The sequence below is a fragment of the Paenibacillus glycanilyticus genome, from assembly GCF_051200795.1.
Classification (GTDB): Bacteria; Bacillota; Bacilli; order Paenibacillales; family Paenibacillaceae; genus Pristimantibacillus; species Pristimantibacillus glycanilyticus.
Map to the genome: position 1 here is coordinate 4,672,501 of NZ_CP195155.1, position 57,671 is coordinate 4,730,171.

General features: G+C 51.3%; 49 protein-coding genes and 1 riboswitch (2 of these 50 only partly in view). Of the genes, 14 read left to right on the forward strand and 35 right to left on the reverse strand.

Annotated elements, in window-relative coordinates:
* On the forward strand, positions 1–4,440 hold the 3' portion of the coding sequence (locus ACR9FF_RS21140) for a carboxypeptidase regulatory-like domain-containing protein (protein WP_435164482.1). The gene continues 1,287 nt to the left of window position 1, outside the view; only the last 4,440 of its 5,727 coding nucleotides appear in the window; its start codon lies beyond the left edge, outside the window; it ends in the stop codon at positions 4,438–4,440.
* 309 nt (positions 4,441–4,749) lie between these two features.
* On the opposite strand, the gene queF is transcribed toward ACR9FF_RS21140, so the two are convergent.
* The 5 genes from queF to ACR9FF_RS21165 all read right to left on the reverse strand — a co-directional run bounded on the left by queF (position 4,750) and on the right by ACR9FF_RS21165 (position 7,982).
* Positions 4,750–5,247: a preQ(1) synthase gene (gene queF / locus ACR9FF_RS21145; RefSeq protein WP_015845875.1), complete on the reverse strand. Its 498-nt coding sequence runs from the start codon at positions 5,245–5,247 to the stop codon at positions 4,750–4,752.
* 19 nt (positions 5,248–5,266) lie between these two features.
* Complete coding sequence (gene queE, locus ACR9FF_RS21150; protein ID WP_435164484.1) at positions 5,267–5,995, reverse strand: 7-carboxy-7-deazaguanine synthase QueE; 729 nt, start codon at positions 5,993–5,995, stop codon at positions 5,267–5,269.
* Complete coding sequence (gene queD, locus ACR9FF_RS21155; protein WP_435164486.1) at positions 5,988–6,431, reverse strand: 6-carboxytetrahydropterin synthase QueD; 444 nt, start codon at positions 6,429–6,431, stop codon at positions 5,988–5,990. Before queD ends, queE begins: the two co-directional genes overlap by 8 nt.
* Positions 6,428–7,093 (reverse strand): 7-cyano-7-deazaguanine synthase QueC, encoded by a 666-nt coding sequence (gene queC / locus ACR9FF_RS21160; RefSeq protein ID WP_435164488.1) that lies wholly within the window; start codon positions 7,091–7,093, stop codon positions 6,428–6,430. The genes queD and queC overlap by 4 nt, the downstream gene beginning before the upstream one ends.
* 93 nt (positions 7,094–7,186) lie before the next feature.
* Positions 7,187–7,230: riboswitch (PreQ1 riboswitch) on the reverse strand.
* Between the two features lie 74 nt (positions 7,231–7,304).
* Positions 7,305–7,982: a sulfite oxidase-like oxidoreductase gene (locus ACR9FF_RS21165; RefSeq protein WP_127494426.1), complete on the reverse strand. Its 678-nt coding sequence runs from the start codon at positions 7,980–7,982 to the stop codon at positions 7,305–7,307.
* Between the two features lie 232 nt (positions 7,983–8,214).
* Between ACR9FF_RS21165 and ACR9FF_RS21170 the strand changes: the two genes are divergently transcribed.
* Positions 8,215–9,585 carry a hypothetical protein gene (locus tag ACR9FF_RS21170; RefSeq protein ID WP_435164491.1) on the forward strand — a complete coding sequence of 457 codons (1,371 nt, stop codon included), beginning with the start codon at positions 8,215–8,217 and terminating at the stop codon, positions 9,583–9,585.
* Between the two features lie 65 nt (positions 9,586–9,650).
* On the opposite strand, the gene ACR9FF_RS21175 is transcribed toward ACR9FF_RS21170, so the two are convergent.
* From ACR9FF_RS21175 to ACR9FF_RS21235, 13 genes are all read right to left on the reverse strand, one after another.
* Entirely contained in the window at positions 9,651–10,112 is a 462-nt protein-coding gene (locus ACR9FF_RS21175) for a MarR family winged helix-turn-helix transcriptional regulator (RefSeq protein ID WP_201009000.1), read from the reverse strand.
* A gap of 70 nt (positions 10,113–10,182) precedes the next feature.
* On the reverse strand, positions 10,183–11,049 hold the full coding sequence (locus tag ACR9FF_RS21180) for an urease accessory protein UreD (RefSeq protein WP_435164493.1): 867 nt from the start codon (positions 11,047–11,049) through the stop codon (positions 10,183–10,185).
* 2 nt (positions 11,050–11,051) lie between these two features.
* A complete protein-coding gene (gene ureG / locus ACR9FF_RS21185) occupies positions 11,052–11,765 on the reverse strand; it encodes an urease accessory protein UreG (RefSeq protein ID WP_127494432.1) in 714 nt (237 codons plus the stop codon).
* A 26-nt stretch (positions 11,766–11,791) separates the two neighbouring features.
* Entirely contained in the window at positions 11,792–12,484 is a 693-nt protein-coding gene (locus ACR9FF_RS21190) for an urease accessory protein UreF (protein ID WP_435164496.1), read from the reverse strand.
* A gap of 17 nt (positions 12,485–12,501) precedes the next feature.
* On the reverse strand, positions 12,502–14,214 hold the full coding sequence (ureC, locus tag ACR9FF_RS21195; RefSeq protein ID WP_435164498.1) for an urease subunit alpha: 1,713 nt from the start codon (positions 14,212–14,214) through the stop codon (positions 12,502–12,504).
* Entirely contained in the window at positions 14,211–14,579 is a 369-nt protein-coding gene (locus tag ACR9FF_RS21200) for an urease subunit beta (protein ID WP_435164500.1), read from the reverse strand. The genes ureC and ACR9FF_RS21200 overlap by 4 nt, the downstream gene beginning before the upstream one ends.
* Positions 14,580–14,606: 27 nt before the next feature.
* On the reverse strand, positions 14,607–14,912 hold the full coding sequence (locus tag ACR9FF_RS21205; protein WP_127494440.1) for an urease subunit gamma: 306 nt from the start codon (positions 14,910–14,912) through the stop codon (positions 14,607–14,609).
* Between the two features lie 258 nt (positions 14,913–15,170).
* Entirely contained in the window at positions 15,171–16,187 is a 1,017-nt protein-coding gene (gene mglC / locus ACR9FF_RS21210; RefSeq protein WP_127494442.1) for a galactose/methyl galactoside ABC transporter permease MglC, read from the reverse strand.
* Positions 16,188–16,217: 30 nt separating this feature from the next.
* Positions 16,218–17,735 (reverse strand): sugar ABC transporter ATP-binding protein, encoded by a 1,518-nt coding sequence (locus tag ACR9FF_RS21215; RefSeq protein ID WP_201009004.1) that lies wholly within the window; start codon positions 17,733–17,735, stop codon positions 16,218–16,220.
* Between the two features lie 137 nt (positions 17,736–17,872).
* Positions 17,873–18,889 carry a galactose ABC transporter substrate-binding protein gene (locus ACR9FF_RS21220; protein ID WP_127494446.1) on the reverse strand — a complete coding sequence of 339 codons (1,017 nt, stop codon included), beginning with the start codon at positions 18,887–18,889 and terminating at the stop codon, positions 17,873–17,875.
* 141 nt (positions 18,890–19,030) lie between these two features.
* Positions 19,031–20,014: a substrate-binding domain-containing protein gene (locus ACR9FF_RS21225; RefSeq protein WP_435164503.1), complete on the reverse strand. Its 984-nt coding sequence runs from the start codon at positions 20,012–20,014 to the stop codon at positions 19,031–19,033.
* Positions 20,011–21,771 carry a cache domain-containing sensor histidine kinase gene (locus ACR9FF_RS21230; protein WP_435164505.1) on the reverse strand — a complete coding sequence of 587 codons (1,761 nt, stop codon included), beginning with the start codon at positions 21,769–21,771 and terminating at the stop codon, positions 20,011–20,013. The genes ACR9FF_RS21225 and ACR9FF_RS21230 overlap by 4 nt, the downstream gene beginning before the upstream one ends.
* Positions 21,768–23,420 carry a response regulator gene (locus tag ACR9FF_RS21235; protein WP_435164507.1) on the reverse strand — a complete coding sequence of 551 codons (1,653 nt, stop codon included), beginning with the start codon at positions 23,418–23,420 and terminating at the stop codon, positions 21,768–21,770. Before ACR9FF_RS21235 ends, ACR9FF_RS21230 begins: the two co-directional genes overlap by 4 nt.
* 243 nt (positions 23,421–23,663) lie before the next feature.
* Here ACR9FF_RS21235 and ilvD point away from each other — a divergent pair, with 243 nt between their 5' ends.
* Positions 23,664–25,334 (forward strand): dihydroxy-acid dehydratase, encoded by a 1,671-nt coding sequence (gene ilvD / locus ACR9FF_RS21240; protein WP_127494685.1) that lies wholly within the window; start codon positions 23,664–23,666, stop codon positions 25,332–25,334.
* Between the two features lie 895 nt (positions 25,335–26,229).
* Here the strand turns inward: ilvD and ACR9FF_RS21245 are convergent.
* Positions 26,230–27,633, reverse strand: coding sequence for a polysaccharide deacetylase family protein (locus ACR9FF_RS21245; protein WP_435164509.1), 1,404 nt, complete (start codon positions 27,631–27,633; stop codon positions 26,230–26,232).
* Positions 27,634–27,774: 141 nt separating this feature from the next.
* On the opposite strand from ACR9FF_RS21245, the gene ACR9FF_RS21250 reads away from it, so the two are divergent.
* The gene (locus ACR9FF_RS21250; protein WP_435164511.1) at positions 27,775–28,926 is read left to right on the forward strand and encodes an AI-2E family transporter; all 1,152 of its coding nucleotides are present in this window, start codon (positions 27,775–27,777) and stop codon (positions 28,924–28,926) included.
* Here the strand turns inward: ACR9FF_RS21250 and ACR9FF_RS21255 are convergent.
* From ACR9FF_RS21255 to cymR, 13 genes are all read right to left on the reverse strand, one after another.
* A complete protein-coding gene (locus tag ACR9FF_RS21255) occupies positions 28,912–30,735 on the reverse strand; it encodes a peptidoglycan D,D-transpeptidase FtsI family protein (protein ID WP_435164513.1) in 1,824 nt (607 codons plus the stop codon). The two genes, ACR9FF_RS21250 and ACR9FF_RS21255, sit on opposite strands and share 15 nt — an antisense overlap.
* Before the next feature lie 92 nt (positions 30,736–30,827).
* Positions 30,828–32,984 (reverse strand): methyl-accepting chemotaxis protein, encoded by a 2,157-nt coding sequence (locus ACR9FF_RS21260; RefSeq protein WP_435164515.1) that lies wholly within the window; start codon positions 32,982–32,984, stop codon positions 30,828–30,830.
* A 196-nt stretch (positions 32,985–33,180) separates the two neighbouring features.
* A complete protein-coding gene (gene mltG / locus ACR9FF_RS21265; RefSeq protein WP_317981309.1) occupies positions 33,181–34,278 on the reverse strand; it encodes an endolytic transglycosylase MltG in 1,098 nt (365 codons plus the stop codon).
* A gap of 135 nt (positions 34,279–34,413) precedes the next feature.
* On the reverse strand, positions 34,414–34,728 hold the full coding sequence (locus tag ACR9FF_RS21270) for a DUF1292 domain-containing protein (RefSeq protein ID WP_127494459.1): 315 nt from the start codon (positions 34,726–34,728) through the stop codon (positions 34,414–34,416).
* On the reverse strand, positions 34,728–35,021 hold the full coding sequence (locus ACR9FF_RS21275; RefSeq protein WP_015845905.1) for a DUF1292 domain-containing protein: 294 nt from the start codon (positions 35,019–35,021) through the stop codon (positions 34,728–34,730). Before ACR9FF_RS21275 ends, ACR9FF_RS21270 begins: the two co-directional genes overlap by 1 nt.
* 8 nt (positions 35,022–35,029) lie before the next feature.
* Positions 35,030–35,446: a Holliday junction resolvase RuvX gene (gene ruvX, locus ACR9FF_RS21280; protein WP_127494461.1), complete on the reverse strand. Its 417-nt coding sequence runs from the start codon at positions 35,444–35,446 to the stop codon at positions 35,030–35,032.
* A gap of 16 nt (positions 35,447–35,462) precedes the next feature.
* A complete protein-coding gene (locus ACR9FF_RS21285) occupies positions 35,463–35,720 on the reverse strand; it encodes an IreB family regulatory phosphoprotein (protein ID WP_015845907.1) in 258 nt (85 codons plus the stop codon).
* A gap of 59 nt (positions 35,721–35,779) precedes the next feature.
* A complete protein-coding gene (gene alaS, locus ACR9FF_RS21290; protein WP_435164518.1) occupies positions 35,780–38,413 on the reverse strand; it encodes an alanine--tRNA ligase in 2,634 nt (877 codons plus the stop codon).
* A 521-nt stretch (positions 38,414–38,934) separates the two neighbouring features.
* Positions 38,935–40,005 (reverse strand): AI-2E family transporter, encoded by a 1,071-nt coding sequence (locus ACR9FF_RS21295; protein ID WP_435164521.1) that lies wholly within the window; start codon positions 40,003–40,005, stop codon positions 38,935–38,937.
* Between the two features lie 248 nt (positions 40,006–40,253).
* Positions 40,254–40,451 carry a hypothetical protein gene (locus tag ACR9FF_RS21300; RefSeq protein ID WP_015845916.1) on the reverse strand — a complete coding sequence of 66 codons (198 nt, stop codon included), beginning with the start codon at positions 40,449–40,451 and terminating at the stop codon, positions 40,254–40,256.
* Between the two features lie 3 nt (positions 40,452–40,454).
* Positions 40,455–41,000, reverse strand: coding sequence for a PRC-barrel domain-containing protein (locus tag ACR9FF_RS21305; RefSeq protein ID WP_201009013.1), 546 nt, complete (start codon positions 40,998–41,000; stop codon positions 40,455–40,457).
* A gap of 17 nt (positions 41,001–41,017) precedes the next feature.
* Positions 41,018–42,175, reverse strand: coding sequence for a cysteine desulfurase family protein (locus ACR9FF_RS21310; protein ID WP_435164526.1), 1,158 nt, complete (start codon positions 42,173–42,175; stop codon positions 41,018–41,020).
* Between the two features lie 12 nt (positions 42,176–42,187).
* The gene (gene cymR, locus ACR9FF_RS21315) at positions 42,188–42,607 is read right to left on the reverse strand and encodes a cysteine metabolism transcriptional regulator CymR (protein WP_015845919.1); all 420 of its coding nucleotides are present in this window, start codon (positions 42,605–42,607) and stop codon (positions 42,188–42,190) included.
* A gap of 244 nt (positions 42,608–42,851) precedes the next feature.
* On the opposite strand from cymR, the gene mnmA reads away from it, so the two are divergent.
* Positions 42,852–43,988: a tRNA 2-thiouridine(34) synthase MnmA gene (gene mnmA / locus ACR9FF_RS21320; protein ID WP_268960390.1), complete on the forward strand. Its 1,137-nt coding sequence runs from the start codon at positions 42,852–42,854 to the stop codon at positions 43,986–43,988.
* A 48-nt stretch (positions 43,989–44,036) separates the two neighbouring features.
* Here mnmA and ACR9FF_RS21325 read toward each other — a convergent pair whose 3' ends face one another.
* A complete protein-coding gene (locus ACR9FF_RS21325) occupies positions 44,037–45,389 on the reverse strand; it encodes a hemolysin family protein (protein ID WP_435172177.1) in 1,353 nt (450 codons plus the stop codon).
* A gap of 244 nt (positions 45,390–45,633) precedes the next feature.
* Between ACR9FF_RS21325 and ACR9FF_RS21330 the strand changes: the two genes are divergently transcribed.
* Positions 45,634–46,248: a copper resistance protein CopC gene (locus ACR9FF_RS21330; RefSeq protein ID WP_435164529.1), complete on the forward strand. Its 615-nt coding sequence runs from the start codon at positions 45,634–45,636 to the stop codon at positions 46,246–46,248.
* Positions 46,245–47,330, forward strand: a complete 1,086-nt coding sequence (locus tag ACR9FF_RS21335) for a copper resistance D family protein (protein WP_435164532.1) — start codon at positions 46,245–46,247, stop codon at positions 47,328–47,330. The genes ACR9FF_RS21330 and ACR9FF_RS21335 overlap by 4 nt, the downstream gene beginning before the upstream one ends.
* Positions 47,331–47,381: 51 nt before the next feature.
* Here ACR9FF_RS21335 and ACR9FF_RS21340 read toward each other — a convergent pair whose 3' ends face one another.
* Positions 47,382–48,398 carry an ABC transporter substrate-binding protein gene (locus tag ACR9FF_RS21340; RefSeq protein WP_127494489.1) on the reverse strand — a complete coding sequence of 339 codons (1,017 nt, stop codon included), beginning with the start codon at positions 48,396–48,398 and terminating at the stop codon, positions 47,382–47,384.
* Between the two features lie 188 nt (positions 48,399–48,586).
* On the opposite strand from ACR9FF_RS21340, the gene ACR9FF_RS21345 reads away from it, so the two are divergent.
* The 4 genes from ACR9FF_RS21345 to ACR9FF_RS21360 all read left to right on the forward strand — a co-directional run bounded on the left by ACR9FF_RS21345 (position 48,587) and on the right by ACR9FF_RS21360 (position 53,059).
* Positions 48,587–49,573 (forward strand): FecCD family ABC transporter permease, encoded by a 987-nt coding sequence (locus ACR9FF_RS21345; protein WP_435164535.1) that lies wholly within the window; start codon positions 48,587–48,589, stop codon positions 49,571–49,573.
* Positions 49,570–50,613 (forward strand): FecCD family ABC transporter permease, encoded by a 1,044-nt coding sequence (locus ACR9FF_RS21350; protein ID WP_435164538.1) that lies wholly within the window; start codon positions 49,570–49,572, stop codon positions 50,611–50,613. The genes ACR9FF_RS21345 and ACR9FF_RS21350 overlap by 4 nt, the downstream gene beginning before the upstream one ends.
* A gap of 21 nt (positions 50,614–50,634) precedes the next feature.
* Positions 50,635–51,426, forward strand: a complete 792-nt coding sequence (locus tag ACR9FF_RS21355; protein WP_435164541.1) for an ABC transporter ATP-binding protein — start codon at positions 50,635–50,637, stop codon at positions 51,424–51,426.
* Between the two features lie 346 nt (positions 51,427–51,772).
* On the forward strand, positions 51,773–53,059 hold the full coding sequence (locus ACR9FF_RS21360) for a GHKL domain-containing protein (protein ID WP_435164544.1): 1,287 nt from the start codon (positions 51,773–51,775) through the stop codon (positions 53,057–53,059).
* A gap of 35 nt (positions 53,060–53,094) precedes the next feature.
* Here ACR9FF_RS21360 and ACR9FF_RS21365 read toward each other — a convergent pair whose 3' ends face one another.
* Positions 53,095–54,405, reverse strand: coding sequence for a replication-associated recombination protein A (locus ACR9FF_RS21365; protein ID WP_127494500.1), 1,311 nt, complete (start codon positions 54,403–54,405; stop codon positions 53,095–53,097).
* Positions 54,406–54,689: 284 nt separating this feature from the next.
* On the opposite strand from ACR9FF_RS21365, the gene ACR9FF_RS21370 reads away from it, so the two are divergent.
* From ACR9FF_RS21370 to ACR9FF_RS21380, 3 genes are all read left to right on the forward strand, one after another.
* Entirely contained in the window at positions 54,690–55,259 is a 570-nt protein-coding gene (locus ACR9FF_RS21370) for a GNAT family N-acetyltransferase (RefSeq protein WP_435164548.1), read from the forward strand.
* A 39-nt stretch (positions 55,260–55,298) separates the two neighbouring features.
* Complete coding sequence (locus ACR9FF_RS21375; RefSeq protein WP_127494504.1) at positions 55,299–56,786, forward strand: methyl-accepting chemotaxis protein; 1,488 nt, start codon at positions 55,299–55,301, stop codon at positions 56,784–56,786.
* 154 nt (positions 56,787–56,940) lie between these two features.
* Positions 56,941–57,671 carry the beginning of a PAS domain S-box protein gene (locus ACR9FF_RS21380; RefSeq protein WP_435164552.1) on the forward strand. It continues 2,557 nt past the right edge of the window, so 731 of the gene's 3,288 nt are visible here — the first part of the coding sequence; the start codon lies at positions 56,941–56,943; the stop codon falls past the right edge of the window.

Below are 57,671 nucleotides of genomic sequence, written 5' to 3' on the forward strand. Positions count from 1 at the left end.
GTAAACATCACTCTTGTACCGATTCCGGCTGTCGTCCAAGGTACGATAACGGCTTCGGGCACCGGCGGTCCAATTGCCGGCGCGGTTGTGAGTGTTACGGATTCGATTGGCGTGCTGACAACCCAGACTATTACGAACGCCGCTGGTTCTTACGTCGTAAACGGATTGACTCCCGGGTACTACCGGGTTAGCTTTTCCGCCAATCAATATCAGGCACAAGACTTTCCCGTTACCTTATCGGTTGCTGAGAACCGGATATTAAATGCCGCGTTAGCGCCGAATCCGGGAACGATCACCGGAGCAGTCACAAACGCACAGACAGGAACACCATTACCCGGCGTGCTGGTTGAAGCTCTCGATAATCGCAACAGCATATTAGCCTCCGCTACCACCGATGCTGCGGGCAGTTATACGATTGCCTCGCTGTCTCCCGCGACAAATGACAGGCTTCGATTATCCGCCGATACTTTCGTGGCGCAAGTTATCGGTTTTTCTATAGCCGCAGGACAAACCAAAACCGTTAACGCCGCGTTATCACCCGTCGCTGGAGCACTGTCCGGTATCATTACAGATGCCGTAACGGGGGCACCGCTAGCAGGAACAAGCATCCGGGTCTTTACCTCGGAAGGCATCACGCTTCAAACCACTTCCACGGCTGCAGACGGAAGCTATACGATTCCTTCGCTTGCGCCAGGCTCCTATTCCATAGTCATCGCCGAGGAAGGTTATGCCGGCCAGACGATTGGCGCCATGATAAAAGCCGCATCTACAACAACGCTTAATGTCGGGCTTGAGCAGCTTGCCGGCGCAATCAGCGGACGGGTTACGGATTCGGTAACGGGGGCACCCGTTCAAGACGCGATTATCCGGGTCTTTTTAAATAATATTATCGTGGTCAGAGTAGCCACTCTGGAAGACGGGTCTTATGATATCGGGAATTTGGCTCCCGGCGTTTATTTTGTCACCATTAGGGCTGACGGGTACGGCGGTCAATCCTTTAGCGTAACGGTCAATCCAGGCCAGACGACCACCGAAAATTTTATTCTATTCCCTATTCAGGGTTCGCTTACGGGTACGGTAACAGACTCTGCGGGCAATCCTATTGCCGGCGCAATCATCTCGCTTAATGTCAACGTTGCTGGAGGCGGCTTGCTTCTTACCCGGTTTGTGACCCAAACGGACGGCACTTATCTGATCGAAAATTTGCTGCCATTGCAATATCTCGTAACTGCGGCTGCCACCCCTTATCAAAGCACTTTCCAAAGCGTTGCCGTTGTAGCGGACACCCGCTCGGTTCTCAACTTCGTGCTTGAGCCAAACCCCGGCTCCGTTATGGGAACCGTTGTTGATTCAAACGGAGTGCCTGTAGCAGGAGCGGCTGTCGCGATCAAGATGCTGTCAGGAACAGGCGTTGTTATCGCTACTATTTTCTCCGATTCGGACGGACATTTCCTGGTCAGCACCCTTACTCCAAGCATTTATACCATTCTGGCATCTGCCGCCGATTTCCAAACGGCATCCGCTACTCTGGGCGTTACGTCGGATCAGACTGCCAATGTCCAGTTGGTTCTTTACCCGGATCCGGGAAGCATCGCCGGACAAATTACGGATGCGGTCACCGGCTCAACCATATTAGGCGTAGCCGTAACCCTCACTGACAGCAATAACTTTCTCGTTGCTTCATTAATTGCGGATACAAAAAGCGGATACCAATTCGACGGCCTGCCTCCGGGCAGCTACACGGTAGCCGTTCACGCTCTGAATTACGAGGGAGAAGTGCTGGGAGGCATCGTTCATTCCAACTCCATTTCACCAATCAATTTTACCCTTCAACCAAATCCCGGCACCTTGGCAGGAGAAGTCTCGCCGGCCATAGGCGGCGCAGTCGTTCAATTGTTCAACAACAATAACATTCTTATATCTTCCGTCTTTACACGGCCAGACGGGACCTTTACTTTTATCGGGGAAAAAATAGGCTCATATTATGTGACGGCGATTGCCATGGGCTACTCCTCTCAAGCTGCAGGAGCTTCCATTCTTAGCGGACAGACGACCCATGTAACGATTAATCTCTCGCCTAACCCCGGTCAAATATCCGGCACTGTCATTGATCCTGCGGGCAATCCGATTCCGACAGCTGTCGTGAAAGTACTGAACAGCAATGAATCCGTACGCGGAATCGGTCCGACGCAAGGAGACGGCAGCTATGTCATTGATGCAATACCTGCTGGGACTAAAACAGTCATTGCATCCGCTCCAAACTTCAGCACCCAGGTACAAGGCGCATTTGTGGACCCCGGCGAAATCGTAAACGGAGTTAACTTCGTGCTTAAGCCGGACCCGGGCACACTTAGCGGACAAATCACCGATCAGTCAACAGGATTAGTAATACCTGGCGCGAGCGTCGAAATCCGGCTTGGCGAGGCTACCGGCCTCTCGATTGCCTCCGCAACCACAACGCCATTCGGTAATTTCCAAATAAGCGGCCTGCAGCCCGGTTCGTATACCGTTATTGCCAAAGCCAATAATTATGCAACCGGCGTACTCGGAACATCCGTCGAAAGCAACGGATTCTCTTTGGCAAACTTGGCATTAAGTCCATTATTCGGCGCAGTTAGCGGTACGGTAACCGATACGGCAGGCCATCCAATCGGAGCAAACGACACAAGAATAAAGCTCTACTCCAAAGACGGCACCTTGATTGAGACTATATTCGTCGAGGTAGACGGAACCTTTCTCATTAACGGCGTATCGGCGGGTGAATATGTCCTTTCGGTATCTTCTCCTTTCTTCGAGACGGAAACCATCGGCCTTACGGTTAGAGCAGGTACTACAACCTCCGTACAGATTCAACTAACACCGCAGACCGCGACAGTAATCGGGACGGTTAAAAATAGCGCCACCTCAGCTCCAATTAGCGGCGGCCTTATCATTCTTACCGATATTGACGGACTGCCCGTTGATACGGTCTTTACCGATGATACGGGCAGCTTCACGATTTCGGGCGTCCCTGCTGGCAACTTTGTCATCTCGGCTGTGGCATCCGGCTTCGGGACCGGAGTATCGGCCGTTGTCACGCGAAGCGGCCAAACTTCCGTTACGGGTCTGCAGCTTACCCCGCTTCCGGGCGCAGTCGCAGGCTTTGTCAGCGATCTGACCAATGGAGCCAACGTATCGGGAGCTGAAATCCGGATAACCGACGCTTCTACAGGCGCAGTGGTCGGTACCGTTCTTAGCGATAACGGCGGAGAATACGCATTCCCGGCATTAGCTCCGGGCAGCTATAAAGCAATCGCCAATGCACCCGGATACGCTGCCGAGTTTGGCGGATTTACTATAGCTTCAGGCGAGACTACCCGCTACAGCTTTGCCCTGCAACCATTGCCTGGACGGTTAATAGGCAGCGCGATAAATAAGCAAACCGGTGCACCGCTAGCCGGCGTTACGGTCCAATTGCTTCAATACAACAACTTCGGGCCGCCTCTTTCTACGTTGTTAACCGACAATAACGGTCAATTCGATCTTGGCGAAGTAGCCGCCAGCAATTACGCCTTAACTGCTTCGCTGCAAGGATTTACGACCCAGCAATCTTCTACCCTTGTTAACCGGGGGGAGACAACGATCGTCACTTTTGCGCTTGTTCAAATAAAAACCGGAGTCGGCGGTACGGTAACTACCGGTCCGGGACGCCAGCCGCTCCCGAACACCTCCGTCACCATCGTCGATAACAACGGCGTAACCGGGGGCAACGGAATAACTGACAGCAACGGCGAATACGTTGTGCCTAGCATTCCGGCCGGCGAGCAGACCATTGTGGTAAGCCAGCCATCCGCGGGTACGTCAACAACGGCCATTCCGGGGCAGCTCGGCCAGACGCAAACCGCTAACGTTGCCATATCGGCAGTTGGCCAATCTTTCCCTATAACGGGTATCGTCACGAGCAATGTCGATGCCGCTCCAATACCAGGTTCCGTTGTTCATGTATTGGATGCTTCGACGAAAATATCGGTTCAAACCGCCATTACCGATCTTAATGGTTCTTACACGACAAACCCTGTTCCGCCAGGCACGTACAACGTTACGGGAACTGCGCCTTCGTTCGGCTCTGCAGCAACTTCACTGACGACTAATGCAACCACTATTTCAAGAGCAGACCTTACACTAAGCGCAGCATTCGGAACGCTTCGCGGCACGATCAGAGATACTTCGGGCAACCCGCTGGATTTGGCGCTCGCCGAGATTAATACGGCCAACCGTGAATTGATCCGGCAAATCATCAGTAACAGCAGCGGTCAATACGCCTTCTCCAATATTGCGGCAGGCATGCCAACAGCGGAATTTTCCTTCCCGGGCAAGCAAACCGCGGTACGCATGCCAACGATCCTCGACGGCCAGACCACAATCCTCGATATCGTACTTATTGACGAGGAGGAAGAATAGCTAGAGAAAGTAACCAGCGGTTCCTGCGCATTTGAATGTTCTTCCGATCGCTGTTGCCCCCGAATTTCTTCATTCCAATCCGCTTTAGCGGTTGAAATTCGGGGGCAAAGGCGAACACACTACCGTTTCTCCAGAATCATTCAAAATGCTCCCTCACTCGGTTATGGAGGGGAACAAAAAAGAAGGACCACGGAAGTTAATCCGTGGTCCTTTCTGCTGCACTACCTCATAATAAGCATCCTGTTTCGGTGGGCCGGAAGGAGATACATCTCCTCATGAGATACCCATCCCCTCCCAACTAGCCAACGATTATCGATTATCTACCTTCTCCGGATACATATCATGATTAAACAGCCTTTGCTCGGCCATTTGCTCATATTTGGTGCCCGGCTTGCCATAGTTGCAATACGGATCGATCGAAATGCCGCCGCGCGGCGTGAACTTGCCCCATACCTCGATATAACGAGGCTGCATCAGCTCGATCAGGTCGTTCATAATAATGTTCATGCAGTCCTCATGGAAATCGCCATGGTTGCGGAAGCTGAACAGATACAGCTTGAGCGACTTGCTCTCGACCATTTTTACATCGGGAATATAGGAAATATAAATCGTCGCGAAATCCGGCTGGCCCGTCATTGGGCACAGGCTCGTGAATTCCGGACAGTTAAACTTAACGAAATAATCCCGGTAAGGATGTTTATTATCGAAAGCCTCCAGCACCGCGGGCGAATATTCCATCGGATAACGTGTTCCCTGATTGCCCAGCAGGCTGATTCCTTGCAATTCCTCTTCGTTTCTTCCAGACATTGAATTGTCTCCTTTCTTCCTAAACACCGCGTTTGTTGCCCCAAACCAGGGCATGAAGCTGCGGAAGCACTCTCACGTTCGTCATATCTTCGCGTTTCATAACTTGGTCAATAAGCCATTCGTAACGTTCAATCAGCTTGGCCGCCAGCTTCCCGTTATCTCCTTCGATCAGATCGTCATTGCCCGTCTGCACAAAAAAAGTGACGTCCGGGTAACGGTTATGCACCTTGGCGGCATAAGCCAAATCCTGTTCATCAAATACAACAACCTTCAAGCTGAAAGGATTACGGCCGCCTGCGAGCTTCGCAACGATCTCATCAAGTACTTCCCAATTCGTCGTCATGCCGGAGCTTGGCGGCTTCGGCGACAGTGTCAGCTCATCAATAGCAAGCAGCCAATCCTGCCAACGGCTGCCTTGCGTCTCTACCGCAACGCGAACGCCGTCGCGATGAAGGGCATCCACCAGCTCATCCGCATTTTTCAGCAAGGCCGGATTGCCGCCCGACAATGTCACATGGGAGAAGGTATTCCCTCCGAGCTCCCGGAGCTCGCCTACAATCTCGCCTGCTGTCAGCATGCGGATATCGTCTTTCCCCGTTCCGTCCCATGTAAATGCGGAATCGCACCACGAGCAGGAGTAATCGCAGCCTGCCGTTCGGACGAACATCGTCTTTTGCCCGATAACCATTCCTTCGCCCTGCACGGTTGGCCCGAATATTTCCATGACCGGAATACGTTTCTCAGCCATGGCTTGTCGCCTTCTTCGGCCGATAGATGCAGTAGCTTGTCGGCGTCTCTCTCAGGAAAACCTGTACGCAGGTCGCCTTATTCGGCGTTTCGTCGAGAAAAGCTTGGACAATCTCGTAAATCGTTCGGGCGACAACCTCAGTGGTTGGAAAACGGTTCGGGTCGTTGTTGTCGAATACGTCTGTATGATCATTCAAATACGTATGGTCAAAGCGGTTATGAATAAGCTTCTTCACCGCTGCGAAATTCACCAGAAATCCGGACGAATCCAGCTCATCGCCGGCAATCGTCACGTTAGCGAAATACGTATGCCCGTGCACGCGCGCGCAATGTCCCGCTTCCTCGGCAGGAATGGAATGCGCTGCGGCAAACTGCATGTCTTTGTTTAATTCATATTGAAAGGAATGCTGGACGCTTGGATAAATTTGCTGAATCATTCCGTTTTCCCCTCCTCTTTGGAGGCTAAGTAACGGTTCAGCCCCTGGCTCCGCAGCTTGCAGGCCGGGCATTCTCCGCATCCATCCGCAATTACGCCGTTATAGCAGGTTAATGTCTTGGTCCGTACATATTCAAAAGCGCCAAGCTGGTCAGCCAGCTCCCATGTCTCGGCTTTATCCAGCCACATCAGAGGCGTCTCGATCACAAACGGGTAGTCCATCGACAAATTAAGCGTTACATTAAGCGATTTGATAAAAATATCCCGGCAATCCGGATAACCGCTGAAATCCGTCTCGCATACGCCGGTTACGATCGCTCTTGCTCCGATCTGCTTCGCAAGCACCGCCGCAAAGGACAGGAACAATAAATTCCGGCCGTCTACAAACGTAGTCGGCAAGCCGCCTTCCTGATGCTCGATCTCGATATCCGAGCGGGTCAGAGCGTTAGGTGTCAGCTGACCTAGCAGCGACATGTCAAGCACATGATGCCTTACCCCTAGCTCTTCGGCAATCTGCGCGGCGCATTCCAGCTCGAGCGCATGACGCTGCCCGTAGTTGAAGGTGACCGCTTCTACCTCTTCGTAGCGTTCCAGCGCCCAGAACAGACAGGTTGTGCTGTCTTGCCCGCCGCTGAATACGACTACCGCTTTTCCTTTTTTCATCTTCCTTCTCCTCCCTTAAATGAGGGAGAGACCCTTCGAACAAAACCCTGTACACATGTCTCAAAACGAAAAAAATGGAATCAGAATAGATTCCAGTTCTTAGTTTTTTATAGAGGGAGTTCGCGAACCTCTCCTGAAGCTTCCGCTCCAGCATTTATTCGAATGTACCTACGTACTATACCATATCTCTAGTTATCCGGCTATATGCCAATTAATCGAAATCCTTGTGATGCCATTCGTCTTCCGGCAAGCCAAGATCTTCGCCGGAGAAACGCTGCTCGCGGAACGGATCGGCATAATTATGGAAGCCGTTTCTTTCCCAGAAGCCCGGACGGTCTTCCTTCATGAATTCAATCCCCCTGATCCACTTGGCGCTCTTCCAGAAATACAGATGCGGAACAAGCAGCCGCAGCGGCCAGCCATGCTTGGCTGTCAGCTGTTCACCGTCGAAGCTGTGCGCCAGCAGGATGTTGTCGTGCAGCAGATCCTCAAGCGGAAGATTCGTCTCGTAGTCCTGATCGGCGTGGATCATGACGTATTTGGCTTCCGGGTTCACTTGAACCAGCTTCATCAGATCCGTGAATCGGACGCCTTCCCATTCGGTATCCAGCTTCGACCAACGGGTAACGCAATGAATATCGTTCATCTGCTTTATCTGAGGAAGAGCCATCAATTGCTCGTATGTAAACACCTTTTCCTCTTCCACTTCGCCAAATACGCGCAAGGTCCATGTGGACATATCGTACTCCGGCACTTCCCCTTCATGCAGGATCGGGAAGCGGTCCGTCGTTGTCTGACCGGGCGGCACGCGATGAGCCAGCTCGGGAGCGACATTCGCCTTGAGTGAAGGAGCTTTCTTCAAACGTTCCGCTTTCTTGCTTGTGTTCATGTTGTTAGCCTCCTGAAAAGAATGATCACCCTAACAGCTGAGAGTAGGCCGTTCGCGATGATACTTGCTTCGTAAGCCTAAGCTTATGTATTTCCATTCTACTATAGCATGCAAACCGTGACTTGCGCCTTTCGGCTATTGACACCAATTTGTAACAATGATAATATTTCCATACAATTCCGAGTGGATTAATCAAATTAATTTATTCTATTTATTTTAATGGAGGTTTTGAATGATGAATGTACGGAACAAATGGATCCTTTCCGGATCGCTGGCATTATCCCTTCTTTTCTCTGCCGCCCTGCCCCTTTCCGCAGCCCAAGCTGCGGCAACGCCAACAGTCTTGCAATCTTCTACTACATCTATAACAGAATACGAGCAGTTCTTGCAAGAGAAATTCGGCATTGCTTTCCAGCAAGGAACGGTTACTAAGGGACAATTCCTTCAGCAGATAGCCAAGGTGCTTCATCTCGGGGTTGCCAAATCCCAACCGGTCTTCAGCGATCTTGGAGCCGACAGTCCTTATTATTCATCCGCAGCGGCATTATATGAGCAGGGCATTATCACTTCTCTAAAAATCGAGGCTGATAAGCCGCTCCAAGCAACCAGCGCTCTTTATATCGCCGTAAAAGCAGCCGGCCTGGCCGAGCTTGCCCATTCTTACCCGCAAAGCAAAACAACCGACGCGCTGAAGCAAATCGGCTACTCGCCTGCAGGACTTAGCCTGTCCGCCGCGCAAGAGCTTGCGGCTGCCGTGCATAGCGGACTGCTTCCTTCCTCCTTCTATAAAGAAGTGAAAGGAAAAGCCGCATCGGCTGATCTGGCGGAAGCCCTTCTCGTACAGATTCTTTCCATTAAAGGAGAGTATAAGCATTATATCGGTTATACTTCCGATGCCGATATCTACGGCAAGCTGGCGGATGCCTACAACACCTCCGATATCATTCAGTCGCCTGAGCTCCAAACGGTAGTGGATACGGCCCTTAAGCAAAATCTCGTTACCGGCTACAATCTGAAGGATAACCGTTTCGACGCCAACTTCGTCGATTCGCTCACTCTTACATACGGCCACGATAACCTGAAGCATGCGGTTCAGCTGATCGGCTTGCTCCGCAGCGAAGGAATCCGCGCCAAAATACAATTCGAGCCTAAAACTTCCGCATTCATTTATTTGAAGGAGTGGGGCGAGCCCGTTCAAACGGAGAACTATAAGGTCGTCCAAATCGAGAACGGCAATTACATCGCTTACGCCAAAGAATACGATCTGAAATTCGAATTCGCGAATGCCGCGGACAAAGCCCGCTTCCAGCCGGTTATTCTGCAGTACGCAAAGAAAAACAGCGAGGACCAGACCGGCCTTATCGCCAGCTCATGGTGGCAGCCGCTCTACTATTCCGCAACCAAGCTGGATGACTATATCCAAATCACAAACAACAAAATTACAGGAGCCGGCCACTATTACGCGCAATCCTTCTCGTTAAACGAGCCGTCCGCCGCTATTGCGGAAGGATTCAAAAAACTAGGCACTGGCCTCGACATCCAATCCTATCCGATTTGGGTCGACAAACCATTCTATAATTATCTGAACGGCGAATCCCTATAATCCTATAGTAAAAATAAGGACTGTCCCATAGCCATCTGGCTGTGGGACAGTCCTTTTATGATCATTTATGCTTCCGATGTTTCGCTCTTCGGATCCAGATTCGCTGCCATCCGGATGAAGATATCCGTTGCTTTATCAATATCGTCAAGCTCGAAGCCGTCATACAGTTTAAGCATAATACGCTCGCGCATTTCCATGACATGATCCACCAGCTTGCGGCCTTCGTCGGTTACGCTTAGCATAACGATACGACGGTCGTACTCGCTCCGCGAACGCTCCACGTAGCCCAGGTCGATCAGGCGATCCGAAATTCCCGTTACGGCGCCGCTTGTAATACGAAGCCATTCTGCCATGGCAGATGCCTTCTGGGGTCCATGCTGCGCAAGAATAATAACCATCTTGCCTTCCGTCATCCCAAGGCCGTGAACATTAAACCGGTTATATTCCGCGTTAATCAGCCTGCGCAGCTTGCGGAAAACGTCATCCATCTCTCTTAGTTTAAGAAGCTTCTCCTGATCCAGATTCATCCATCCACCCTCGCTAATACATTCATATCTATAAATATACCGTGTTTTGAACGCATAGCCAAGTCCAGCCCTAAGAATTAAGCAAACCAACCGATTCTTTGCTGAGTACGATCTTCCTTGCGCCTTGCCAGAGAAAGCGCATAGCCTCTTGCAGCGGCCATGCCGCGGTGGACGCAGCTGCAGCGACAAGACCGTAACGGTGCGTGTCGGACAGTCCAATCACAACCGGATGCGAGCCGTATTCTGGCAGTTCCTGAATAAGCTCTTTCATGGACGCAATCTGCGAAGCCGTTAATCGATCTGAAAACAGGCAAAAGGTCGCCATATGCGTCATTTCCTCCCAACAGCCGGGAGCCGCAAGCTTATGTTCGCTAGGCACGATCCGTTGCCGCTGGGCGAATATCAGCTCATCCTTGCAATAAACGGACAAGCTGTTCCGAAATTCTCCGTATTGGAACTTCTCTTGGCGCAGCGTACGTCCCGGACAAAGAATATCCGCCTGCATCCACACGGCTCCGGATTCCAAATAGACATTGGTTTCGCTGCGCAGCCTGGCGTCCTTAAACAGCATAACCGGCTCCGGCATATGTTCAATGACCGCTTCTGGACCAAGCCTGAAGGTCTGACAAATCGAGGACCCCACCGCCCCGCCGTCAAGCGGACTGGGATGAACCTTCATATAAGACTGGGTCGTGATATAAGCATGCGAGAAGCCATGCGCCTGCCATTCCATTTCGTACCGGTCCCCGGCCAGCAGACCGGGAGAAGAATCCATAACGATTACAGCCAACTGCTCTTGAAGCGGAAAACTCTTGGCGATCTTAATGGGCGAGGTATGATACTTATCCGAGAGCCGTGTCGCGCCTTCCGTAAAATGAAAGGAAGCGCGCAGCACAGAGTTCCGTACCGCGCGCTCTTCCCGTAGATCTGCAGCCATTCCTAATGCTTATGAGGCATGGAGCCGAGCTGCACGATATGGGTGTGCGCTTCACCCCGCGCATGCGCAAGCTCATGCTCCAGCCAGCCAACGATTTCGGCTACCCCATCGCCGCCAAACATGTTGGAAAAGACAAACGGACGATCGCCCCGCATCCGCTTCGAATCCGCATCCATCACTTCCAGGCTTGCACCGACATACGGGGCAAGGTCGATCTTGTTAATCACAAGCAGATCCGAACGCATAATGCCAGGGCCGCCTTTGCGCGGAATTTTTTCCCCTTGGGCAACGTCGATAATATAGATGAAGAGATCCACCAGCTCCGGGCTAAAGGCAGCTGCCAGATTGTCGCCGCCGCTCTCGATAAAGATCAGGTCCAGCTTCTCGAATCTGCTCTGCAGCTCTTCAATGGCTTCGAAGTTCATCGACGCATCCTCCCGGATAGCCGTATGCGGACAGCCGCCCGTCTCTACTCCTAGAATCCGTTCCTCGGGAAGCACTCCCGTATTTACGAGAATCCTCGCGTCTTCCTTGGTGTAAATATCATTCGTAATAACGGCCAAGCTGTATTTCTCGCAAAGCTCCCTCGACAGCCGCTCCACCAGCGCGGTTTTGCCCGAACCAACCGGACCTCCGATTCCGATCCGAACCGGACGCGATCCATCGATAACCGGCTTCTCCCATTCTTTATGCGTATGACCTTGACCTTGGCACATTGCAATTCCCCGCTTTCTCATTATGGTTATGACATAAATAAACGCGAATACAAACCCTCATGCCGGATCATGGCAAGCTCTGCCATCGGCATATTCGAATACGCCTCCTCGGGTTGAATCGACATGGCCAGCTCCGTTGCTTCGTCTATTCCTAACGACAACCTTGCGATAAGCGATTGCCCCTCGGTCTGCCCGATGGACATAAGCCTTAGGGCGCTGTTCACGCATGTAACCACGCAAGTGTACAAATAGCCTTGAATAGCCCGTTCTTCCTCTACGCCAAGCCGCCAGCAGATATAACCGTGTACAAGCGGATGGGTAGCCTGACATTTCTTATGCCGCAAAGCTTCATTGAATAACGACCAATCAAGCTGAGGATGAATGGCAGCGGCAAGCTGCAGCAGACGGCGGCCCATCTTCTCCATGCCAACTCTCGTCTCTACCGCAATCCGCTGCACATGCACAAGCCGCTCGACGGCAAACAACCGGTTCCAATCGTCATGAGGAGCATCCCTGTATACGGCCCGGATGATCATCGCATCCGAGGTTGCCCAGCTTTGCCGCATCATAACCGAAGCATATTCATATAGCTGCGAGCTATGAACGATCCGCCCTTCCTGCACCATCGTCTCGAGACCAAACGAGTGGGAAAACCCGCCGATCGGCAGAGCAGAGTCCAACAGCTGCTGCATGGCGAGCCAAGCCGCGGAATAACCCATCAGCTAACCGCCCTTCCTTAGAATAAAAAGTAACGCTGAGCCATCGGCAGCGACTTCGCCGGCTCGCAGGTCACAAGCTCCCCATCCACCGTTACCCTGTAGGTCTCGGGATCAACCTCGATCAAAGGCGTTGCGTCGTTATGAATCATGTCCTTCTTCGTAACGGACCGACAGCCCTTTACCGGTTCGATCCGTTTCTGTAGACCAAGCTTCTGTTCAATGCCGTTGTCAAACGCCGCCTGCGAGACAAACGTAATCGAGCTGCCGTATACGGCCTTGCCGAAGGAAGCGAACATCGGACGGCCAAACACAGGCTGAGGGGTTGGAATGGACGCATTGGGATCACCCATTTGAGCGTAGGCAATACTGCCGCCCTTCAGCACCAAATCAGGCTTCACGCCAAAAAACATTGGCTGCCAGAGCACCAGATCCGCGAATTTGCCGACTTCGACCGAGCCAACCAAATGCGAAATGCCATGCGTGATGGCCGGGTTGATCGTATATTTCGCCACGTAACGCTTGATGCGAAAGTTATCGCTTACGGTATCGGGCGACAGCGGCCCGCGCTGCCGCTTCATTTTATCCGCCGTCTGCCAAGTCCGTATAATGACCTCGCCAACTCTCCCCATAGCCTGGGAATCCGAGCTGATCATGCTGAAGACGCCGATATCATGAAGAATATCTTCCGCCGCTATCGTCTCCGGCCGGATCCGGGAATCCGCGAAAGCCACATCCTCCGGTATACGGCTGTCCAGATGATGGCAGACCATAAGCATATCCAGATGCTCTTCTATGGTATTGATCGTAAAAGGCCTTGTCGGGTTGGTGGAGGAAGGCAGTACATTCAATTCCCCTGCCGCTACGATAATATCGGGAGCATGACCGCCGCCCGCGCCTTCCGTGTGGTATGTATGAATCGTGCGGCCGCCAATCGCCCTAAGCGTATCCTCCACGAATCCCGCTTCGTTCAGCGTATCCGTATGAATCGCAACCTGAATGTCGTATTGATCGGCTGCCTTGAGGCACGCATCAATGGCCGCCGGAGTGGTCCCCCAGTCTTCATGCAGCTTCAGCCCAATCGCTCCCGCTTCAATCTGCTCGATTAACGGAGCAGTAAACGAAGCATTCCCTTTGCCCGTAAAACCAAGATTCATCGGAAACTGCTCCGCAGCTTCCAGCATTCTGCGCATATGCCAGGCGCCCGGGGTAACGGTTGTTGCGTTTGTTCCCGTCGCCGGTCCCGTACCGCCGCCTATCATCGTAGTGACACCGGAAGAGAGAGCCGTCTCGATCTGTTGGGGACATATAAAATGAATATGCGCGTCTATGCCGCCAGCCGTAATGATCTTCCCTTCGCCCGCAATCACCTCGGTACTTGCGCCAGCTATCATGCCGGGCGTAACCCCGTCCATAATGTCCGGATTGCCCGCTTTGCCAATCCCGACAATAAAGCCGTCTTTAATCCCGATATCAGCCTTCACGACTCCCCAATGATCGATAATAACGGCATTCGTAATAAGAGTATCAAGCACGCCTTCATCCCGAAGAGCGCCGCTTGATTGTCCCATGCCGTCACGGATAACCTTACCGCCGCCAAACTTGCACTCATCGCCGTAAACGGTATAATCCTTCTCGATTTCGGCCCATAGCTCGGTATCCGCCAGCCGTACCGCATCCCCTGTCGTTGGTCCAAACATGGCCGCGTATCTATGCCTGTCAATGACGCTCATCCGCCTTCTCCTTCCCATGCGTTGAGACGCGCGCGGACTTCCTCCGGCAGCTTGCCGGCTTCCGCCATGCCTTGGGATAGTCCGTTTAAGCCGTAGGACAGCTTCGAACCGCCAAGCTCAACCAGCGTAACCGGTTTTTCTTCCCCCGGCTCGAACCGGATCGCCGTACCGGCAGGAATATGAAGCCTCATGCCAAAGGCCGCTTCGCGGTCAAACGATAAAGCCCGGTTTACTTCGAAAAAATGAAAATGAGAACCTACCTGAACGGGGCGATCGCCCGTATTCACAACGATCGATTTCACCGTCCGGCGTCCGGCATTCAGAACAATGGAGCCAGGCGTAATCCTGTATTCTCCCGGTATCATTTAAGCTTCCTCCTTGGCCGCGCCAGCTTAGCTGGATATGGGGTGGTGAATCGTAACCAGCTTGGTTCCGTCCGGGAAGGTCGCCTCCACTTGGACCTCGTGAATCATTTCCGGAATTCCGGTCATGACGTCTTCACGCTTTAAAACCTTTGTTCCGTATTCCATTAATTCCGCTACGGTCTTCCCGTCACGGGCGCCTTCCATAATCTCCGAGGTAATAAGCGCCACGCTTTCCGGATAATTCAGCTTAACTCCCCGGTTCAAACGTCTCCTGGCCAAATCGGCCGCAATGGTAATTAGAAGCTTCTCCTTCTCGCGTTCAGTTAGCTGCATGCTACCACCTCTCCCAAGTGTATTAGTTTCATTATAGACAGCTGTCTGTTTGAAGTAAATGGAATTATGTTAGGTAATATGACATAAAAATGATCATTTCAAATAGATAACCTCATTCATACAGACATAACTCTCCATAATATGACATGAGCTTGTCGAATTAACGGTTAATTTGTAGAAAATAAATAAAACAAAAAACCCGCTGGAAGATTCGCTTTCATCAAGCGCCCTTCCGCGGGTTTTATTTTTGCTTATTTCTTATTTTTTCGCTACATATTTACGGATGTCGAATGCTACGGCTACAACGATGATCGCGCCTTTGATGATCAGCTGCCAGTAAGGGCTCACGCCGATGTAAGTCAGACCGTAGTTGATTACCGTAAAGATCAATACGCCTGCGATAACGCCTTTCACGCGACCAACGCCGCCTGTTGTGGATACGCCGCCGACTACGCAGGCCGCGATCGCATCAAGCTCGTACATGTTACCGTAGTTGTTTGTCGCGCCGCCGGTACGCGCTGCTTCCAGAACGCCTGCCAGACCGTACAGAGCGCCGGCAATACCATAGATCCACATGAGACATTTCGCTACATTAATACCGGATACGTGAGCGGCTTGGATGTTGCCGCCAATCGCGTACATGTTTTTGCCGAGAGTCGTCTTGTTGAAAACAACCCATACGATAAACGCTACGAAGATCGCAATCAATACGATGTAAGGCAGAGACCAGTCACCGCTGCCGATCGAACCCGTGCCAAGCTCGCTGAAATCTTTGCGAAGACCGCCGATAGGCTGCGATTGGTTAGGCGGCATATCGAAATACAGGGAGTTCGCGCCGTATACGGCAACCATTGTACCCAGCGTTGCGATAAATGGCGGAACGTTAAATTTCGATACGATTATACCGTTGATCAAGCCGACAATGAGACCTACAACGACCGCAATCAGGATCGGAAGAATCAAAGGCAGATGCGGCAGGTTCGGGAAAAACTTGTTCGCGTAATCCGCGCTTTGCAGCATCGATGCGGATACAACCGCCGTCAAACCTACTACGCGGCCGGCCGACAAGTCCGTTCCCGCCGTAATCAGGATAAACGCTGCGCCTAAAGCGATGATAAGACGTGTCGACGATTGGACGAGCATATCCCGGAATGTCGTAATGGACAGGAAGTTCGTGTCCATAATTGTAATGGCAGCGATGAGAAGGATCAGAACGATCCAGATCGCGTTTTGTGAAAATATACTTCTAGCTCTTGAACCTTTTGTAGCTTCCATGAGTGTTAATCCTCCTTCAAATCCTCATCATTAGCCCGTCTGAGCGGCCAGCCTCATAATGCTTTGTTCTGTCGCGTCTTTGCCGTCGAGGATACCCGTTGCGCGGCCCTCCGACATAACCATAATCCGGTCCGACATACCAATAAGCTCAGGCATTTCAGACGAAATCATAATGATGCTCTTTCCTTGCTTCGCAAGCTCGATAATGATCTGGTAAATCTCGTATTTGGCGCCGATATCGATACCGCGGGTCGGCTCGTCCAGGAGCAGAATGTCCGGATCCGTCAGCAGCCAGCGTGCGAGAAGCACCTTCTGCTGGTTACCGCCAGACAGGTTGCGGATCAGTTGGTTGACCGACGGCGTCTTGGTTCTGAACTTCTCGACGCCTTTCTTCGCTTCAACGCGCATTTTCGATTCATTCAAGAAGCCAAAAGGCCCTCTGTACAGACCCAGGTTGGCGATCGCCGTATTCTCGGTGATGTTGAGCACCGGGAAAATACCGGTTACGCGGCGTTCCTCCGTCAGAAGCGCGATTTTATGCTTTTTCGCATCGATCGGAGATTTGATCGTAATTGGCTTGCCGTCTTTGTAGATCGCGCCGGATTTCACGGAACGAAGTCCAAACAAGGCTTCGATCAATTCGGTACGCTGAGCGCCGACAAGGCCGCCAACCCCGAGAATTTCGCCTTTGCGAAGCTCAAAGGATACGTCTTTGAAAGAATGAGGGAGTATGGAAGTGAGGTTCTCCACCTTGAGCATTACCTCTCCCGGCACGTTCGTGCGTTCCGGGAAACGCTCAGACAGATCGCGCCCTACCATACGCTGGATGATCATGTCGATCGTCAGCTCTTTGGATTCCCAAGTTCCGATGTATTTACCGTCGCGCATGATCGTTACGTCATCGGAAATACGCAAAATCTCTTCCATTTTGTGCGAAATATAAATGATGGCTACGCCGCGTGCACGCAGCTTGTTAATAATCGCGAATAAATGCTCAACCTCGTTGCCCGTCAAGGAAGAAGTAGGCTCGTCCATAACGATAACTCTCGAGTTGAACGACACGGCTTTCGCAATTTCAAGCGATTGAATTTTGGACACCGACAATTCGCCGACAAGCTGGTTCGGATCAATGTCCATGTTCAAATCTTCAAACAATGCGACTGTGTCTTTGTACATCTTTTTATGGTCAATAAACCTTAACGGACGAACGCCCGTCATCGGAAATCTGCCAAGCCAAATGTTCTCCATTACGCTGCGCTGAGGCACCGGATGAAGCTCCTGGTGAATCATGGATACGCCGCTGTTCAAGGCGTCCTTCGAGTTTTTGATATCTGCTTTTTGTCCATTGAGGAAAATCTCGCCCGCGTCCGGATGATAAATCCCGAACAAGCATTTCATCAGCGTTGATTTGCCCGCGCCGTTCTCGCCCATCAAGGCGTGAACCGTACCCGGCCGAACCTTCAGCGTTACGTTGTCAAGCGCTTTAACGCCAGGGAACGTCTTCGTAATATTGTTCATCTCAAGCAAATAAGGATGCTGCTCTGCCATTAATATAGCCTCCTTTAATCCGGCTCCCATCCAAGAAGCAAGGTACAAAAAAACAGGGGGCGACGGAAGTGCGGTTGTCGCTCCCTGTTTTCGTTTCGTTATTTTTATTTTTCTGAAGCTTGTTAGTGTGTATGCAATTACTTAGCGGACTCTTGCGTTACTTTTTGGTAAGGAATCCAAACGTATTTGCCATCAGTGATGTCGTAGCCCGTGTTTTCTTTGGTAGGAGTTTCGCCTGCTGCCAGAACCTTCATCAGCATAACCGTAGCTTTACCTTGGTTGTCGGCATCGTTCAGAACCGTACCAAGCATCGTGCCGTCTTTCAGGGCTTGCATTGCAGGGTCCGTTGCGTCAACGCCTACAACCGGCATTTTCTTGTCGCCTTTGAAGTAGCCTGCCGCTTTCAGAGCTTCGATTGCGCCGAGTGCCATGTCATCATTGTTTGCGATAACCGCTTCGATCTTGTCGCCATGGGAACCAAGGAAGGCTGCCATTTTCTCTTGACCTTTAACGCGGTCCCACATTGCCGTATCTTCAGCCAGCTTTTGAACCTTGATGCCTGCATCTTCGATCGCTTGAACGGAGAACTTCGTGCGAAGCTCAGCGTCTTGGTGACCCGGTTCGCCCTTCAGCATGACGTATTGCAGAACGCCGTCGCCGTTTTTGTCCGCTTCAGGATGCGACTTCCAGTAGTCGGCGATAATTTCGCCTTCCATTGTGCCGGACTCTTCCGCTTTTGCGCCTACGAAGAACGCTTTGTCCCATTTCGCAAGGTCGTCGGCAAGCGGTTCGCGGTTAATGAACACGACTGGAATGTCGGCTTTTTGAGCTTTGTCGATAATAACGCCCGCTGCCGTACGGTCAACCGGGTTAATCGCCATTGCTTTTACTTTTTTCGTGATGAACAAGTCAACTTTATCGTTTTGAGTCGGCTGGGAGTTTTGGCTGTCAACGATATCCACCTTAACGTTACCCTCAGCTGCTTTGCTGATCGAGTTCCGCACGCCGCTCATAAATGTATCGTCAAATTTGTAAATCGCTACGCCTGTTTTAGGAAGGCTTCCGCCGCCGGTGCCGCCGTTATTCGAGTTCGAGCAACCTGCTGCCGTAAGTGCCATTGCTCCCGCTACGAGAGCCACTGTCCATTTTTTCATCTCTGTAATACCCCCCGAGTGAATTAAGTAATGCGAGCTTGCCGTATTGCTTGCTTGCTGCATCCTTATTATGTCGAAATTTGAAATGGATTCGAATCTAATATTCTCATCTTTTTTATTAATATTCTCATCAGTTTCTAATCACTGAACGACAGGGAATAGAAGCTTCTGGTTATCCTTCCAGAACATGTTTTTCTTGTCGATCAGCTTGTTCTGAATTTCGACCCGGGATGGGACTTTATGGCCAAGCGCGGCTTCCATTGCATATTTCATTCCGAGGTACCCCATACTGAAAGGGTTTTGCACGATAAGCTTTTGCAGCTGATTCTCCTGCAGCAGCTCCAGCAGCTCCGGCGAGCTGTCAAAGCCGACAAGCTTAACCCGATTCCCCGCCTGCTCGTTCCTCAGCTCCATGGCCGCGCCAATCGAAGCTTCCGTATTTAAAGCGATAATGCCGTCGAGCTGCCGCTTATGCAGCTCCTCTGCTACCGTCTGGCTGCAAATATCTTGTTCGCCGCTGCATGTCACCTGGTCAACGATACGGATATTCGGGTATCTGGAGGCAGCATCAAGAATGCCTTGGGCTCTTAGCCTGCCGTTAATCCCCCCGGCTGCATGAGCGATAATGGCGATATCACCTTGCCTTCCGAGCTGATCGGCCAATTCGCGGAGTGCTTGCCCTCCTGCCTCGTAGTTATCCATGCCGATATACGATCTCGTCTTCCCCGAAGTAAGCACGCTGTCGATGGCAATAACCGGAATATGCCGCTCTGCGGCTTCCTTCAGGAACGGAGCGAAAATCTCGTCATCGCTGGCGGCAAGCACGATCGCATCGGGTTTTGTTGCAAGCGCCTGCCTAGCGGCCTGCATCTGCCCGTCGGCATCCGTTTCATCGTAAGAAGCGGTCGTGTACATCGTAATGCCGAATTCCTTAACCGCCGCCTGGGCGCCAAGCATGACATTTTGCCAGTAATCACCTTCGCTTGAACGCAAAATAACTTGAATCGTTATATCCGAAGGTTTCTGTTTCCGTTCCAGAACTCCAGGGTTGAAAGCGGAAATAAGCAGAACGAGGGCTGTCACGGCGAGTAATATACTAGCAATCATCCGTTGTCTCCGGTTCATTCTCCGTGCTCCCTCCCTTCCGCCTGCTTCAGTTCCATAGCCGGGAATCGAACCGTAACGGTTGTTCCTTCCTCAAGCTCGCTTTCGAAATGCAGGCCGTAAGCCTGACCGTAAAATAACCGAATCCGTTCCTGTACGTTCATAACGCCTACTCCCGAGCCCTTGGAGCTGGTCACATGGCCGGCATTGACCTGCTTCAGCCGCTCCTCGCTCATGCCAAGACCGTTATCACTTACTTCAATAACGATATCCTGGCCATCGAGCTTGGCAGACACCCGTATATGGCCTTTGTCTACCGAAGGCTCGATGCCGTGGACAAGAGCGTTCTCGATAAGCGGTTGAACGATTAGTTTCAGAGTGGCGTAACGCAAGACGGCGTCTTCGGCCTCAATGGAAAAATCGAATTTGTTCTTAAACCTCATTTGCTGAATAACGAGGTAATTCCGGGCATGCTCAAGTTCATCGGCGATTGCAATGACGCTTTTCCCTTTGCCGAGACTAATCCGGAACAGCTTCGATAAAGAAGTGATCATCGTGGTCACTTCTTCGTTCTTGTTCATCCCTACCATGCGAACAACCGAATTAAGCGTATTGTATAAAAAATGTGGATTAATCTGGGCTTGCAAAGCCTCAAGCTCATAGGTGCGTTTGCTTTCCTGCTCCGTCACGATCTGCCTCATCAGCTTCTTGATCGTGCTAATCATGATGTTAAACCGGTCGGCCAGCTGCCGGACTTCAAGCGGACCTTCGCCAACGGCCGTCTGTTCAAAATTGCCGTGCTCCACATTTTTCATGGACAGCTCAAGCTGCTTGATGGGCTTGGATATCCGCCGCGAGACGATGCTCGTGAGCAGCACAACAATCAGAATTAATGCAAGAAGGAGCTGAAACATGGATCTGTTCAGCTCCGAAATGGAAGTCATGGCTTCATCCTTGTAGGACACGCCTACAACCTTCCAGCCTACGTTGCCGATTGTCTGAACACTGATGATTTTGGTAGCACTGGAGGTTTTGTCGATAAAGCTGCCATACGTATGTTTGAGCGCGAGCTCAACGTTCTCGTTTTTCAATCCGGCATAAATAAGCTGCAGCTGGGGGTGATAAACAATATTGCCCGCCGACTCATCCAGAATGTAGACATAACCTTTCTCGCCGAGACTAACTCTGTCGGATAGCTCGTCTATCGTGTTGAAGTTAACGTCAAGCAGCAGAACGCCTTGGATCGGCTTGCCGTTATGAATCATCGTAATACTCTTGCTAAGCGAAACGACCCATCTGAACTGCTCCTTATACAGATTTTGCACATGCGGCAGCGAGATGGACAAATGGTTGGGCGTATCCAGCGCGCTTTGGAACCAGCTTTCCGTGGTCACGTCCAAAGCGCTCTTCATCGTAACGTCGGGCAGGTCCATGACAAGCTGCCCTTTGTCATCGAACAAAGCAAGGGATACCGTATCCGCGCGGGTAGACATCATCGTCGCCAGCTGGCGGTGGAGACTCTCCGAGTCCACGTCGCCGCTTTGCGTAATCGTGTGGTACATCATGTTGAATAGATCGGATGTCGCCTGCACGTTATTTTCCAGGCTGTAGCTGACCTGGTCGACAATCTGCTGGGAATTGCGGAAGGCGTTCTCCTCCGCCGTTGTGGCAAACCGGCTGTACAGCACCGTGCTTACGACAACGATAATAAAGACCGAGAACAGGATAAGGGAGACCGATAAAATGTATTGAATGCTTCTGCTATTCCCGCTTTTCATCTGGACGACTCCGTTAAGCCGCTGCGGTATTCCTTGGCGGATACTCCCGCGTACTTCTTAAAGCAAAGACTGAAATAGTTCGGGTCGGCAAAGCCAACCTTCTCCGCGATCTCGAAGGTTTTCAGCTCCGTCGTTCTTAGATATTCCTTCGCCGCTTCCATGCGCAGCTGCAGCAGGTATGCGCCGTAGGTCATCTTCACTTCCTTTTTGAACAAACTGCTGAAATAGCCCGTGCTAATATGAAGATGCGCGCAGACAACGTTTATCGAGAGCTCACGGTCGTTGAAATGGCTTCTCGTGAATTGAATCGCTTCCTCTACGATATGCTTATACGAATGCTGCCTCCGGCTCGCAATTCGGCTTCTTACTTTGCCGCAAAGATCGGTGAACCAGGCTTTGGTTTCATTAAGCGTATTCAGCTTCTGATATTGATCCAATATGCCCACCGCAAAGATAGGGTCGTTGTCTTTGCCGTCGTCGATCATTTTGGACAGCTTGATAATAGCCGTTACCATCTCGAGCAAATAATGCTCGAAGTTATGCACCGGTACCGGTGCCTGCACGCGCGCGAGATCGTCAAACAGCTCATCGATGACGTCGGCCAGCTCCTGCTCCGTTCCCACCTTGATGGACCGGACCAGGTTCTGTTCTTTCCATTCGTCAAAGATCAGCTTCTCCTGCACGCGCTCTTCCATATCGTCGATGCAAATAATTTGATTAATCCCGAGAATTCTGCGGTAATCAAGCGCCACCTCTGCCGCCTCATACGAATACTTCAGGCTGCGGATATCCCGAGTGAACGTCCCGACTCCAATCATGACGGGGAGTTTCAGAAATCTTTCGATGCTCTGCAAAATTTCCTTCAGTGCATCCTGGGTCGCTTCCATCACTTCATCGTCCCGGCCATCCGGACTAACCGTAAACAGGACAACCTGATCCTGGTGGATAAATACTTTGCCCAGCTTATGTCTTGTCCAAATCTCGCCCGCAATGTTCGCAATGGAGAATAATTTCAGATCAAGGTCCTTTATGGAGGAGACCGCATGAAGAGGATCAAGCTCCTCCTCCGGCTTGTCCGAATGAAGAACGGAGATCACCGATACGACATAACCTTCTCCGTCCAGCTCCATTCCGTATTTCTCCGCTTTCTCTCGGATGCTTGCTAACGACTGATGGCGGGTGATCAAGGAAGAAAGGAATTTTTCCCGGACAATCGGCAAGGTCATGCGGTAATGCTCCCGCAGAAGCTCGACGTTGTTCCGCATCTCCCTTTCTTCATCCATCCTCTGCTTCACTTGAAGCACCGTTTCCGTCAATTGGCTCCCCGAAAAAGGTTTCAGCAGGTAGTTTTCCACTTGCAAATTAATGGCCTGCTTGGCATATTCGAATTCGTCATGCCCCGTCAAAATGACGACGCGGGTAATCGGATACATTTTTTTCACCCAATCGGCAAGCTCGAGGCCGTTCATATAGGGCATGCTAATATCGGTAATGAGCACATCCGGCTCCATTTTTTCTATAAGCTCTGTCGCTTCTTTCCCGTTCCCGGCAGTTCTAACCTCGGAGAAGCCGCAGCTCTCCCAGTCAATCTCCATCATTAGACCTTCCGTTACTTCCGGTTCGTCATCAACGAGCAGCAATTTATACATGATGTCTGTTTCTCCCTTCATCAAACCAGTACTCATTTTGCCACAAATAAAAAGACGATAACATTAAATTTGTCGAAAATTGTAGGCAGTTAGAGCGTAATGACCATAATAAGCCTTATTTGCTCTGTTTTACAAGCATTTACGGCCTTTCGCGGCTTCTGCTCTTGTAGCCAAGGTTTGTCCGATATGATAAACTCAAAGGTATGACATTACATGGGAGGGACTAGCATGGCGCCTAAGAAAATGAGATCAGACATGATTAAAAAAGGATTTGACCGCGCACCTCACCGCAGTCTTCTGCGGGCAGCAGGCGTAAAAGAAGAAGATTTCGGCAAACCGTTTATCGCGGTTTGTAACTCTTATATCGATATTATTCCAGGTCATGTCCATTTGCAGGAGTTCGGCAAACTGGTTAAAGAAGCAATTCGCGAAGCGGGCGGCGTGCCGTTCGAATTCAACACAATCGGCGTAGACGACGGTATCGCGATGGGTCACATCGGGATGCGTTATTCCCTTGCCAGCCGCGAGATTATTGCGGACTCCATAGAAACAGTAGTTAACGCTCACTGGTTCGACGGTATGGTCTGCATTCCTAACTGCGACAAAATTACGCCTGGCATGATGATGGGTGCCCTTCGCGTAAACATCCCAACCATGCTCGTAAGTGGCGGACCAATGAAAGCCGGCAGAACTTCTGACGGCCGTGCAATCTCCCTGACTAGCGTATTTGAAGGCGTTGGCCAATATATCGCTGGTAAGATTGATGAAGTAGGTCTTACTGAACTAGAACAATTTGGTTGTCCGACTTGCGGATCTTGCTCCGGAATGTTCACAGCTAACTCCATGAACTGTCTTGCGGAAGGCCTTGGCCTTGCAATGCCAGGTAACGGTACGATTCTTGCTGTATCGCCTGAGCGTAAAGAGTTCGTTAAAGAATCGGCTCGCCAGCTGATGAAACTGATCGAACTTGGCATTAAACCGCGTGACATTGTTACAAAAGAAACTATCGACAACGCATTTGCTCTTGATATGGCTTTGGGCGGTTCAACTAATACCGTTCTACACACGCTTGCAATTGCGCATGAAGCTGGTATCGAATACCCAATCGAACGCATCAATGAAATTGCAGAACGCGTTCCGCATCTTGCGAAAATTGCTCCAGCATCCGATTACCATATCGAAGATGTTCATGTTGCAGGCGGCGTAAGCGCTGTTCTTAATGAGCTGCTCAAAAAAGATGGCGCATTGGATGGCACGCGTTTAACGGTTACTGGTAAAACACTTCGCGAGAATGTTGAAGGCTGTGAAATTCTAGATACAGATGTTCTCCGTACGATCGATAACCCGCATAGCGAACGCGGCGGCTTGGCTGTATTGTTCGGCAACCTGGCTCCAGGCGGCTCGATCGTTAAAGTCGGCGCTATTGACAAATCGGTTGGCGGCTACCATAAAGGTCCTGCAATCTGCTTTGACTCCCAAGACGATGCACTGGCTGGCATCGCCGGCGGCAAAGTAAAAGAAGGTCATGTTGTCGTAATCCGCTACGAAGGTCCTAAAGGCGGTCCTGGCATGCCAGAGATGCTTGCTCCAACTTCGCAAATCGTTGGTATGGGTCTTGGCACTAAAGTCGGCCTGATCACCGACGGTCGTTTCTCCGGCGCATCCCGCGGCATCAGTATCGGCCACGTTTCTCCTGAAGCGGCAGAAGGCGGCCCGATCGCCTTCGTTCAAGACGGCGACATCATTGAGCTTGATATGAACAATCGTGGCATTAACCTGCTGATCAGCGACGAAGAAATGGAAAAACGCCGCGCCGCATGGCCTGGCTTTGAACCAAAAATCAAACGCGGCTACCTGGCTCGCTACTCGCACCTCGTTACGAATGCAAGTACGGGCGGCGTAATGAAGATGTAGTTCGCAGAATTGAGTGTAAAGCAGCTCCTTTTGGGGCTGCTTTTCTTTTTGTGGGAGTTTAGCAGCACTCCGCAGACGTATATCTCTTCCAATCGCTGTTGGTTCCGGATTCCTCTGATTCAACTATTAGCAAAGTTGGAATCCGGCAACCAAAGGCGAACGCTTCGCTTCTCCAGAGATATACGTCTGCTCCGTTGGAGCAAACGAGCAGAGGCGACGTCGCTGACTCCATTCTGCTCCTTTGGGGAGGAATGGAATGCACCTGTGCCTGATGAACCCGGCACAGGTGAATGTTTGGCTGACAGCTTTTTAAGCTGTCGCGCCTCCCTGTCGGGAGAAGCAACCTAAACCAAACCTAAACCTAAACCTAACCCAAACCAAACCAAAACCTAAACCTAACCCAAACCAAACCAAAACCAAAACCAACCACCGCAACCACCCAAACATCCCAACACCTACTAAAACCAAAGCTATCCACGTTCCAAGCAACACTTGCATCAGATCTTCTAAGTTAAGCTCATATACTACTGTTGGAGATACCGTCCTCCCTTATACTACAAATTAACCTGATAAGAGCAGCATCTCCATAACGTTTACATAGAACACATCAACCTACTCGGCTACCTTCTCTCCCATTGCTTAACGATGTGCGGCATCGTTAAGGTCATTCAAATTGGCGTGAATAAGCGGCTTAACGATATGGCATATCGTTAGGAAGGCGGGATGAAGGGGATTTTCGCTGAAACAGCTGATTTCATGCTGGCTTTACGATGTGCGGCATCGTTAAGGTGGTTCAGTACGGTGGGAATGAATAGCTTAACGATATGGCATATCGTTAAGCTAGAAAAAGGGATAAAAAAGCCTGGCAGTCGTTGACCGCCAGGCTTTGTTTAGTTTAGATAACGGATGGGTTACTGTCCATTTCGGAAGCATCCGTATTTTCGAGGGAAGGTGTCGACTTGGCCGCCGCCACTTCCTGATGAGGCTTGGCGCCTTTAGCCGTGGAAGCATGCGCTCCGTTTACGGCAAACATCAGAAGCTGCTCCAGCGGCATCAACAGCATATGCGGCTTGATGGAATCCCGCTTTGCTTTGCCTCTTGCGTTGCGCTGTTTATTGGTAAGAACGCTGGCAAGGATTTTTAGATATATCCGCGTTGTCCGCGCGAACATGCCGTCCGGCAGCGGCTCCACCTGGAAGCCTAACCGGTCCGCGCCGCGATGGATCATGGTCACGCCATAAATCGAGCGCACCCCTTCTACTTCCGGGTCCTTGGCGAGCGTTCTCGCAAGCTGCGGCAAAGCCTGTTCCATTTCCCGGAGCAGCCGAATTCCCGTCGCTAACGGCGAGCCCGATTGCAAAGCAATCGAAGACAGCATCTTATTGTCGAAATGAAGCTCAACGATTTTGTCGCCGTGCCTCAAGAAGCCGTTATCCGCCAGCTTAACCGGCTCCCCATGGTACTTGATGACACGGTAATGGAATGCCGCATTCTCGCCTCCGACCGTTTTCAACCGGAAAACCACGTGGTACAGCTTCTCGTAGAGCAGCCATGCTCCAACCAACGCATTCTTCATTACAGACCGTTTCGGCGTTTTCTCTGTCAATTTCATCATCTCCGCTATGCCGACAAATCGAAAGCCCCGCTTCGTCGCTACTTCCATATAAGCTTCAAGAGCAAGCAGCATATTCGCCGGTGCCGTTGGATCCGCGCCTGGCGTACGGCCGCAATCATGCAGCAGCAGCACTTCTCCGGGACGCATCTTCTTCATCATTTTCCGCTTGAGATTCTCGGCGCCAAGTTTAACGTTCCAATCCCCGAAAATGGCCGACCACAAGATGATTTGCATCTTATTTCGGTTCATGAAATCAAAGACGTTAACAATCCCCCATGGCGGCCGATAAAAAGCGGAACGAATCCCGACGGCCTCCCGTATTACGTCTGAGGTACGATCGATCTGACTGCGAACCGTCTTTGGCCTCATAAACCAGTTGGTCTTATGAACATAATTATGAATACCGATTATATGTCCTTCCTCATGCATTCTCCGCAGTATTTCCGGATGCTTCTCTGCATGTGAGCCTACTACAAAAAAAGTGGCTTTCGCCTTATAACGGGCAAGCAGATCAAGCAGCTGGGGCGTATATTCAGGATCCGGACCATCATCGAAGGTTAAAGCGATATCGCTTGTGACACGGCCTTTCTTGAATACGCGAAATCCGAAAACACGGCTGATTAGCGCAGGGATAAAGGCATACAAGGACAAGAAGTAAAATGCCCAAAGCAGCAATTGTAACATTTTCTATACCCCACCGTTTATGAAAGTTATAAACACGATACCTTTAATTGTACCATATGAGCATTAATTATAGGCATCGTTTTAAAAATTATAGTACAATCACAACAGGGATTTGATTCCTGTACGAGAGGAGATTATTGTATGCTTCCGTTTTACAAGAAATACTGGCGTACCGCATTCGACATAGCACTTATTGCCCTAACGGTGTATCTGGTTATGTTCGCCTTCAGCTATCTGTACAAGATTGCGACGCCTATTTTCTTTGCCTTTGTCATTTATCTGTTTATCGAACCGCTGGCCAAGCGGCTGAACAAAATCGGGATCAAAAAATCGATCGCTTCCGGCATATCCGTGCTGGTGTTCTCCCTCATTATTATTGGCCTTTTTTCCGGACTAGCCTACATCATTACAAGCCAAGGCGCCGACTTCATCAAGGTGAAATTGCCGCAGTACCAAGAGCTCTTCAAGGAGCAGGTGCAGGATGATTCCAGCGTGTTCCAGCAAAAGCTTCAAGCTCTGCCTCCCGAATGGGTTAATAAAATCACCGAGTACATTAACGGAGCAACGGAATATTTGCCGAAGCTGGCCAATATTATTTTCACCGGTCTGATCGGATATATTTCGTCCTTCTCTACTTTTCTCTTCAACTTCGTAATCGGGATTATTCTGGCGTACTTCCTCAGCATTGAGATTAAAGTATGGAAAAAAACCGCCAACGACAAAACGCCTAACACGTTCAAAAAAGCTTTCTTCTTCCTTAGAGAAAATGTATTTAAAGGAATTGGAGCTTACGTGAAGGCTCAGGCAAAAATGATGAGTATTACGTTCCTCGTTATTTTCGCGGCGCTGCTTGTTCTTAGAGTCGAAAATGCTTTCGCAATCTCCTTAACGGCCGGAATCTTCGACGTATTGCCGCTTCTTGGCGTCAGTACGCTGTTTATTCCTTGGATCATTTATTTGTTCCTGGTTGGTCAAACGACGCTTGCCGTATGGCTGTCCGTGCTTTTGGTTGCCGTTGTTCTGACGCGTCATATCGTAGAGCCGAAAATTACGGGCGATACGCTGGGCGTATCCGCCTTCACGATGCTATCCTGCATGATCGTATCGCTGCATTTATTTGGCGTAGCAGGCGTAATTTTGTCGCCAATCATCATCATTCTGATCAAAGCGCTGTACGAGCAAGGCTTCTTCCACCGCTGGATCCGTACGCCGCAAGGCGAGTTCGACATTCATCCATTCCCGGCTGCCGCCGAGGAGGAAATCGACGGCAAGCAGCCTTCAACTGGAGTATAAGGCGAGAATGTCCATGACGCCGCGAAAAAGCTCAGTTGCCTGATTACTGCTATCAGGCGGACGATTCTCCGCCAGCACCGCAACCGCATAACGGGGCTTTTGGGCCGGACCGTATCCCGTGAACCATTGGTTCACGCGGGGCGCTCCGGCCCTTATGATTTCGGCGGTGCCGGATTTGCCGGCTACCGACCACAGTCCTTGGCGGATCGACCGGCCTGTTCCATGGTCGACAACCGCCTCCATGCCGCGAAGCAGCTTGCGCGCGGTGGCCGGACGAATCCGGCCATCCGCCGCCGAAGCGCTCTTCGCGGGGATGGTCACCATCCGCTGGCCGTTGGCATAGCGGATTTCCCGGACAAGGCGCGGCTCCATCACGCGCCCGTGGTTAAGCAGCGTGACGACCAGATTCGCCGCCTGCAGCGGCGTCATCAATACATCACGCTGCCCAATGGCGGATTGCGCCATTACGCCGCCATCCGTCTTGACGCCGGCCACAGCCGGGAATAACCGCCCGGCTTCCTCTTCCTGTAGCAGCCGGAGGGGATGATGGAACGGCCCAAAGGCCCGGTCCGAATGCCACCCGGCCTGCTTCCCTATCCCCAAAGCGGTTGCCGTGCGCTGCAGCTGCTGCGCGCTTAACCGTTCCGCAATTGTCGCAAATACGATATTGCAGGACTGCGCGAGTCCCTCCTGCAGCGTAAGCGTGCCATGCCCGCCCTCTTTCCAGCAGGACAAGCCGTATTTGCCGTATTCCCCGTTGCAGGTAAAACGCTCCTTCTCGCTTGTCACTCCAGCTTCCAGAGCGGCAGCTTCGGTTACCAGCTTAAAAATAGAGCCGGGCACGGCCGCCTGAATCGCATGATTGGCCCACTCCTTCTCGTTATCCAGCTGCAGCGGCTCCATCTGCGGCCTGGATATCATCGCCACAATATCTCCGTTTTCCGCGTCCAGAACAACTACCGCCCCTTCCTTGAGCGGTTTGGCATCAATATAGGCCTCAAGCCTGTTCTGCAGCTCAAGATCAAGCGTGGTCTGAACCTGTAGCGGGTAATACAGATTTCCCGGCCCCGTAACGCGGTAATTAAGCCCTAGCAACGGCCCCTTGTTGCCGTCCGTAAAATAAGAGACCGATGTAGCGCCAGCGCCATGCAGCAAATTATCCAAAGACTTTTCAAGACCCGAACCGCCTATCAGCTCGTTGATTTTCCGTTTGCCCGACTCAAGCTCCTTCGCATACGCCAGCTCTAGATGCTCCGGATGCTGGCTGATATACCCAAGCGCCTGCTTGGCGGCAAATGCCGATAAGTAACGGTTCCGGTATGGCAGAGCTCTTACTCCGTTCAAATGAAGCAAAGCCAGCTTCTGCAGCTGCTTGTCCGATAAGCGATAAGGAAGCTTGTCCTTCCCCTTATGCCAGAAGGACGGCTCCCGCAGCTCCTGCCACCAGCTTACCAGCTGTCCTTCCGTTACATTCAGCATCGCGGCAAGCTGCCGCACATTCTGATGCCACTTTTTCTCCGTTTCGGCATCTTCAAATCTCATATTCACGGGAAATAAAGCAAGCGTATAATACGTCTCGCCCGTAATTGGCTTATTATATCGGTCTACGAAATCTCCCCGGCCTGAATCCAATACAAGATTCCGTTCCCGCTGCATAACCGACATCCGCTTCCAGCTTGTCCGGCTTATGGCAGGAGCGGCATTCTTATGCCCGAAGCCGGGAGTCAGCTGCAGCCAGGCAAGCCTCGCAATAAACCCGGACAAAATAAATACGAATAATAACCCGATTACAGCAATACGTCTTCTCATGTAAGGCGCCTCCAGTCATTAGACATTATCACCTTACCGGAGCACAAAAAAACCGTCCAAAAGGATCTTTGATCCAATTGGACGGCTTACGATTAATCGATTTTGAAACGGGACAACGAATCCTTGAGACCGCGGGATACGGCATCCAGCTTCTCGGACAGGTTAACCAGCCCGTTGCTGATGCTAAGCTGCTCCGTGCTAAGCGACGCGACTTCTTCGGAAGTCGCCGAGGACTGCTGCGCAACGGCACTTACATTCCCCATCGCTTCCGTTAACACCGCTTGCGATTGATCCAGCATGGTGACCGAATTCGTTACCGAATCCAGCTTCTGCACGAATTGTCCCATCTGGTTCTGTACCGTGAGGAAGAGCTGATTCGCTTCTTTAACCGAACCAATCTGCTCCTGGAATAACGGATACGCATCGGACAATACCGTAACCGTCTCTTCGATCTGCGTCATGATCGTCTCCGTAATCTGGCCTACGACATCGATCGATTGACGGGATTGATCCGCCAGCTTGCGGATCTCGTCGGCTACGACCATAAAGCCTTTGCCTGCCGCTCCGGCGCGCGCCGCTTCGATGGTTGCGTTCAGCGACAGAATGTTCGTCTGCTTCGTCAGATTGTTTAAAACATCCAGAATTTTTACGATCGAACCGGTGCTCAGCTTGAGGCTATCGACCTTCTCTACCATGGAACGGGTCATTTCTTCCGTCATGCCCGTCTTCTGAATAAGAAGCCCCATGTACGCCGTACCTTGCTGGCTTGCTTTCTCCACTTCGCCGGCGGATTCTACCATATGGCCGGTTGCTTCCATAACCGACTTCATTTGATGATTGATATTGCCTGTCAGATCGCTGCCTCTTTCCGCCTCAACAGCGAGGCTGGATGCGCCGCTTGCGATTTCTTCCGTCGCAACGGAAATCTCTCTTGCCGAAATCGCCGTCTTCTTCGACACGTCGGTCAGCTCGCCAGCCGTAGACAAAACATCGTCAGCCGACTGGGTTGTTTGCTTCGCAAGCGCCGTAATCTGTGTCATCATTTTGTTGAAGCTGTCGCCAAGCTGACCGATCTCATCCTGGCGTTTCTTCATATTCGAACGAACCGTCAGATTGCCGCGTTCGCCTTCATTCATCAGATTGCGCATCGCCATTAGCGGCATTGCAATGGTCCGGATAACCAGCATGCCGATGGCAATTGCGATAAACATCGCAACCAATGCAATCAGCCAGGTCATTTTGTTAATAACGCCGGCGTCTTTCACCAGTTCGTTAACCGGGATTGTTCCGACCAGTCTCCAGCCTGTTGTATCCAGCGTCTTGAATACGGACAGAACCTCTTCCCCGTCAGTGGATTTCTCTTTCAGCGAGCCTTCCTCATCAATATTCAGTTTAACGGCGTTGCCTTTGCCGATAAGACTGTTGTCCGGAGATGAGATGTACTTATTATCGCTGTCCACCAGGTAAATGCTGCTGCCTTTGCCAAGCGATACGTCTTCATATTGGCCGCGGATATCCTCGAGGTTAAGCTCGATCAGCAGGATATACGAGGCCGCATTCGTTGTCGTGTTGTTCATCTGCCTGCTGAGACCAATCGACGGCAGCTTGTCCGATGTGCCAAAGCCCGTTGGCTGCGTTTCAATCCAGTTCACGCCGCCTTTAGAGGTTTTCGTCTTCTCGAACCAATCCGATTTCATCAGATCGGGAGCAACGGCCACGGAGGCCGTTCCGTACGTAATAACCGGTAGTTTATCGTCCAGCGGCAGCAAATAGGCACCGATAATAGCCTTGTTGGCCATCACCGCGTTTTGCAGACGGTCTCCCAAATTCTTCTCCGCCTCAAACAAATCAAAGGCTTCCGTGCTCTCCTCCAGGGTAGAAACAAGCTTATGGAATTCTTTATCGATCATGATCTGCATCGACAGATCCTCGTATGTCTTCAGAATAATATCCAGGTTCGCCGAAGCCTGTACGATGGTCTCGAAGCTTGCGCTTGAAACTTTGTCCTCAACGATACCCTTCGCTTTCGAATAGGCCATTTGACCCACTACCAATACGCACGCGATAATGCTGACGAAAATAATCAGGAATAGCTTTGTACCTACCGACTTTAACGGGTTGGAGAAAATGGATGTGAAAGTCTGCGTTACTTGCTTCGTTGTTTGTGCGGTAACCGCCTGCGCTTTTGATTGCGCTTTCATATTTTGCGGCTTCTCTTTAACTTTTTTAGGTTTGTCCGTTTTCTTCATGCAAGACACCGCCTCTTTATCGTTATGTAATTTGTCTGCTGGATCGGTCTAGTTCTATTACCCTATATTGGTATGTACAGTCCTATTATTTTATATCGGTCGGAAAATGTCAATTGATTAGTAGATTCGAACAACTATTTTTTCCCAATAAAAAACAAGGAAGGACAAATGTCCTTCCTTGTCGAGATTTTCCAACCTATTTCGCAGCCGTTTGATTGCTCGTTTCGATATTTTTCAGATGCTCTTTATACGTTTTGGCGAAGAGATGCGTCTGCGAGCCGTCCTTTTTGGTGACGTAATAGAAGTAGTCGTTTTTCTCCGGATACAAAGCCGCTTTAATCGAAGAGAGACTTGGGCTTGCAATCGGACCCGGCGGCAGTCCGTCGATCTTGTACGTATTATAAGGACTGTCAATCTGCAGATCCTTCTCGTATAACCGTTCCTTTGGCTTATCCAGCAAATACTGAACGGTCGCATCGATCTGGAGAGGCATTCCTTTCGCCAGACGGTTATAGATGACGCCGGCCACAACCGGCCGCTCCTCATCGACAACAACCTCTCTCTCGATCAAGGAAGCAATCGTAAGCAGCTGATGGAGCGTCAGCTTGCGCTCGGCAAGGACGTCCGTCCAACCCTCGGGCAAGGTGTTCAGCTTCGTATCCAGCTCCGCCATCATTCGCTTGAGAATATCCTCTTCCGTACTCCCCTTCTTCAGCTCGTAGGTTTCCGGGAACAAATACCCTTCCAGCCGGTGATGAAGCTTGTCGTCGGCCGGAATGGATTTGACAGCCTCCGCGCCTTCCCAGCCCGGGGCGGAATCCGCAAGCGCCAGAAATTTAGCCTTGTCGATCAGCTTTTCTTCCGACAGCTTGTCGGCAATCTGAAGCAAAGTAAAGCCTTCCGGAATCGTGAACCGGATCATGGCCTCGGCTACAGTGTCTCCGCTGTTCAGCTTAGCGATAATCTCGTCATTCTCCATGCCGGGGCTTAAATCATAGACGCCCGCCTGGAAATGGGAGCCTTCCTTCTTGGCCTTCAAGTAGTATTTAAACAAAAAGGAGTTCTTGATAACGCCATGCTCTTCCAGCGTATCGGATACCGCAAACGCCGAAGCTCCCTTGGCGATTTCAATTCGGACAGGTTCGCCTGGAGCTGTCGGCTTTAACCCGTTCCAAACATACAAAAAGACACTCCCCGCTCCAATAATGAGGAGAGCCAGGAGCGATAAAATGACCCACAGGGCAATACGGCCTGCCGAGGGTCCTGATCTTGAATGCTGCTGTCTCGATTGCACCAACCGCGTTCCTCCTAAAAAAAATGATCGCGCAAACTATATTTCATCAGATTCATCCATTTTCCGACAATAATTTCCTTCGAAAGCCTGAGAAAAAGAGCGGTGGGAGCCGCTCTTCTCAACTTGCGTATGCAATTAAGGCATTTCGTCGTTTGCGAACAGAAGATCATCGTAAGCTTCCGCCGCAAGTTCCCACTCATCATCGTCCTCAATCGTTTCAAGCTGGGGTTCGCCGTTATCGGTCAGGATGACGCGGAATAGCTCAACCTCCTGCTCTTTCTTCATGTCAGGCGACTGCAGAGCGGCATAGACGTACGGGCCAAGCAGGAACTCCGCCTTGATCTCGAACTTGTCGAGACTTCCATGCTCGGAGACCAGCTCGATTACATTCCCGAACACTTCCCGAAGCCGCTCTTGCGGAACCGGAATAATGCGCTCGTCATCAGCCATTAATTTTCCTCCATCTCGCCGAGAAGGGTGTTGAAGGTTTCTTCAACCATATTCCACTCTTCTTCGTCTTCGATCGTGTACAGCTTCAGGTCGTCGCCTTCTTCTTCGTAACGGAAAGCGTATACTTCATCTTCCTCGTCATTTTCGCTTGCAAGCGGAACAACCATCATATATTTCGAATCAGAGCCATCCACTTCAAACTTCATGATGACTTCGAATTCTTCTTCGTTGCCGTCTTCATCCGGAATATAAATAATTTCCGGTTCTTCGAACTGCAGGTCATCCTTTGTCATCGCAACCCTCACCTTTTCGTTTTAGAATCGAGATAATTTTGCAAAATAAGCGTTGCCGCCATTTTGTCTATTACTAGCTTTCGCTTCTTCCGGCTAACATCCGCCTCAAGCAAAGTCCGCTCGGCGGATACCGTTGTCAGCCGTTCATCCCAAAGGTGAACAGGCAAGTTTAGTGTTTGCTGAAGCTGCTCTGCGAATGCCATACTTATTTCGCCGCGGGGGCCAATCGTATTGTTCATATTTTTCGGCAGTCCCACAACGATTTCTGTTACTTCATGCTCTTTCACCAGCTCGGCAATCCGATCCATTTCGCCGCCGTCCCTGCGCCTGTGAACGGTTTCCAGTCCCTGCGCAGTCCAGCCGAACGCGTCGCTGACCGCAACTCCGATGTTGCGGTCACCGTAATCCAAACCCATTGTCCTCATATCCGGCTCCCAATTCTTATTTCTTGTTGTTCAGATAAAACCGGACAAGCTCTTCAATGAGTTCATCACGTTCTTTCTTGCGAATTAAGCTTCTGGCGTTGTTATGCCGTGGAATGTAGGCGGGATCTCCGGACAGCAAATACCCAACAATCTGATTGATCGGATTGTACTCTTTCTCCAGAAGCGCCTCATGCACCGTAAGCAAAATGTCTTGTGAGGAAGATTCGCCTTCCGCCTTCACATTAAACTTCATCGTGTTGTCCATGGAATTCATCGCCAGCACCTCGCTTTCCAACCGCATTTATTAACTAGTTTATTACATTTACACTGCTATCATATCACATTTGATTGGTTAAGAACCAGTTCTTCGGCAAGTTTCAAAGCTTCGTCCAGCTTCGAAGCGTCTTTGCCGCCGGCTTGTGCCATATCCGGACGTCCGCCGCCGCTGCCGCCGCAATGCGCAGCCGCTTCTTTGACGATCTTGCCGGCATGGAAGCCTTTCTTCACCAGGTCGGCGGATACGGCTGCAACCAGGCTTACTTTGTCCTCTTGCACGGCGCCGAGGATAATAACGGCCGAAGGCAGCTTCGCTTTCAGTTCGTCCGCAATGCCGCGGAGAGCATCCATGGTTGGCGCGCTGACTTTCGCGCTTAATACGGTTACGTCGCCAACCGTCTTCGCGCTTTGCTCAAGGGAGCCTGCTTCGATGCGGCTCAGCTTCGCCTGCAGCGATTCATTCTCGCGGCCCAGCTCTTTCACTTGCGTGAACAGAGCTTCAATCCGTTTTGGAACATCGTTGTTGTTTGCTTTAAGAAGCGCCGAAGCCTGCTTCAAGAGATCAAGCTGACCTTCCATATAGCCGTAAGCATGGCGGCCGGTTACCGCTTCGATGCGGCGTACGCCGGAGCCGATGCCGCTCTCGCTTACCAGCTTGAACATACCGATCTGGGACGTATTCGCTACGTGGCAGCCGCCGCACAGCTCGATGCTGTAAGTGCCGACTTGCACGACGCGCACAATGTCGCCGTACTTCTCGCCGAACAAGGCCATAGCGCCCATTGCTTTTGCTTCCGCAATCGGCTTGCTCTCGATAACAACGGGAGTTCCAATCCAGATTTGCTCGTTGACCTTGCGCTCGATTTCCGTCAGTTCTTCCGGCGTGATGCTGCCGAAATGGGAGAAGTCGAAACGTAGACGGTCTGCTTGCACAAGCGAGCCTGCCTGATTAACATGGTCGCCAAGCACTTCTTTCAGTGCCTTGTGCAGCAAGTGAGTTGCCGTATGGTTCTTGATGACATCCTCGCGTACCGAACGGATTACGACCGCTTCCACGGTCTCTCCCTTACGAACGGTTCCGGAAGCAACCACGGCATGATGCACGCTTTGGCCATGCGGAGCCTTCGTGACGTCTTCAACCTGTAGCGTAAATCCGTTGCCTACGATCGTGCCTTTGTCGCCGATTTGACCGCCGCTTTCCGCATAGAACGGAGTGCGGTCGAGCAGCACAAGCACGCGGCTGCCTTCGCCTACGAGGTCTACCAGCGAATCTTCATGGACGATAGCTGTGATTTGGGCTTCTGTTACCAGTTCATTATAGCCAACAAATTCACTTTTAACCGTAAAGTCTGCCAGCGGACCGCCCTGCACGTTCATGCCGCCCGTATCCTGGCGGGCTGCACGTGCGCGCTCGCGCTGTGCTTCCATCGCGGAGTCAAAGCCTTCGCGGTCAACGGTCATGCCGTTCTCGGAAGCAAAGTCCTCCGTCAAGTCGAACGGGAAGCCGTACGTATCGTACAGGCGGAATGCGTCCTCGCCGCCGATCTCCGTTGTGCCCGCTTTGCGCGCTGCCGCAACCAGATCGGACAGCATTACCAGACCTTCGGACAACGTTTCGTGGAAACGTTCCTCCTCCGTACGGATAACGCGCTCGATAAACTCGCGTTTGTCGACAACCTCCGGATAGTAGACGCCCATAATCTCGCCAACAACCGAAGTCAGTTCATAGAGGAACGGACGGTCGATGCCGATTGTTTTTCCGTAACGCACCGCACGGCGGAGTAAACGGCGGATGATATAGCCGCGGCCTTCATTGGAAGGCATAACGCCGTCGCCCACCGCAAAGGCAACCGTACGGATATGGTCGGCGATTACTTTCAGCGCAACGTCATGCTCATCATTGACATGGTATTTCACGCCCGCGATTTCGCAAGTACGTTCAATGATCGGAATGAACAGATCCGTATCGAAGTTGGAGTCCACATCCTGCAGGATGGAAGCGAAACGCTCGAGACCCGCGCCTGTATCGATGTTTTTGTTCGGAAGCGGCGTGTAGCTGCCGTCTTTGTTATGGTTGAACTGGGAGAATACAAGGTTCCACACTTCGAGGAAGCGCTCGTTCTCGCCGCCAGGCCAGCATTCCGGATCGTTCAGGTCGCCGTACTTGTCGCCGCGGTCATAGAAGATTTCGGTACAAGGTCCGCATGGGCCTTCGCCGATATCCCAGAAGTTCTCGTCCAGCTTGTAGATGCGCTCTGCCGGAAGGCCGATTTTCTCGTTCCAGTACTTGTACGCTTCTTCGTCTTCCGGATAGACCGTAACGGAGAGGCGGTCGGGATCGAAGCCGATCCATTCTTTGCTCGTCAGGAACTCCCAAGCCCAAGTGATGACTTCTTCTTTGAAGTAGTCGCCGATGGAGAAGTTGCCCAGCATCTCGAAGAACGTATGGTGACGGCGGGTTTTGCCGACATTCTCGATATCGTTCGTACGAATGCATTTTTGCGAATTCGTGATGCGCGGATTGTCGGGAATGACGCGTCCGTCAAAATAAGGCTTGAGCGGAGCCATGCCCGCATTGATCCAGAGCAGCGACGGATCGTTGTGGGGCACAAGCGATGCGCTTGGCTCGATATGGTGTCTTTTGCTTTCGAAGAAGGAAAGCCATTTGGAACGAATTTCACTTGCTTTCATTGTTTTACGCCTCCGTTTAACATTGAGCTGTACGCACTATGAGAAATTCCGAGCCTTTGGCCGCTGTTGTTTTTGAATTTCTTGAACGATATGTACAAGGTTGAAATTCAAAAACAAAGGCGGGCGCTACCGCTCCAAAAGCTTCGAATTTTCTCTCCGTGCAGAAAGCTCTGATTTTTTAAAAAGTGTCTAATTTTTTAAACATAAAAAAGTCCCTGTCATAAGACAGGGACGAATTTAATATCGCGGTACCACCCTGGTTATTGCCCGAATGCACGCTTGCCGCCGCATTCAAAAGCAATCTCCTCGTATGGACGATAACGGGTCCTCCCGGTGAAGTTCGTTCACACTCCGAAAGTAGCTTTCGGCCATTCTTCGTCCCAAGAGCTCTTACAGCCGACGCCCGAAGGCGAAGAAGCTCTCTCTCTGATTGACGGGCTATGGCTTACTTCCTTCCATCAACGCTTTGCATGTAATAGTTGCTGCAACTGTCTAAAGTATATCGGCCAATGGGACGTCTGTCAAATGGTCTTTCGCCGGACGTAATAAGCGAAGATATGCTGGACGATCACTTTAAGCGCCGCAAAGATCGGAACCGCCAGAATCATTCCGACAATGCCGGCTATCTCCCCTCCGACCAGCAAGGCGAAGATGATCGCCAGCGGATGAATATGGAGCGTGCGCCCAACCACCTGCGGGGACACGACATTGCCCTCAAGCACCTGGCAAGCCATGTTGACGATGACGACAAACAGCACCATTTTCATCGAAATCGTGGATGCAACAAGAAGGGCTGGAGCCGCGCCAAAGAATGGACCCAAGTAAGGAATAATGTTCGTAACCGACACAATGCTGGCGAGCAGCAGCGGATACGGAAGCCCGATAATGATGTAGCCGATATAAGCGAGTATGCCAACGATGATACAGACGATAAATTGCCCCCGAATGTAGCTCCCGAGCGCCGTATCGATATCCTTGAGCAGCCTGACGGTATGCTTGCGGTGCGACTTCGGAACGTAGGTAATTACCGTCCGCTCGAACAAATCGAAATCCTTCAATATATAAAATGCCAGGAACGGGATGATAAAAGCGATAAATACCGCATTTACGACAGACCCGATATTGTTGATGAAATGGGATACGGTATCCGACAGCTTCTTCTCCATCTGATAAATGGACTTGTTCATCCCGTCCCGGATGCTGTCCGGAAGGAAGGATGTATTGTTCAAGTCGCTCACAAGGCTTTCCGCGCGATAGGTCAGATCGGGAACATGGCGGTTCAACTCGTCCATTTGTTCCTTGAACATCGGGATTACATTAACCAATATGACGGCGAGCGCCGCGCAAAACACGGCATAAATCAGCAGTACTGCCACGGTCCGGGGAACCTTCCGCTCATGCAGCATCGTCACAACCGGATTCAGCACGTAGGATACGATCATTGCGATAATAAACGGGGCGAGGATCGACCTCAAGAACACGTAAAGATGAATAAAAATAGGCTTTACCAACAGCAGCAGATACAGAGCAAGAAGCCCCATAATGATATAAACCAGCCACACAAACAGACGGCTCTTCGTCAACCGTTCCACCGTCTTCACCCCCGTTTGTTTCATTCCCGTAAGCCATAGATTGACAGAGCAATCTGCTTCAGTATATGTACAAGCGGTCCTTTTCATCCATAAATGCCTAATTCGTATTTATTCCGCCACGATCCACTTCATCTGCAATATGCGTCCTTCTTGGCATTCCCTTTGTTTTGGTTGGATTCCAACCTATAAAAACAGCAAAAAGGACGGCCCTAAGCCGTCCTGAAGTCGTCAACCGATCTATGAAACCGCTAATTGATTTGAATTTGCGGCATTTCCTCTTCAAAGAACAAATCGTCGAGCGAACTTAACGTTCCGTCCTCTTCCACTTGATAGACCGACATCTTCTCACCGTTCACCGTCAGCTCTATGAAGCAGCCCCAGCAGTAGAACTGATGGGAACCGATTTTACCAATATCCTTTGAATTGCAATTGGGACATCTCATCATCTTTCATTTCTCCCTATTTATCGAATTGGAAGCTGCGACAGGCTCCAATTCCGCTTCACTGACAGCAGGAACGATAATCGCGTCTTCCCCGAGCAGCACGGCATCCGGATCATCCGGGGCCTTCAGCCATTTGCGCCCTTCCATCAGATCCGATATAAAGCCATCCGTAAGCTCATAGCCTACTATTTGTGTACCCTGAAACGGGTAAAAATAAACATCGGATACTCTTCCTAGCTGTATGCCTTGCACCGTTACGACAGGCAATTCCTTCAGCTTTACCACGCCGGTCTCAAAAGAACGTCCGATTTCGGCCGCTTTAACCGGCTTTATGGCGGATTCCCTTGATATAAATACCGCGTCTTCGCCGCAGGTTAATACTTCTGCCCATTCCACGGTTTTAACCGATGTCGCAAACCATTTTGCGCCTTCCACGATAAGACCGATTAACCGCCAATGTTCATCGAACCAAGCGTCCTTGACAAAGCCGACATGCTTGCCGGAATGAATGACAAGCACCGGCAGCCCGATTAATTGCTGGAGTTTGATCATGGCGTGCTCGGGGCCTCCTACTGATTGGTACGGATCCGCTCCACGATTGTCGCGATTTTGCGTGCAGCGTCTTCCAGTTCCTCCACAGTATTCCCCAAACCAAAGCTGAATCGTACAGCCGAATTCAAACGTTCCTCCGGAAGGTTCATTGCCTTCAGCACATGCGACCTTTCGAGCGAACCCGACGTACAGGCAGAACCGCTAGCCGCGGCAATGCCTTCCATGTCGAGGTTCATAAGCATCGTCTCCGTATCAATCCCGATAAAGCTGATATTTACGATGTTCGGAAGATAATGCTCCGCGTTTCCGTTTATAACGATCTCCGTTTGCCCGGCCAGCGCGGATTTCAGCTTGTCTACCCATTCTGTACGAAGCTTGTCCAGGAAAAGTTTCTTGCTCCCCGGATTGTTCACACAAATTTCAACAGCTTTAGCGAAACCGGTAATGCCGGCGACATTCTCCGTCCCCGGTCTCCGCTTTCGCTCCTGCGATCCACCGTGAGCGATAGGCTCAAACGGCGTGCCGTTTGCCAAATATAAAGCGCCTACGCCCTGCGGACCGTTTATTTTATGCGCGGAAAAGCTCATCAAATCAACCGGCAGCTCGGACAGCCGGTACTCAGTCGTGCCAAAGGATTGAACGGCATCCACATGGAACAATATGCCATGGGCATGGGCAAGCTCGCCAATCTCTTCGATTGGCTGCAAGGTGCCGATTTCGTTGTTGCCGTGCATAATGCTGATAAGCCCCGTAGTTGGCCGAATCGCTGCGGCAATCTCGTCCACCGAGACGCGGCCTGTCTGATCTACCGGCAGGTACGTCACTTCATAACCTGCCTCGGCTAACGCCTCGCAGGTATGCAGGACGGCATGATGCTCCGCGCTTGACGTAATGATATGGGTTTTGCCCTTCTTCTTCATCGCCGCTGCTGCGCCGATAATAGCCGCATTGTCGCTTTCCGTTCCGCCGGAGGTGAAGATCAGCTCGGATGGCTTGCATCCGAGCGCGGCCGCGATCAAATCGCGGGCCCGGTTCACTCTCTGCTTCGCCGCGCGCCCGAAGGCATGCATGCTGGACGGGTTGCCGCCGGCCCCCGTCATCACTTCCAGCATCGCTGCGGCTACATCCGGGTGCATCGGCGTTGTAGCTGCGTGGTCAAAATAATACTTTTGCATACGAATCCCTCATTAAATATAGAACATATAGCTGTCGGCAACGCCGGCATCCTGGTAGTTCACCAGATCGGCCAAGGTTGTCTGATCAAGCACGCTTGCGATACTGTCGCGGATGCGCAGCCATAAATCGCGTTTGGCCGGGTCATCCTCTTCCGTGAAATCTACCGGGGAAATCGGGCCTTCCAATATACGAATCACGTCACCGGCCGTAATCGTCTCCGGTTCCTTGGACAAGATATAACCGCCATAAGCGCCGCGAATACTTTTTACGAGTCCGGCATTGCGAAGCGGTGCAACCAATTGCTCCAGGTAGTGTTCGGAAAGCTGATTGCGCTCGGCAATGCTCTTAAGTGAAATCGGACCTTCGCCGAATTTTCCCGCAAGCTCCATCATAATGGTGAGGCCGTAACGGCCTTTCGTCGATATTTTCATATTCGGGCACCTCTCTTAAGTAGTAGTTGTTCCAATCGATAGCGCGTATGTTAGCGTATTGTTTGTTATAATTACGGGTATTCCCATATCATATCTATGTTAACACAACCTTTTGCGACATGCGAGAAAAGGATTGACTTTTCATGAAAAAGTTTATCGACTATGTTACAATAGTACGAAGTCCGTTCGCGGAGAGCAACTCTTGCGAGACGGTCTTAGAAGTGTGAAGAACAAGGTGGTGCGCGTGATGGTCAAATCGAAGCAGGAAACACGCGTCGTTGTCGGGATGTCCGGCGGAGTTGACTCCTCCGTAACGGCTCTGCTGCTCAAGCAGCAAGGCTATGACGTGGTTGGCATATTTATGAAAAACTGGGATGACACCGATGAATTCGGGCATTGCACGGCGGAAGAGGACGCTGAGGATGTGCGCCGGGTTTGCGACCAGATCGGGATCCCTTATTATACCGTAAACTTTGAGAAGCAGTATTTCGATAAAGTGTTTACTTATTTCCTCGATGAATACAAGCGCGGCCGGACGCCTAATCCGGATGTGATGTGCAACCGGGAGATCAAATTCGGGGATTTCCTCAAAAAAGCGAACGAGCTTGGTGCCGATTATCTGGCAACCGGCCATTATGCCCGCGTTGAACGGACCGAAGACGGCGAGACAAGGCTGCTCCGCGGCGTTGACGGCAATAAGGATCAAACTTATTTCCTGAGCGCTTTGAATCAGAAGCAGCTCGAAAAAGCCATGTTCCCGATCGGGCATCTTCCTAAGCCGGAAGTCCGCCGCATTGCGGAAGAGGCGGGTCTGTATACCGCGAAGAAAAAAGACAGCACCGGCGTTTGCTTTATCGGCGAGCGCAACTTCAAGGAATTCCTGAGCGGTTATCTGCCTGCCCGCCCCGGTGATATGGTTGATATCCGTACCGGCGAGGTAAAAGGACGCCATGACGGCCTCATGTATTATACGCTAGGCCAGCGTCAAGGCCTTGGAATCGGCGGATCCGGCAACGGCGAGCCGTGGTTTGTGGCTGACAAGGATCTGGAGCGCAACATTCTTTACGTTGTACAGGGCGAATCCCATCCAAGCCTGTATTCCACGGGACTTACGGCAAGCGGCATGAACTGGATTGCGCCTCATCGACCGGAAGGCACCTTCCGCTGCACCGCGAAGTTCCGTTACCGCCAGCCGGATCAAGGCGTAAGCGTAACGCTGCAAGCTGACGGCACGGCAGAAGTTGTATTCGACAATCCGCAAAAAGCGATTACGCCTGGGCAAGCCGTTGTTTTGTACGATGGCGATCTCTGCCTTGGCGGCGGCACGATTGATGTCGTTCACAAGATTGATGAAGCCGCGTTTGAAGCGTTGGCCAAATAAATGAAGCGAACCCCCTTGCCCGAGTGGACAAGGGGGTTTATTTTTTCCTCATGAATGTCCCTCCGCTTTACCTTCCGGACCGGATCTCCCTTTCCATACGCCCTGCTGTTCCTGCATGTTGAGCTTATGCAACAGAACGCGCGAAATCCGCAAGTGATCCGTTTCCTCGATAATAAACGCATATTCCCCGCCATAGTCAATCCGTTGCCCGCTTGTTGGCGGAATTTCGATCTGGGAGTAAATCCAGCCGCCAATCGTATCGTAATTGTCGCTTTCGATATCCATGCCGAAATAGCTGTTCACTTCCTCGATCAGCATCATCCCGCTGATGGAGTAGACCGAATCGTCCCGCTTCTCGATCTCCGCCCGCTCTTCGTCAAATTCATCCTGAATCTCTCCAACTATCTCTTCCATAATGTCTTCCAGCGTAACGAGACCGGATGTTCCTCCGTATTCATCGATGAGCATGGCGATTTGCGCTTTCCTCTTTTGCATCAGGATAAGCAGATTGCTGATTTGCATCGAATCGGGAACCGTCGTAATCGCCCTTGTAATCTGCCGGATATCGGTCAGGCTATGCGTCGTGTCCTTCAGCAAGTCTTTTATATGAACGAAACCGATAATATTGTCCTTGTCATGATCGCAGACGGGATATCTCGTATGCATCTCGTTTAACGCGATAGCCTTGTTGTCTTCCAGAGACAGATGAACATACAGGCAGACCATCTCCGTGCGCGGAATCATAATCTCTCGGGCATTGGTCTCGGCAAATTCAAATATATTATCGACAAGAGTTAGCTCCGTATTGTTGATCAGTCCGCTCTTATGGCTCTCCTGCATGAGAATGCGGATTTCTTCCTCCGTATGGGCGGAATGCTGCTCGGATGCCGGCTCAACGCCAAGCCGCTTCAGGAGCTGGTTCGCCAGACCGTTTAATACCCAGATAAACGGATACATCAGCTTGTGGAACATGACGAGAGGCGTTGCGGTAAGCAGGGTTACGGTTTCCGCCTTGCGGATAGCCAGCGTTTTGGGGGCGAGTTCACCGAGGACAATATGGAGAATGGTAATAAATAAAAAGGCGATGATGAAGGAAATCGAATGAATCCACACCGGATTGCCCCAGCCAAGCGCGAGAAACCACGGCTCGATCAAATCCTTGATCGCCGGTTCCCCTATCCAGCCAAGACCAAGCGAGGCCAGTGTAATCCCCAGCTGGCACGCAGACAAATAGGCATCGAGATTGCCCGTCAAATGCGAGGCAAGCTTCGCCCGCATATGCCCCTCGGCCGCCAGCGTTTCGATCCGGGTGCCCCGGACCTTGACCATGGCGAATTCCGCGGCAACAAACAGACCGTTCATAAACACCAGAAAAACGATAAGAACCAGCTGCATAACCATCGGAAGCGGATCACTCAATACAGTCCCCTGCAGCCGTGCGACCTGCACAGCAGCAGGTGCACCTCCTTCGAGAAGGGAATTTGCGATTCTGTAAAGATACGGTAATTTAAGTTTATTCCGCGTAAACCTTGCATTATGACGATTTATTGCCTTCGAATATTGTTCAAAAAGGCAAAGTCGAAACGAATCCCCGATCTGTTATAATGACATCAATTCATCCAATAAAACAAAGGGGAATTTACTGATGAAACGTATCCTTTTTATCTGCTTGGCCGCCTTATTCTTGGTGCCGGGCATCGCAATGGCCCATTCCAAAATTACCGTATCCACCCCTGCCAAGGAGGAGACCGTAACCGTCTCTCCTGCCGAGATTTCCATGACCTTCAACACCGATATCGAAAAGCTGAGCCAATTCAAGCTGCTCGATGAATCCGGCAAAGAGGTTCCGACCGGAGATATTTCCGTAAGCAAGGCGACCATGAGCGGTTCGGTGACAGAACCCCTGAAGAATGGGGCCTATACGGTAAAATGGACGATTATCGGCGCTGACGGTCATGCGGTTGACGGCGAATACGCCTTTACGGTTAATGCCCCGGAAGTTACGCCTTCTAAAGCGCCGGAAGCCGCGGCAACCCCGGCTGATTCGTCTCCGTCTCCAAGTGCCGAAGTTACGGAAGCACCGGATGCAAGCGCATCCGCGGATGATAACGCCTCCGAGGAGCCTTCTCCTTCGGCTCCGGCAGAGGACGCTAAGGCTGAGTCCGGCAATAACAATGGTGTCAATGCCGCGGTTTGGGTAATTGCCGGCGTGATTGTGATTGCAGGGGTAGCTATCGTGATCCGGAGGGGCCGCAAATGAGTTACGTCAGCGAGGCTCTGCTCTATGTCTGCTTCGCCATCCTGACCGGAACGTTAATTCTGCGGGTTGTACCGGAGCAAAGACGCCCGGAGATACATATTCCGAGCTGGCTGCTACTCGTTTGCGCGCTTGCGATTCCGGTACTCGAATACGTGCCTATTCATGATTCCGCAGTGCTATTTGCCAGGGATACGGACGTTACGTACGGCGAGATGGTGAAAAGCATCCTGCTGGACTTGAACAACGGCAAAGCCTGGATCTGGTCGGCTGTTGCTTCCGTCGGCCTTGCTTTCCTGCTTGGCCTGCCCTCCTTCCGCAACGATAAGCATATGCCGAAGGTCAGCTTGTTCATCATGTTCCTGTTAATTCTCTGGCTTGGTTATGCCAGCCATGCGACTTCGCTTTACGGCACCAAAGGGTGGCTTGTGCACTCCGCCCATTTCCTTGCCGTAACCGTGTGGATTGGCGTGCTGATGATTGCCAGCTGGTTCTCCGCGAGCGGTCGCAACTGGGAGGCGTTCCTGGCCTGGTTCTCGCCGCTTGCCATCGGCTGCATGCTGATTACTTTTATCGCCGGCATTACGCTTATGACCTTTACTACGCCGCAGTACGTCAATTCGTGGATGCTTCCTTACGGGCAGATGCTTCTGCTGAAGCATTTGCTGCTTGCGCCGCTTCTTTTATTTGCTTATACGAACGGCTTCGGCTACCGGAACAAGCTTAAGGTGAACAGCGGCTTTAACCCCCTCCCGTGGCTCAAAGCGGAGAGCATCATCGCGTTGCTGCTCTTTATCGTCACCGGAGTGCTGGGCCAGCAGACGCCTCCCCATAACGTGAAGGAAACGCTGCAAGGGGTCTCTCCTTCCAAGCTGTTCACGACCGTCTACAACGGACATTTCAGTCCCGATCTGACTCTGAAGCTTTCCATCGGGCTGGACAGCATTCTTATGCTTGCCGCGGCTCTCGTCATGATCTACGGACTCATTCAGATGTACAAGGAAAACAAAATTTTACCGGCTTTTGTTATGGGGCTGCTGACGACGGTATTTGGTTACTTTGCCCTCATGTTCGGTGTTGGTTAAGGGATAGAAAAAAGCGCCGCTTCGTCATGGAAGCGGCGCTTTTTCGTCCTATTATTTTGTAAGCGTAATGCCATAGTTGTCAGCAAGCTGATCAAGCATCAGGTTAGCTGCCTTGATGCCGCCGGCCGTATTCCAGATCGCGTCGTCCACCCGGTAGGCATGGCCTGCTTTTACCGCGCTGAGACCTTTCCAGATCGGATCGTTTGTCCACTCCTGCTCTTGAGCGGAGCCCTTGCCGTCACCCGTATCGTAAGTGAAGTAGAAGATCCGGTCCGCATCCGCTTCCGGCAGGCGTTCCTTCGTTATTTCGTCGGCAAACGTTTCCTTCGAATTCAGCGTCATCTCGTTGCGTGCCAATCCGATCTGAGCCGCGATAACGCCGGAGAAGGTATCCGTATGATAGACACGCGTCTTTCCGCCCATAAAGCGGACAAACGATACGGTTTCCTTCAATTTGTCTCCCGCTTGCGCTTTGAAATCCTCAATTCGGGCGTCAAAGTCGGCAAGCAGCTTGTTGCCCTCTTCGGTTTTGCCAAGCGCTTCAGCGTACAGCTTGAAATTATCCTTCCATGCGCCGCGGAGCGTTTCGGCTTCCACCGTTGGCGCGATAGCCTTCAGCTGTTCATAGATTTCCTCATGTCTCATTTTGTTCGCGATAATAAGATCCGGCTGCAATCCGGCGATAAGCTCCAGATTCGGCTGGCCTTCCTCGCCTACGACTTCCACGCCTTCCATATCCGCAGCGATATGGTTGTACCACGGGTTGCCCGTAAACGATTTGACGGCGCCAACCGGCTTTACGCCAAGCGCCAATACGGCTTCCGTTCCTTCATTCGTAAGAACAACAACCCGCTTCGGCGTGCCTTTAATTTCGGTTTCGCCCATTGCATGCTTCACGATACGGGTCTCGTTCGAAGCGGCCTGCTCCGAATTCCCTGCTTGGTTATTGGATGTATCTGTACCTGCGTTATTGTTGGAATTCGATCCGCAGCCTGCTGCCAGAACAGCGATAATCATTGTACAAAGCATCAGCCAAATCATTTTTTTTCCGTTGAAACGGTTCTTCATATGAATGAGTGCCCCCCGATGATAATATTTCTCACTTGGACAATATAAAAGAAAACCGCTACATAGTCAACATAAATTTGATAACGATTCTCATATTCATTGACAGGGCAATAACTCCTCTATTAAAATTCACTAGGTACATAAATATAATAAGTTGCCATCCGAGATAAAGGAGTTCGCAAACAGCCATGAGACTAACAGGATTCATAATATCTCTCCTGCTCCTTGGAGCAGCGATTATATGCAGCATTGCATTCGGCATAACGGATATCCCGCTTGCAACGGTATTTGATGCCATCTTTCATTATCAGCCCTCTAACCAAGAGCATTTGATCATACAGACGGCAAGGGTTCCGCGGGCTCTAATCGCAGCTGCTGCCGGTGCCAGCCTGGCTGTCGCTGGCGCCCTGATGCAGGTCGTTACCCGCAACCCGATTGCTTCGCCAAGCGTATTCGGCGTCAATTCCGGAGCTTCCTTTATGGTTGTTGTGGCATCCGGCTGGCTTGGCATTAACGGCATGCAGCCCCTTACTCTTCTTGCCCTGCTCGGCGCGGCAATCAGCGGTGCAATCGTATTCGTCCTTGGCAGCATTGGGCGGGACGGTATGACGCCGGTCAAAATCACGTTGGCGGGCGCTTCGATCGCCGCATTCTTCGCGTCGCTCACCCAAGGCTTTATGCTCTCCAGCGGCAAAATGTTCGATCAGGTGCTGGTCTGGCTTGTCGGCTCGGTTGCCGGCCGTGACATGCATATGCTTGTCAGCGTGCTGCCTTACATGGCGGTTGGCCTAATCATTGCCTTGGCACTTTCCCGTCATTTGAACGTCCTTGGCATGGGCGACGATATTGCCCAGACGTTGGGCCAGCGGACCGCTGTTGTCAAATGGCTCGCTTCAACTGCGGTTATTCTACTGGCTGGCGCATCGGTTGCCGTTGCCGGCCCGATTGCTTTCGTGGGTATCATTATTCCGCATATCGTCCGTTATTTCGTTGGCGCGGATTATCGCTGGGTTATCCCTTATTGCGCCGTTCTTGGCGGCGTGTTGCTGGTAGCAGCCGACATCGGCTCCCGCTACATCGCCATGCCGCGAGAGGTGCCGGTGGGCGTTATGACCGCCGTAATCGGAGTACCTTTCTTTGTCTATATCGCCAGGAAAGGAAGACAGACATCATGAGCAAATACAAGACGGTCCGGCTGAGCAGCCCCAAGCTGTCCTATCTTCTCGAACGCAGAGCATTATGGACAACGCTCATTTTGCTCCTGCTCTGCGCTGCGGGCGCCATTATAAGCACCGGAATCGGCAGCCAGTTCATCTCGCCCCTTGACGTGGTCAAATCGATCATCGGCAAAGGGAGCGCCATGCATGACGTTATCGTATTAAAGCTTCGGCTGCCGCGCATCGTAATCGCCATGCTTGTTGGAGCTGCCCTGGCTTCGGCTGGCGCCGTGCTGCAGGGACTGATCCGCAATCCGCTGGCTTCGCCCGATGTTACCGGGATAACGGAAGGCGCGTCCCTTGGCACGGTCTTGTTTCTCTTTTTCCTTGGCGGCCATGTCTCCGTCCATTGGATGCCCGTAGCCGCCATTCTCGGCGCTTACGCGGTTACGTTTATTCTCTATATTCTGTCCTGGAAAAACGGCGCTTCGCCGCTCCGGATGGTTCTCATCGGAACCGGATTGTCGGCTGCGTTCAAGTCCACCTCTTACATGTTTATTATTTCCAGCCCATATTTCCTGGCAAATCGGGCGATGACCTTTATGACGGGCAGCATCTACGGTTCGTCCTGGGCGAAGGATGTTTATACGCTGCTTCCATGGCTGATTGTCCTGCTTCCTGCCACGTGGCTCATGGCCCGCCATATTAATGTACAAGCGCTTGGCGATGAGGTTGCCGGCAGCGCAGGCGCTCACGTGCAGAAGCACCGGTTTATCCTGCTGCTTCTAAGCGTATCGCTGGCAGGGGCTGCCGTTGCGATTGGCGGCGCGATTGCCTTTATTGGCCTGATTGCCCCGCATATGGCGCGGAAGCTTGTCGGCTCGTCATTTGGCGGACTGCTGCCTGTCAGCGCTTTGATTGGCGCTATTTTATTGCTTGTATCCGATCTGATTGCCCGAACCGTCTTCGCTCCGCTGGACATACCGGCCGGCGTTTTCACCGCGGCTATCGGCGCGCCGTTCTTCTTATTTATGTTATATCGCTACCGCAACCAATAACGAAGCTGGAGGAAGTCAACCATGAGCATGCTTGAAGCGAAAGGAATCTCCCTTTCTTACGGCGGAGCATCCATATTTGAGCAATTAAACCTAGCCATCCCCGATGGTAAAATAACCGTCCTTATCGGAAGCAACGGCTGCGGCAAATCCACGTTGCTGCGAGCCCTGTCCAAGCTGCTGAAGCCAACCAAGGGCGAAGTAACGCTGGGCGGCAAGGATCTGTCGTCCATACCGGCCAAGGCTGCCGCCAAGCAGCTTTCCCTGCTCCCGCAAGGCCCTGTTGCTCCGGAAGGACTTACCGTGCAGCAGCTTGTGAAGCAGGGCCGTTATCCTTACCAGACCTGGCTGCAGCAATGGTCGAAGGAAGACGAAGAAGCCGTGCAATCCGCCTTGCGCGCAACAGGCATTGAAGAGCTGGCGGAGCGTTCCGTCTCCTCCCTCTCGGGCGGGCAGCGGCAGCGCGCCTGGATCGCCATGACATTGGCGCAGCAGACAGGCATTATTCTGCTCGACGAGCCTACCACGTATTTGGACCTGACGCATCAGATTGAGGTGCTTGATCTGCTCCAGGAAATGAACGAGCGGGATGGCCGGACCATCGTTATGGTTCTGCATGACATTAACTTGGCCTGCCGGTACGCCGATCATATTGCAGCCGTGAAGAACGGTGCCATCTATTCGCAAGGGGCGCCTTCCGAAATTGTTGATGCTTCGATGATCGAGGAAGTGTTCCACCTGAAATGCGATGTCATTCGGGATCCGCTATACGACACGCCGATGATTGTGCCCCATGGGCGGAAAAAAGCGAAGTAACGCCGAGGGGTAACATGACGGGAGATAGTGAATTGATCGCCATGGACAGGTATATCTCCTTCAGCCGCTGTTGTTCTCCCTTTTCCTTATTCAAATGTTTATGTTGAAAAGGGAGAACAAAGGCGGGCGCTCCGCTCTTCCACGAGATATACCTTTACCCCGGCGCCATTCACTTTTAAAAAAGAATAAAGAAGGAAAAGGACCACTAATTAGGTCCTTTTTATTTTTCATAAAATAAGGGTTGATGTGGGTATGAATTTGATTAATAATGAAGATTGGACGTTTTTTACAAATACAAAATATGTATATTTATGCATACAATCTATTTTGAAAAGGATTATTACATATGAATTCTCGAAGGCAACTTCTTTTTTTAGTAACTTCCTTCACTATATTGAGTATTTTAACCTGCTCAAAACTCGTTCTGACTTACTACTCCACGGGGAACGCAACGCAAACGACCCTGGCGAAGCAGTATATAACCATTGCGCAAGATATGGCGGCCGGACTGGACAAATCGGCGTACGAACGTTTTCTTCAAACCAAGCAGCCGGATCCCTCCATCATTCAGTATCTCGAGGAGTACCGCTCCCGGATCCATGCTCTGTACGTTTATACGCTGCTCCTGGATGACACGGATGTCGCCAAGGTGATGTTGTCGGCGGTTCCAACCGAGTCCGAGCTGCTGCCAATCGGCTCTCCTTGCACGGTGCCGCCCAAACAGGTCAATCAGGCTAAAGACGGATTGGAGTATTATACCGGCATCATACAGGATAAGACGCATGGCGTCTATTTGTCCATAGGCGTGCCTATTGTCAGCGAGTCCGGGAAGCTGCTTGGCGTTATGGCCATCGATATTGATGCCAGCCAGCTGGAATCCATCAGCCAAGAGGTTATTAACAGCAACAAAGTCGTCTTCACCATCGACATTCTTTTTGCCGTCATTTTGCTGATCGCCTTTTTTGTCCTTAGAAAATGGCACAAAACACGGCTCAAGCAGGATCTTTACGAATCCGAGCAAATGTATATTTCCGAGATGGGGAAAGTCATCGATTCCATCAAATCCAGCCGTCATGACCGAATGAACCATCTTCAGGTGCTTCACGGTCTACTGACGCTGAAGAAGTACGACAGGGCAACGGAATATTTGAAGCAGCTTGCAGCCGACTCCAGGGCTCTTGATCTGTCGATGAAAATCAATAATCCGGTTATTCTGATTTTGTTCCAGAGCAAATGGGAGCTGGCGCAATCCAAAGGCATAGAGATGCAGTTTGAGACCGATACCGATGAATACAGCAAAATCGAATCGATGGATCTGGTCAAAATATTCTCGAACCTGCTCGACAACGCCATTGAAGCTACCGAGGTTTACGAGGGCAAGCTGCCGCGGCGTATTGTGGTGACCTCCCGCTCCAAGGGTGTCAAAACCGTCTATACGGTAGAAAATCCGGCCATATTGCATGCGAAGGATCAGAAGAATTTGTTCCACACCGACGGATATACGACCAAAGCGAATCCGAACGCCATGCGCGGCAACGGGCTGTCGATTATCGCAAAGACGGTTCATAAATATAACGGCGATATCCGCTTCCGTTACGAAAACGAAACCGTCAAGATTCAAATTACGCTCTAAGCAAAGAGGACCTTCCGCCGGAAGGTCCTTTCCTGTTATTTTTTCCGCTGACGGAGCTCCTGGTTCTGGCGAATTTTCCCTTCCATCCCCTGCTCGGTCGCTTTGTAAATAGTTACGCCCTTTAAGTTGTCCGGCAAATATTGCTGATTCACGTAATGGCCGGGGTAATCATGCGGATACTTGTAGCCCTCGTGGCCAAGCTGCTGGGCGCCTTTGTAATGCGTATCCCGCAGATGAAGCGGCACTTCCGCTTGTCCCGCCCCCTCGATAACGGACATCGCTTTGCCGATCGCAACCGCTGCCGCATTCGACTTCGGACTCTCGACGGCAAACAATATGGCCTGAGCAATATTGTACTTCGCCTCCGGCCAGCCGATCTTATGGTACGCATCCATGGCCGTTACCGCCTGCACCATCGCCTGCGGATTGGCAAGACCGATATCCTCGCTGCAAGCCACGATAAGCCGCCGGAGGAAGGTCATCGGATCCATGCCAAGCTTCTCGACCGCATAGAGAAACCAGAACAAGGCGGCATCGCTCGAGCCCCGGATACTCTTGTGGAACGCCGACAGAACATCATACTGCGTAGACGTATCCGCCCGGACGGTTGGCTTCCGGATCGATTCCTGCGCAACCTCCATCGTAATCCGGACCGAACCGTCCGGCTCCGAAGGGGTTGTGACCGCTGCGAGCTCCAGTGCATTGAGCGCTCGGCGGATATCGCCGCCCGCCATCTCCGCGATGTGCTGAAGCGCCTCTTCCTCGGCGTGAAGCGTCATAAAGCCAAGTCCGCGGTCCCTGTCCGTCAAAGCCCGCTTCATGGCCTCCAGCGCATGCTTCTCATTAAGCGGCTCCAGTTGGAACAGCGTTGAGCGGGACAAGAGCGCCCCGTTCACATGATGGAACGGATTCTCCGTCGTTGCTCCGATAAATATAATGATCCCCTGCTCAACGGCCGGCAGCAGCGCGTCCTGCCTGGACGTGTTAAACCGGTGAACCTCGTCGAGGAATAAAATCGTTTTTTTACCGTACATCAGCTTGTTTGTCTTCGCCGTGTCAATGACTTCCCTGACGTCCTTCACCGACGCGTCTACCGCGTTTAGCTTGACGAACTCCCCTGCCGTACGTTTCGAAATAATATTCGCGAGCGTCGTTTTGCCGCAGCCCGGAGGGCCGTACAGCAGGATCGACGATACTTGGTCGCCTTCTATCGCCCTGCGCAGCAGCTTGCCCGCTCCAATGATATGCTCTTGCCCGATATAGTCATCCAGCGTCTCCGGCCGCATTCGGTCGGCAAGCAGTCTTGCCCGCGGCGTCTCCGCCTCCTGATAGGAGAATAAATCCATTATGAAGTCACAACCTTTTTACCTGCATAAATGCGTTACTATGATGATAGCATACTCGCACATACGTTCGCCACCATTCGGAAATGGGACTGTTGCCATATTTTTTTGTTAAAACCTAGTTAATTTGTAGGTATTACTATAATATTTCACTACTAAAGAGCCGATATAAATTGCAGGAATATATTTCCTTTGTCATGCCGCGCAAAGCGGATGGCAAGCCACGAGAGGGAACTTAAAGAGATAAAAAACATTAGACAGAGAGAGAGGATAAGGAGAGTTGTGTTTTGTTCAAATCTGTGAAGAGCGAATGGGAATTAGCGGTGTTCAACAGCATTTGGGTCTCTGTATGGGAGGAAAAGGGCTATGAGCTCGAGCATACGGCACAGGTCGTCGAACGGTACCTGGCTGTAGCCGAGGATGGACAATGCGTAGGAACGTCCGAAATTAAACCTTACCTGCCCGGCCTTAACGAGATCGATACGGTCGCTCCTTTCCAACAGCATTTCAAAATCACCGAAGATCCCACCCGCGTAGCGGAAATCGATAAAATCGCAGTCTTGCAGCATTATAGAGGACAACAGCCGATCTCGGATTTATTATCATCCGCCGTATATTGTGCCGAGAAGTACAATTTCCGCTACTTTATATCGCTGCTGGAGCCCGTATTCTACCGTGCTCTACGAATTACTTTCCGCGTTCCGATGGAAAAGGTTGGCGGCAAAACGTTCTATAAGGGAGATGACGTCATTCCCGTCATTTTCGACATGGAGTCCATCTACCGCAATAAAGAACAATACAACTGGCTGGTCTATCCGGCCGCCTCGCCTGCCAGATCTGCCAGCAGAGCTATGTAAGCCTTATAAAACCACTGTGTAAAGGTAGAGATCACGACTATGACCAAAGATCAGCTTATACTCGACAAACGGAATCGTTTATTTGTAAAAATTTTATGGGGACTGCTTGCTCTAGGCCTTCTTGCCGATCTAGGAGCAGGTCTCGGGACGGATATGATTGTTCTGCTGGCTGTCGTTGGCCTTATCAGCTGCGGGCTGGCAACCTTTATGACTTACAAACGGATTATGGTCCAGTACATCATGTACGTCGTACCGGTCATTCTAACCGCCTTAACGGTGCTGCTGATCGTATCCGATCCGCATCCGATTATAAGTACATATTTCCTCGTCTACGTTAATATTGCCGTCATGACGCTTTACGCGGATTATAAGCCTATCATCTTCACCGGTGTTCTCGGCATGGGCGTCAGCACGTACATTTTCCTGGATTCCGATTTGCAGCAGCAGTTATTCCCGAATGATTCTCTGCTCTACCTGTTCTTATATCTGATCTTTGCGACGGTCGCGCTCTCCTTCTCCGCGAAATTCAGCCAACGTCTGCAGTCCGATGTTACGAGCGAGCGGCGCGAAGCGCTGGAAGCGAAGGAACTGACCGAGAAGGTCGTCGAGAAGCTGAAATCGATGATTCTTATTCTTGGCGAATTCAGCAACGAGCAGAAAGGCACGGTCGAATCGACCGGCCAGATCTCGCGCGAGGTCACCACTACCTTTGCGGAAATGTCCGCTTCCATTGAGAAGCAGACAAGCATGGTGCTTAGCGTCAGCGATTCCGCCCACACGATTGAGAGCGCCGTCTCCCAGCTTCGCGAAGGCTCAACGCAGCTGCAGCAGTATTCCGCGGATACGGCCGTGCTTACCGTGGAAGGCAATGAGCTGATCCAGACCTTAACAACGGATGTGAACAGCGTCAAGGCGATTATCGCACAGACCGTATCCTTGATGGAGCAGTTGATTGAGCAGAACGAGCAGGTTAGCTCGATCGTTGGCTCGATCCGGGAGATTTCCGAGCAGACGAATCTTCTGTCCCTGAACGCGGCGATCGAAGCTGCCCGTGCCGGCGAGCATGGTCGAGGTTTCGCCGTTGTTGCCGGTGAGGTTCGCAAGCTCGCTGATAACGCGAATATTGCAGCCGGCGAAATTACGAACATTCTGAGCACCATCCATACGTCGGTTACAGCCGTAAGCGAGCAAGTCCATCTCGGTCAGCAGGCTGTGGATACCAGCTACGAAGCATCGCAAAAGGTAGAAGGCATTATCAGGCGGATTAACAGCAATACCGAGCAGGTCAAGCAGCAGTCCGATACCGTTGGTGAATCCTCCAAACAGCTGTATGACCGTTACTCCTCCATCGCAGACGAGATGACGGGCATGGCGGCCATAACCGAGCAGAATATGGCTTCCGTAGAAGAGGTATGCGCGAGTATGGAAACGCAGGATGTAAAGATCGGCCATCTCGTGGAAGGTTACGCGCAGCTGGATGTCTTGATCTCCGAGCTTAAGCAGTTGGTTGAGCCAACAACTAAATAACGTAAAAGACAAAAACCGCAAGCGGATTCCGCTTGCGGTTTTGTTCTATTAACAGCCCCGTCCATTTATGACTTCTCATAGTAAATCGACAAAAAAATACAAAGCTTGATATAATGATTCAACATACATAGTTGCAGGTGGGCGGAAAACTGATATGAGTTTATTTAAGCTGGATTTCTTGAAGAAAAATAAGAGACAAGAGGATATCCCGATTCTTTCCGAATGGTTTAATACGTCCTTGTTTGACCATCGGTCAGATATCTTCCTGCTGTTCGATCATAACGGACGTCTGACCGAAGCGAACCAGGCCTTTACGAATACATTAGGATACACCCCGGAAGAGTTCAAGCATATGACTTACGGTTCCCTTTTACCGGGCAATCAGCGTCAACGGGCAAAGGAGCATTTCGAAAGGCTGCTGCAGGGCGAAATTCAAATTTTCGAAGTCCGCGTTCTTCATAAAAAAGGCCCATTCATCGATCTGACGGTTACCGCTTTCCCAAGAAAGATAAACGATGAGATCGACGGATTCTACGCCATTGCAAAGGATCTGTCGGATATCAAATTAATGGAGCAGCGTTACATTTCCCTGTTAAAAAATATGTTCAGCGCTGCCTTTATCATCGATTTGCAAGGCAACATCCTTGACGTGAACGATGCGGCCGTTAAATTAACCGGCTACGGCAAAGAGGAGCATATCCACTTTAGCCAATTCATTAAGCCTGAGGACCTTGAGCAAGCGACGGCTTATAATCAGAGGGCTCTTGATGGCGAGACTCTGTCTTTTCAGATCGCCATTCTCCATAAACACGGACATAGCGTTGATGTCATGACGACCCTCTCCCCTATTTTTATGCATGAGCAAATTACGGGCATCATTGGAAT

Bases quoted from the DNA above. Each gene is read 5' to 3' on its own strand.
- ACR9FF_RS21345 (WP_435164535.1), top strand. From the start codon at position 48,587: ATGAGACTAACAGGATTCATAATATCTCTCCTGCTCCTTGGAGCAGCG.
- ACR9FF_RS21245 (WP_435164509.1), bottom strand. From the start codon at position 27,633: ATGTTACAATTGCTGCTTTGGGCATTTTACTTCTTGTCCTTGTATGCC.
- ACR9FF_RS21300 (WP_015845916.1), bottom strand. From the start codon at position 40,451: ATGATGAGATGTCCCAATTGCAATTCAAAGGATATTGGTAAAATCGGT.
- ACR9FF_RS21335 (WP_435164532.1), top strand. From the start codon at position 46,245: ATGAGTTACGTCAGCGAGGCTCTGCTCTATGTCTGCTTCGCCATCCTG.
- alaS (WP_435164518.1), bottom strand. From the start codon at position 38,413: ATGAAAGCAAGTGAAATTCGTTCCAAATGGCTTTCCTTCTTCGAAAGC.
- queC (WP_435164488.1), bottom strand. From the start codon at position 7,093: ATGAAAAAAGGAAAAGCGGTAGTCGTATTCAGCGGCGGGCAAGACAGC.
- ACR9FF_RS21310 (WP_435164526.1), bottom strand. From the start codon at position 42,175: ATGCAAAAGTATTATTTTGACCACGCAGCTACAACGCCGATGCACCCG.
- ACR9FF_RS21365 (WP_127494500.1), bottom strand. From the start codon at position 54,405: ATGGATTTATTCTCCTATCAGGAGGCGGAGACGCCGCGGGCAAGACTG.
- ACR9FF_RS21255 (WP_435164513.1), bottom strand. From the start codon at position 30,735: ATGAGAAGACGTATTGCTGTAATCGGGTTATTATTCGTATTTATTTTG.
- ACR9FF_RS21375 (WP_127494504.1), top strand. From the start codon at position 55,299: ATGACCAAAGATCAGCTTATACTCGACAAACGGAATCGTTTATTTGTA.
- ureG (WP_127494432.1), bottom strand. From the start codon at position 11,765: ATGTGCCAAGGTCAAGGTCATACGCATAAAGAATGGGAGAAGCCGGTT.
- ilvD (WP_127494685.1), top strand. From the start codon at position 23,664: ATGAGATCAGACATGATTAAAAAAGGATTTGACCGCGCACCTCACCGC.
- ACR9FF_RS21220 (WP_127494446.1), bottom strand. From the start codon at position 18,889: ATGAAAAAATGGACAGTGGCTCTCGTAGCGGGAGCAATGGCACTTACG.
- ACR9FF_RS21350 (WP_435164538.1), top strand. From the start codon at position 49,570: ATGAGCAAATACAAGACGGTCCGGCTGAGCAGCCCCAAGCTGTCCTAT.
- ureC (WP_435164498.1), bottom strand. From the start codon at position 14,214: ATGAGCGTCATTGACAGGCATAGATACGCGGCCATGTTTGGACCAACG.
- ACR9FF_RS21235 (WP_435164507.1), bottom strand. From the start codon at position 23,420: ATGTATAAATTGCTGCTCGTTGATGACGAACCGGAAGTAACGGAAGGT.
- ACR9FF_RS21205 (WP_127494440.1), bottom strand. From the start codon at position 14,912: ATGCAGCTAACTGAACGCGAGAAGGAGAAGCTTCTAATTACCATTGCG.
- ACR9FF_RS21340 (WP_127494489.1), bottom strand. From the start codon at position 48,398: ATGAAGAACCGTTTCAACGGAAAAAAAATGATTTGGCTGATGCTTTGT.
- ACR9FF_RS21250 (WP_435164511.1), top strand. From the start codon at position 27,775: ATGCTTCCGTTTTACAAGAAATACTGGCGTACCGCATTCGACATAGCA.
- ruvX (WP_127494461.1), bottom strand. From the start codon at position 35,446: ATGAGGACAATGGGTTTGGATTACGGTGACCGCAACATCGGAGTTGCG.
- ACR9FF_RS21330 (WP_435164529.1), top strand. From the start codon at position 45,634: ATGAAACGTATCCTTTTTATCTGCTTGGCCGCCTTATTCTTGGTGCCG.
- ACR9FF_RS21305 (WP_201009013.1), bottom strand. From the start codon at position 41,000: ATGATCAAACTCCAGCAATTAATCGGGCTGCCGGTGCTTGTCATTCAT.
- ACR9FF_RS21285 (WP_015845907.1), bottom strand. From the start codon at position 35,720: ATGAATTCCATGGACAACACGATGAAGTTTAATGTGAAGGCGGAAGGC.
- ACR9FF_RS21170 (WP_435164491.1), top strand. From the start codon at position 8,215: ATGATGAATGTACGGAACAAATGGATCCTTTCCGGATCGCTGGCATTA.
- ACR9FF_RS21180 (WP_435164493.1), bottom strand. From the start codon at position 11,049: ATGGCTGCAGATCTACGGGAAGAGCGCGCGGTACGGAACTCTGTGCTG.
- queE (WP_435164484.1), bottom strand. From the start codon at position 5,995: ATGGCTGAGAAACGTATTCCGGTCATGGAAATATTCGGGCCAACCGTG.
- ACR9FF_RS21230 (WP_435164505.1), bottom strand. From the start codon at position 21,771: ATGAAAAGCGGGAATAGCAGAAGCATTCAATACATTTTATCGGTCTCC.
- ACR9FF_RS21275 (WP_015845905.1), bottom strand. From the start codon at position 35,021: ATGACAAAGGATGACCTGCAGTTCGAAGAACCGGAAATTATTTATATT.
- cymR (WP_015845919.1), bottom strand. From the start codon at position 42,607: ATGAAAATATCGACGAAAGGCCGTTACGGCCTCACCATTATGATGGAG.
- ACR9FF_RS21355 (WP_435164541.1), top strand. From the start codon at position 50,635: ATGAGCATGCTTGAAGCGAAAGGAATCTCCCTTTCTTACGGCGGAGCA.
- ACR9FF_RS21325 (WP_435172177.1), bottom strand. From the start codon at position 45,389: ATGGTTATGCAGCTGGTTCTTATCGTTTTTCTGGTGTTTATGAACGGT.
- ACR9FF_RS21165 (WP_127494426.1), bottom strand. From the start codon at position 7,982: ATGAACACAAGCAAGAAAGCGGAACGTTTGAAGAAAGCTCCTTCACTC.
- ACR9FF_RS21260 (WP_435164515.1), bottom strand. From the start codon at position 32,984: ATGAAGAAAACGGACAAACCTAAAAAAGTTAAAGAGAAGCCGCAAAAT.
- ACR9FF_RS21190 (WP_435164496.1), bottom strand. From the start codon at position 12,484: ATGGGTTATTCCGCGGCTTGGCTCGCCATGCAGCAGCTGTTGGACTCT.
- ACR9FF_RS21360 (WP_435164544.1), top strand. From the start codon at position 51,773: ATGAATTCTCGAAGGCAACTTCTTTTTTTAGTAACTTCCTTCACTATA.
- ACR9FF_RS21175 (WP_201009000.1), bottom strand. From the start codon at position 10,112: ATGAATCTGGATCAGGAGAAGCTTCTTAAACTAAGAGAGATGGATGAC.
- queD (WP_435164486.1), bottom strand. From the start codon at position 6,431: ATGATTCAGCAAATTTATCCAAGCGTCCAGCATTCCTTTCAATATGAA.
- ACR9FF_RS21215 (WP_201009004.1), bottom strand. From the start codon at position 17,735: ATGGCAGAGCAGCATCCTTATTTGCTTGAGATGAACAATATTACGAAG.
- ACR9FF_RS21270 (WP_127494459.1), bottom strand. From the start codon at position 34,728: ATGGCTGATGACGAGCGCATTATTCCGGTTCCGCAAGAGCGGCTTCGG.
- queF (WP_015845875.1), bottom strand. From the start codon at position 5,247: ATGTCTGGAAGAAACGAAGAGGAATTGCAAGGAATCAGCCTGCTGGGC.
- mglC (WP_127494442.1), bottom strand. From the start codon at position 16,187: ATGGAAGCTACAAAAGGTTCAAGAGCTAGAAGTATATTTTCACAAAAC.
- ACR9FF_RS21200 (WP_435164500.1), bottom strand. From the start codon at position 14,579: ATGATACCGGGAGAATACAGGATTACGCCTGGCTCCATTGTTCTGAAT.
- ACR9FF_RS21225 (WP_435164503.1), bottom strand. From the start codon at position 20,014: ATGAACCGGAGACAACGGATGATTGCTAGTATATTACTCGCCGTGACA.